This is a genomic window from Enterobacter sp. PP-008-ECC_S150 (assembly GCF_045257065.1).
Taxonomy (GTDB): domain Bacteria; phylum Pseudomonadota; class Gammaproteobacteria; order Enterobacterales; family Enterobacteriaceae; genus Enterobacter; species Enterobacter chengduensis.
This window is the reverse complement of record NZ_JBJHHG010000014.1, coordinates 115,343-158,312: the sequence shown is the minus strand read 5'-3', so window position 1 is coordinate 158,312 and position 42,970 is coordinate 115,343. Positions and strand designations below refer to the sequence as shown.

Annotated in this window: 38 protein-coding genes and 1 riboswitch (1 of these 39 only partly in view); of the genes, 22 read left to right on the top strand and 16 right to left on the bottom strand. The window is 55.5% G+C overall.

Features of this window, described 5'->3' with window-relative positions:
* Positions 1-13 precede the first annotated feature (13 nt).
* Positions 14-118 (top strand): tail fiber assembly protein, encoded by a 105-nt coding sequence (locus ACJBF3_RS16355; protein WP_406545230.1) that lies wholly within the window; start codon positions 14-16, stop codon positions 116-118.
* A 76-nt stretch (positions 119-194) separates the two neighbouring features.
* A complete protein-coding gene (locus tag ACJBF3_RS16350; RefSeq protein ID WP_001569399.1) occupies positions 195-776 on the top strand; it encodes a recombinase family protein in 582 nt (193 codons plus the stop codon).
* A 75-nt stretch (positions 777-851) separates the two neighbouring features.
* On the opposite strand, the gene ACJBF3_RS16345 is transcribed toward ACJBF3_RS16350, so the two are convergent.
* The 9 genes from ACJBF3_RS16345 to sgrR form a co-directional block, all read right to left on the bottom strand.
* The gene (locus ACJBF3_RS16345) at positions 852-2,198 is read right to left on the bottom strand and encodes a hypothetical protein (protein ID WP_406545229.1); all 1,347 of its coding nucleotides are present in this window, start codon (positions 2,196-2,198) and stop codon (positions 852-854) included.
* Complete coding sequence (locus ACJBF3_RS16340; RefSeq protein WP_045327684.1) at positions 2,198-2,455, bottom strand: PAAR domain-containing protein; 258 nt, start codon at positions 2,453-2,455, stop codon at positions 2,198-2,200. Before ACJBF3_RS16340 ends, ACJBF3_RS16345 begins: the two co-directional genes overlap by 1 nt.
* A gap of 17 nt (positions 2,456-2,472) precedes the next feature.
* Positions 2,473-3,168, bottom strand: a complete 696-nt coding sequence (locus ACJBF3_RS16335) for a hypothetical protein (RefSeq protein WP_045327685.1) — start codon at positions 3,166-3,168, stop codon at positions 2,473-2,475.
* A gap of 17 nt (positions 3,169-3,185) precedes the next feature.
* Positions 3,186-5,366: a DUF3274 domain-containing protein gene (locus tag ACJBF3_RS16330; protein WP_045327689.1), complete on the bottom strand. Its 2,181-nt coding sequence runs from the start codon at positions 5,364-5,366 to the stop codon at positions 3,186-3,188.
* Entirely contained in the window at positions 5,366-7,876 is a 2,511-nt protein-coding gene (locus ACJBF3_RS16325; protein WP_045327690.1) for a type VI secretion system Vgr family protein, read from the bottom strand. The genes ACJBF3_RS16330 and ACJBF3_RS16325 overlap by 1 nt, the downstream gene beginning before the upstream one ends.
* Before the next feature lie 281 nt (positions 7,877-8,157).
* Positions 8,158-8,880 carry a thiamine ABC transporter ATP-binding protein ThiQ gene (gene thiQ, locus ACJBF3_RS16320; protein WP_045327692.1) on the bottom strand — a complete coding sequence of 241 codons (723 nt, stop codon included), beginning with the start codon at positions 8,878-8,880 and terminating at the stop codon, positions 8,158-8,160.
* Positions 8,864-10,474, bottom strand: a complete 1,611-nt coding sequence (thiP, locus tag ACJBF3_RS16315; RefSeq protein ID WP_045327694.1) for a thiamine/thiamine pyrophosphate ABC transporter permease ThiP — start codon at positions 10,472-10,474, stop codon at positions 8,864-8,866. Before thiP ends, thiQ begins: the two co-directional genes overlap by 17 nt.
* Positions 10,450-11,433 carry a thiamine ABC transporter substrate binding subunit gene (gene thiB / locus ACJBF3_RS16310; RefSeq protein ID WP_045327696.1) on the bottom strand — a complete coding sequence of 328 codons (984 nt, stop codon included), beginning with the start codon at positions 11,431-11,433 and terminating at the stop codon, positions 10,450-10,452. Before thiB ends, thiP begins: the two co-directional genes overlap by 25 nt.
* A 31-nt stretch (positions 11,434-11,464) precedes the next feature.
* A riboswitch (TPP riboswitch) is annotated at positions 11,465-11,565 on the bottom strand.
* A 36-nt stretch (positions 11,566-11,601) separates the two neighbouring features.
* Positions 11,602-13,257, bottom strand: coding sequence for an HTH-type transcriptional regulator SgrR (gene sgrR / locus ACJBF3_RS16305; protein ID WP_045327703.1), 1,656 nt, complete (start codon positions 13,255-13,257; stop codon positions 11,602-11,604).
* Between the two features lie 88 nt (positions 13,258-13,345).
* Here sgrR and sgrT point away from each other — a divergent pair, with 88 nt between their 5' ends.
* On the top strand, positions 13,346-13,498 hold the full coding sequence (gene sgrT / locus ACJBF3_RS16300) for a glucose uptake inhibitor SgrT (RefSeq protein ID WP_032644049.1): 153 nt from the start codon (positions 13,346-13,348) through the stop codon (positions 13,496-13,498).
* A gap of 120 nt (positions 13,499-13,618) precedes the next feature.
* Positions 13,619-14,797 (top strand): sugar efflux transporter, encoded by a 1,179-nt coding sequence (locus ACJBF3_RS16295; RefSeq protein ID WP_045327705.1) that lies wholly within the window; start codon positions 13,619-13,621, stop codon positions 14,795-14,797.
* A gap of 47 nt (positions 14,798-14,844) precedes the next feature.
* On the opposite strand, the gene ACJBF3_RS16290 is transcribed toward ACJBF3_RS16295, so the two are convergent.
* The 7 genes from ACJBF3_RS16290 to leuL form a co-directional block, all read right to left on the bottom strand.
* A complete protein-coding gene (locus ACJBF3_RS16290) occupies positions 14,845-15,426 on the bottom strand; it encodes a cytochrome b/b6 domain-containing protein (RefSeq protein ID WP_045327707.1) in 582 nt (193 codons plus the stop codon).
* Positions 15,427-15,532: 106 nt separating this feature from the next.
* On the bottom strand, positions 15,533-16,423 hold the full coding sequence (locus ACJBF3_RS16285; RefSeq protein ID WP_045327708.1) for a cation diffusion facilitator family transporter: 891 nt from the start codon (positions 16,421-16,423) through the stop codon (positions 15,533-15,535).
* 161 nt (positions 16,424-16,584) lie between these two features.
* On the bottom strand, positions 16,585-17,190 hold the full coding sequence (gene leuD, locus ACJBF3_RS16280; RefSeq protein WP_045327709.1) for a 3-isopropylmalate dehydratase small subunit: 606 nt from the start codon (positions 17,188-17,190) through the stop codon (positions 16,585-16,587).
* A gap of 10 nt (positions 17,191-17,200) precedes the next feature.
* A complete protein-coding gene (gene leuC / locus ACJBF3_RS16275; protein WP_045327710.1) occupies positions 17,201-18,601 on the bottom strand; it encodes a 3-isopropylmalate dehydratase large subunit in 1,401 nt (466 codons plus the stop codon).
* Positions 18,602-18,603: 2 nt separating this feature from the next.
* Complete coding sequence (gene leuB / locus ACJBF3_RS16270; RefSeq protein ID WP_023310385.1) at positions 18,604-19,695, bottom strand: 3-isopropylmalate dehydrogenase; 1,092 nt, start codon at positions 19,693-19,695, stop codon at positions 18,604-18,606.
* Entirely contained in the window at positions 19,695-21,266 is a 1,572-nt protein-coding gene (leuA, locus tag ACJBF3_RS16265; protein ID WP_045327712.1) for a 2-isopropylmalate synthase, read from the bottom strand. Before leuA ends, leuB begins: the two co-directional genes overlap by 1 nt.
* A gap of 91 nt (positions 21,267-21,357) precedes the next feature.
* A complete protein-coding gene (gene leuL / locus ACJBF3_RS16260) occupies positions 21,358-21,444 on the bottom strand; it encodes a leu operon leader peptide (RefSeq protein ID WP_102053920.1) in 87 nt (28 codons plus the stop codon).
* Between the two features lie 589 nt (positions 21,445-22,033).
* Between leuL and leuO the strand changes: the two genes are divergently transcribed.
* The 18 genes from leuO to ftsA form a co-directional block, all read left to right on the top strand.
* Complete coding sequence (leuO, locus tag ACJBF3_RS16255; protein ID WP_274533062.1) at positions 22,034-22,996, top strand: transcriptional regulator LeuO; 963 nt, start codon at positions 22,034-22,036, stop codon at positions 22,994-22,996.
* 380 nt (positions 22,997-23,376) lie between these two features.
* Entirely contained in the window at positions 23,377-25,101 is a 1,725-nt protein-coding gene (gene ilvI / locus ACJBF3_RS16250) for an acetolactate synthase 3 large subunit (protein ID WP_045327713.1), read from the top strand.
* 1 nt (position 25,102) lies between these two features.
* Positions 25,103-25,594 carry an acetolactate synthase small subunit gene (ilvN, locus tag ACJBF3_RS16245; protein ID WP_045327714.1) on the top strand — a complete coding sequence of 164 codons (492 nt, stop codon included), beginning with the start codon at positions 25,103-25,105 and terminating at the stop codon, positions 25,592-25,594.
* A 179-nt stretch (positions 25,595-25,773) separates the two neighbouring features.
* Positions 25,774-26,781, top strand: a complete 1,008-nt coding sequence (gene cra, locus ACJBF3_RS16240; RefSeq protein WP_032644059.1) for a catabolite repressor/activator — start codon at positions 25,774-25,776, stop codon at positions 26,779-26,781.
* A 598-nt stretch (positions 26,782-27,379) separates the two neighbouring features.
* Entirely contained in the window at positions 27,380-27,838 is a 459-nt protein-coding gene (mraZ, locus tag ACJBF3_RS16235) for a division/cell wall cluster transcriptional repressor MraZ (protein ID WP_032642561.1), read from the top strand.
* A 2-nt stretch (positions 27,839-27,840) separates the two neighbouring features.
* Entirely contained in the window at positions 27,841-28,782 is a 942-nt protein-coding gene (gene rsmH, locus ACJBF3_RS16230; protein ID WP_021240527.1) for a 16S rRNA (cytosine(1402)-N(4))-methyltransferase RsmH, read from the top strand.
* Positions 28,779-29,144, top strand: coding sequence for a cell division protein FtsL (ftsL, locus tag ACJBF3_RS16225; RefSeq protein WP_008501989.1), 366 nt, complete (start codon positions 28,779-28,781; stop codon positions 29,142-29,144). Before rsmH ends, ftsL begins: the two co-directional genes overlap by 4 nt.
* A gap of 15 nt (positions 29,145-29,159) precedes the next feature.
* A complete protein-coding gene (locus ACJBF3_RS16220; protein ID WP_406545228.1) occupies positions 29,160-30,926 on the top strand; it encodes a peptidoglycan glycosyltransferase FtsI in 1,767 nt (588 codons plus the stop codon).
* Complete coding sequence (gene murE / locus ACJBF3_RS16215) at positions 30,913-32,400, top strand: UDP-N-acetylmuramoyl-L-alanyl-D-glutamate--2,6-diaminopimelate ligase (RefSeq protein WP_032644061.1); 1,488 nt, start codon at positions 30,913-30,915, stop codon at positions 32,398-32,400. Before ACJBF3_RS16220 ends, murE begins: the two co-directional genes overlap by 14 nt.
* The gene (murF, locus tag ACJBF3_RS16210; RefSeq protein ID WP_045327716.1) at positions 32,397-33,755 is read left to right on the top strand and encodes a UDP-N-acetylmuramoyl-tripeptide--D-alanyl-D-alanine ligase; all 1,359 of its coding nucleotides are present in this window, start codon (positions 32,397-32,399) and stop codon (positions 33,753-33,755) included. The genes murE and murF overlap by 4 nt, the downstream gene beginning before the upstream one ends.
* Positions 33,749-34,831, top strand: coding sequence for a phospho-N-acetylmuramoyl-pentapeptide-transferase (gene mraY / locus ACJBF3_RS16205; RefSeq protein ID WP_008501985.1), 1,083 nt, complete (start codon positions 33,749-33,751; stop codon positions 34,829-34,831). The genes murF and mraY overlap by 7 nt, the downstream gene beginning before the upstream one ends.
* A gap of 2 nt (positions 34,832-34,833) precedes the next feature.
* The gene (gene murD, locus ACJBF3_RS16200) at positions 34,834-36,150 is read left to right on the top strand and encodes a UDP-N-acetylmuramoyl-L-alanine--D-glutamate ligase (RefSeq protein WP_045327718.1); all 1,317 of its coding nucleotides are present in this window, start codon (positions 34,834-34,836) and stop codon (positions 36,148-36,150) included.
* Complete coding sequence (gene ftsW, locus ACJBF3_RS16195; protein ID WP_045327720.1) at positions 36,150-37,394, top strand: cell division protein FtsW; 1,245 nt, start codon at positions 36,150-36,152, stop codon at positions 37,392-37,394. The genes murD and ftsW overlap by 1 nt, the downstream gene beginning before the upstream one ends.
* Positions 37,391-38,455, top strand: coding sequence for an undecaprenyldiphospho-muramoylpentapeptide beta-N-acetylglucosaminyltransferase (gene murG / locus ACJBF3_RS16190; protein WP_045327723.1), 1,065 nt, complete (start codon positions 37,391-37,393; stop codon positions 38,453-38,455). Before ftsW ends, murG begins: the two co-directional genes overlap by 4 nt.
* A 57-nt stretch (positions 38,456-38,512) precedes the next feature.
* Entirely contained in the window at positions 38,513-39,988 is a 1,476-nt protein-coding gene (gene murC, locus ACJBF3_RS16185; RefSeq protein WP_045327725.1) for a UDP-N-acetylmuramate--L-alanine ligase, read from the top strand.
* A complete protein-coding gene (locus ACJBF3_RS16180) occupies positions 39,981-40,901 on the top strand; it encodes a D-alanine--D-alanine ligase (RefSeq protein WP_045327727.1) in 921 nt (306 codons plus the stop codon). Before murC ends, ACJBF3_RS16180 begins: the two co-directional genes overlap by 8 nt.
* A gap of 1 nt (position 40,902) precedes the next feature.
* A complete protein-coding gene (gene ftsQ, locus ACJBF3_RS16175; RefSeq protein WP_025756756.1) occupies positions 40,903-41,745 on the top strand; it encodes a cell division protein FtsQ in 843 nt (280 codons plus the stop codon).
* Positions 41,742-42,970, top strand: partial view of a cell division protein FtsA gene (gene ftsA, locus ACJBF3_RS16170; RefSeq protein WP_023334508.1) — the 5' portion only. 28 nt of this gene lie beyond the right edge of the window; 1,229 of the gene's 1,257 nt are visible here — the first part of the coding sequence; the start codon lies at positions 41,742-41,744; its stop codon lies off the right edge, out of view. The genes ftsQ and ftsA overlap by 4 nt, the downstream gene beginning before the upstream one ends.

The following is a 42,970-nucleotide window of genomic DNA, read 5'->3' as shown; positions in this document are numbered from 1 at the left end:
TGACGGTGGTTATATTGATGATGCAGATAAACCAAAACTCGCTGCGTGGCAGAAATATCGCTATGCGCTGACAAAGGTTGACCCCGCAAAGCCTGTCTGGCCTGAGATGCCAATATAGGAAGGTTTTTGGAAAAGCAGTTACACATATAGAAATCTGCAAAAATCCTCCCACTATGATGTGAAGGAGGAAATTGATGGCCGTTATTGGTTATATCCGCGTATCAACAATCGACCAGAACAGCGATTTGCAGCGTAATGCACTCACAAGCGCAAACTGTGACCGCATTTTTGAAGACCGTATGAGTGGAAAAGTTGCCAGTCGCCCTGGTCTTAAAGGCGCTTTAAAGTGCATTAATAGCGGAGACACCCTGGTAGTGTGGAAACTGGACAGGCTGGGACGTAGCGTTAAGAACCTGATTGCACTCATATCAGAGTTACATGAACGTGGTGCCCACTTCCGCTCTTTAACAGACAGTATTGATACCAGCACTGCCATGGGGCGCTTCTTTTTCCATGTAATGTCGGCATTGGCGGAGATGGAGCGCGAGCTAATTGTCGAACGGACACTGGCCGGGCTGGCAGCAGCCAGAGCACAGGGACGCGTAGGTGGAAGGCCCAACGCATTAAAAACCCATGAGCGAGAGCAGATTGGGCGGCTATTGACGAAGGGGCACACCCGCCAGCAGCTGGCAATTATCTACGGTGTAGGGTTATCGACGCTTTACCGATACTTTCCGGTGGATGGTCATAGGAAGGATAACGCAGCAGGAATGTAATTCTTTTGCAAATGTTGAAACGCCGCAGCGATGCCATTTATCTCACGGAAATGGGCGCATTTATCGCGCGGCGCATCAGGTGATAGAGAGGAAAGCGCCTGTTGCCGCCGGAACCAACACAGAGAGCATGCTGCTTGCCCATATTACCGTTATGGAAGGCATCTCTCCGGGCTTATTTGTTATTATCATAATGAGAAATAACGAAAATAATAAAAAGAGCCCCATCATAACCCCGTTAACAAAGGGAAGGATCCAAACGTCCCATCGACAGGTTTCGGGTACGTGGGTTTCGTGTGAGGAAAGTGCGGTGATGGAAAATTTATTCATTTCTGAATTTGCCACCAGCTGAGTTCCCTGGGCATATTTTACCGCATCTGCCGCAAGTGCCAGCGCCAGCCATCTGTATCCCTCGCTCTTTTCCCCTAGCGAGGATTCCATTTCCAGGCGTTGCATCGCAACGCTTTTAGCATCCAGCGCCTGCATCAAAGGGTACTTTTCCGTACGGGATAATCCGGTGTACCAGAGCGTTTTAGGGGCCGTCACTGGCCCAACATCGAGATATACCGGCATCGTTTCTTCTACGTCCGTGACCTGACTCATCGGTTGGTACAAATAAACCGGCTTCTCTCCCTCTACGTGCTTGTATTGGTTAGTGAATAAAAAAGAGCAGGCGTTTTCCATTCGCTTACAATCACTGTCTTCCCCATGCAGATCGACCGCGATCAGCAGCCTGTTAACGATGTACGTGTCGCTTGCCGCTATCCACTTGCCGATAATCGTGTAGTCTGGGCACTCGCTGTAAAACTCAATTTTGCCGCCGCGCGCAGGGTGTATTTTCAGACGCTCCATGGCTCGCCTCAGATCCTCCACACAGTTCGCATCGCCCCCGCGAACCCAGACGCATGTTTCTCTTAGCTGATACGCACTCATTTTGAGCTTATCGGCCATTGGCGCGAGCAGGCGCGAAAAGACAGCTTCGTATGGCGTCTGGTCAAACGCTTCGGTTGCCTTAATTTTTAGCGGCGTTTTGGGCGCCAGCGGAAACTCGCCTTCAAGCTTTAGCATATTCAGCGCCAGCTGATTGACCGGAGAGAGGGTCGACCAGGCTGCAATGGCGATGTTCCGACGCGCAAAAATTTTGAGCCCGATCGTCCTGTCGTTCGCAATATATTTACGCATTTCTGCATAGTTTACGAACGTACTGACTATCATTTTCAGCGCAAATACCAGACACGTTACCAGGCTCAGCGGCAGTATTACGGACGGTAAGAAAAAAAATAGCGTCACATGTTTATCCTGAGGCCAGTTAAAGATCTCAAGAATGATCCCCACGACAATAGCGACGAGATACACAGCAGCGATCGCTAACGTCGGCATTTTCACGTCAGCATCTTTCTGCTTCGAATATAGCCACCATTCCATCACATAGCCCCCGCCGTTGGCAGCGTTGTCCTTATTTCACACCCGCACGCTGCTTTACATCGGTCGACAATTACACCTCGTCCGAGCATCGTCCAGCGTGGATGGCACTCTGTAATCGGAAACCTCCCTTTGTGCAGGAGGCACTCAACGATGTCATCTTTTAGCGCCACGGGTTTACCCGTGAAATTGGCCCCGGAAGCTGAAATCACTTTTCCACCGTTCGCGAGCGGATCATCTAAGCGAATTACGCCTTTCATTGTTTATCCTTAGTCATTTATCGAGCGTCCATGTCACAGCGCATATGGTCCCAGCCGGTGTAGTTCTTAACTTCAGGTACCTTATCGGGCTGTCCCTGCCAGTTGCTTTTATATTGCTCAATACTTTCCTTAAGTCCCTGTGGGGTCATATACACCATGCCCCAGGGCCATCCGGGGAAGCGAGGTTCGATTTGCTGCACTGTTCCGTCCTCCAGTTGATACGTTACGCCAGGACCGCCGGAAGCCAGGCGCGGATCATCAAATGGCTTGGATGACATATAAAGCCGGTGCTTCGTCTGCAGAAAGCCCTGGTCATTCACGACAGTGAAGGAAAGCACGTCATCGCGAGGTGGCGAGTTCATGCCGTCCGGTTCATTCTCTCCAGGAGAATAGCTGACAGACCGCCAGGTTTGACCGTAATCTTTAGATACTATGAAACCGTCAACCTCCCAGTTAGTGATGGCAATGTAACGTTCTGAGGGATGAATAAATTTTTTGGTGAAGATGCGATAGAACTGGCTAGCCGGTTCTGTATGAATCCCCCGTTGCGTATCGGTGTACCAGAGCTCGCCTTCACAATCCCAGCCTTTCAGCTCCAGATAACGATGGTCATCAAAGCGGTAAACCACCTGCGTCGGCGGCTCGGTGGCCTGACAGGCTGAAGTCATCAGCAATACAGACAGTGCTGTTCCTGCTATATATTTAGTTTTCATAGACTTCCCTGTTCTGCTTAGTAAGGGCGAAGATCGAGTGCCGACCTCTGATTTTGTAATCCCAGCTCTCTATCACTTTTAGCTTTGGGCATATCCCATTGCAGATTTTTTATTACCTGGTTACCGGCAGACAAATCCCTCGATGGTTTCACCGTCGTGGCATTCTGATATTCATTTGACACGCCAAAATTCCCTGTAGGTAAGACATCATCAGGCTTGTTCATGAAAAATTTTGTTGAAATTACCGGCAATTTTCCAGAACGGTAATACTCCGTTGCCTGCTGGTTTTTATTCAACGGGTCCCGCCAGTCCGCACGGTGCAACAGGTCTTCCCAGAATTTACCTGCCTTAAAGTCAAATGACCGGCACTGGCCGATTGCCAGGTCAAAGGCCATCGCATGGGACGGTGCGTATTCACTCATCACGATTGACGAGTGCTGGCTGTAGCTCACCGGATCGGACTTCGCCCACTCCTGTTCCAGCTCTTCGCGCGGGCGAAGCCAGGTTAAGGTGACGGTTTGAAAATCCTTTGAGCCACCGACTACTCCGTTGATAACCTTTACGCCCCGCTCATGGCTTTCCATTTTCAGCTCATCAGGCGTCAGGACATGGCCGGGACGCCAGCTGAGGCTCTGGTACCTGCTGACACCGTACGTGGCGCTTTGCGTACGTTTGATGGCACAGGCTTTTGCTGAATAGGAGATATAGGCGTCCGGACTGTCCGGATCGATATAGGCGGTATAGGGCTTATCACTCGTTTTGGGATCGTCGTCCTTATGATTACCGGCCCCCTGCAGCGTAAAGATAAACGTCTGCGGTAGCTCTTCACCGTTCACAACCACGTCATGCGCCGTGTAAGAGGCGTTCATGATTGAACTGTAATCTGCATCACCCGTTCTTGCTGACGGCAGGCTAAACGTTTTCCCGTCCGGCTTCGTTCCCACTTCTCCATGTTGATAGAACACCCGCTGATACAAATTTGGAATAGTCTTAGCAATATCTTCAGGTACGCCCCGCCAGCCGAAGCCCTGAATGTTTTTGAGCGACACGGTGCCATCATTTGGGCAAAAATAGTTATAGACCCTGCCGTTATTATCACGGTTATATCTTGTATCCGTCCTTAACGGGTTGTCGGATGGTTTACGCAGCGTGCAGGCACCTTCCATTGCCAGGATATCGGCTTCTGTTATCTCACCGCCTTTGTAGTGCGTCGCCATCAGCGCGCAAAAGTTCTTAAACGTCTGCACCCGCGCATCAGATGTCTGGTGATGGCCGGGCTGAATATCTTCAGCCAGACGGCTTTCAAGGGAATACGGGGAGTGGTTGAGGATGACGCAGTTGACCGGCTCATATCCTGCCTGCTTCACCAGCATGTTTGCCAGCATGGTGATGATGGTCCCCTGGCTGTAGGCCACGATATTAATTGCGTCTTTTGTCGTCTCAGGTTCAGTTCTGATTTGAAGAATCAAATCAGCCAGGCGCTGTGCGGCGAAGAACTGGTAGATGCGGTGCGGATTGGGAAAGATGGGATGGGTAAAATCTCCACCATTCGCATGCAGCGTTATAATTCCTGCTGCGGACGTTGCTAATCCTCCCGCGCCAGGCCCCAGCATATCCGGAATGTTTGTTGTCGCGTTCGCAAACGTGCCGCCGCCCTTGGCATAGTTAACGTCGAGAGCGTTACCAAAATTGTCGTTCTGAAATTTAAACGCCCCCTGGCCGTCATTTCCCAGGCTCTCTTTTTTCTTCTTCTCATCTTCCTTGTAAGCGTCGAACGGCAGGTGCGCCGCCTCCTTCAGCCTGCTGACTTCATCGCGATAGCGTTGCTGATCTGCGCGATATTCATCATGCGTGACGGGCTTATAGCCCCAGTAAAACGGAATAATAGGCGAGCGTCCCGGCGCCGTAATTTTCTTCTGAGCTTCTTCATTGTGCGACATGATGAAGTCATTCCATTCATGCGCGTACAGGTCGCTCCGGTTAAGCCGCTTTTTTAAGCCAGCGATAATGCCCTTCTCCTGGTTCTGATAGGCTTCACCGACATCGTTCACCCCATGAACCAGAATAACGATCCCTGGCATGGGACGAGGAATACCTACCCTGCAGGTCTGAGCCGTCAGGCTTAAGGATTTATGTACGGGTATGTCATTCTCAGACACCACTCGCGGGCAATACGGGCTTTTTTTCTCGTCAGCCATCAGAGTACCTCCAGTTTGTACGAATCAAGGTCGGCCGCATCCAGCAGCGGGGAACAGCCATTGCTGTCGGTCACGCCTTCAACAATCTGGCCTGCCGAGCTTTTAAGGCGGAACGCGCGATTCGCGAGGATCTGCGCCGGGTCGTCAGACGCATGAAGCTGATAGCGCTGTGCAAACGCGCCCTTGTTAAACGCAGGCGGTTGCGTTTGCACGCTTTCCGCCCCTTTATAGGCAAAATTCGGCGCTTTAATGTCCACGCCGGTTGGCGAGAAAATTTCAACCAGCCCGCTGGGGCTAATGCGGATCCCACCTCCACCGCACACCAGCTGTATTCCCTGCTTCGCGCTGCCGTTAATTTTGCCTGCCGTGCTCGTGACGGTGAAATCATCCTGAGAAAGCATGTGCAGGGCTCCGCGCTGCGCCTCCGTTTTGATATCACCCGCACCGGCAATCAGCTGAATGCCGAGTTTGCGGGCGAACAGAGAGAGCCTTTCCCCGACGGCCAGCGAGAATTTTTTCACCACGTTAACGCTGCCGTTGCGGCCAGCGGTGGCAATAAGATCCTGACCGGCTGAAAGCTGCAGGCTTTGCGGCGTGACGTGGGCCTGTCCTTCTCCGGCATAGGCCAGCAGGCCCGCGCCGGTAAGCTTATTCAGCGTCTTAAACAGGGCATTTTGCCGTTCCGTATCCACATTATCGGCTCCGGCCGTCATTGCGCTTTGCTGCAGCGTCCTGGCCAGCGAGAGGGCTTTTTCGAGCTGCGCGATCGCGGCCGTCATATCCAGCTGTTGCCCCTTGGCGCGCGGCTGTGCTTCAGTGCTGATCATGATCCCTTTAGCGGCTCGCAGCGCCATCCAGTCATCTGTGCGTGCTTCAAGACCTTCCCCGCGCGGTTTTCCTTCCGCATCGACAAGATGACCAACGCTGAGCTGCCCTTTACCGCGCTCTGTTGAAATCTTGATATGCTCCTGGCCCCGCCTGTCTTCCAGACGAATTTTATTCAGGCCTGCAGTACGGATAATATTGCGGGTATCATTGCGGTTTGTGACTACATCAGTATGCGCGCCGTCATGCATGGCATGGGCGATGAACGGCCGATCCGGATCGCCGCCTTCAAACGCAATCGCAACTTCCGTGCCTTCCAGCAGTGGAAAATGAAAACCGTACACCTCTCCGGCATACGGTCGGGCAAGGCGCACCAGCGCACTTTCAAAGCCTGATCGTTTCTCATCAAGATCAAAATCGAACTTCACCCGATAGCGGCCAGCAGCATCAACCCCCGCATAAATTTTATTGCTGCTTATCGCTATGACCTGCGCGGGGACGGTACCTGCGATTTGGGGGCGAGGAAGACATTCTGGCCGGAAACTATACTCAGGCTGGCAGGGGATGCCCGACAGCTGGGCTCGGTAATGCTCTGCGCGACTGCCCGTTATCGTCATTGACGTCACGAGCAAACCTTTCTTAAAGCCATCGGGGATTTGACCGGTTATATCGAACTTTATACCCGGCTGCAGTTCCGCTGCGCTGGTTGTGGCGCCGAGTACACGCTGGGTGTTTAACAGACGCTCATAGCGCAAACGTGCAAAGAACGTAGCGGTTTCGCCTTCTTTTCCATAAAAATCCCCGGCGACCAGAAAATGATCGGAATGGTGGTACTCTCTTCCCGTTGTAATGCCAGCGGGAATGTCGTGACTTACAATAGTTTTATCTGCCTGTGGTGAAAGGGGATCGCGGTAGTTATAGGACCTCACCATAATATTTTCGGGTATTAAGGCGTGCCGTTCTTCCAGTTCTGTCACGTACTCATCATGACTGGTCATCCCGGAGCGCCGGACAAAGGGAAATGTCTTCTCGCTGATAATATAGCGGCTGGCAGAGTCACCAAAAATAACCACCGTTTCCGTCGGCGTGGTATTGTGATTTTCAAGACGGAACCATATTCCCACTTCGGCCAACAGGCGGCGAATAAACTGCAGGTCGGTCTCTTTCCACTGAATAATCATTTCCCTGCGGGGATAGGTATAACTGAGGTTGTCGAAATCAATGTTGAAGCCTTCAAAATAACGGCTCTCTTTCATTAACTGCGTAACGATCTCCGGCACGGTGACATCGGTGTACACTGCCGAACGAAAGTTTCTGTCCAGTAACGCAAGCTCATGTTCAAGCACACATTCATAGAGCGCTTCATCTGAAGACGACTTAAGTCGGGAAAACGCAGTAATTGTCCCATTAATCTGGCGCACTGGCAGCCAGGATGGCTGGCCATGCCATGAGGCCTCAGGATTAGGAGCGCGAAGAAGAAACTCCGCTTTCTGATTCAAAACGGCGTCAGGCGATATATTTGCATTGGGGCTGGTAAAACGAATGGCATAGCGGTAGGGCTGGCTGAGTGCTTCTTCGCCTGTAAAGGAATGAACATCATTTAACGCGTTAGCGTTACGTGGGAAAAGAAGTAAATAGCGGTTTAGCGTGTCATTTTGCTGAAAGTTACCTGGGTGCACTGCCATGACTTTATCCCTTTCAGGAGCAGTAGAATCATAAAATAATACGCTTATAAAAAACAAACGTAAGTATTAAATCCATTTTTCTGTATTAACTTTGGGTTTATTTATTCATTCTTTTTATATTTAAAAGGCATCAATTCATAAAAATAATGTGATTTAAAATAATATTGTGAGGAGCTCAATTTATTATTAGTCAGGACCATCGGTTGCCAGGTAGATTAATATGCGCTCTGACTTTCCATTCAGAGCGACTTTCCGGCTATAACCTTTCAGAAAATGGGTATTTATGAGTCCAGCGAGTAAAGGGGAGGTGCGCTGATGCCCAGCAGCGACGACGCGGCAGCGTTACCCTTCAGCAGTTCTTCCGTCACCCCATCCCACACGATTCTTCCTTCGGCAATGACCACCGATCGCGGGGCAATCCGTGCGGCATCTTCGATGCTGTGCGACACCATCAGCATCGTCAGCTGCTGGCGCTGACAGACATCCTGCACCAGCGTCAGCATCTCCTGACGCAGCGCCGGATCGAGCGCCGAGAACGGCTCATCCAGCAGCAGCATCGGCTGTTCGCGCACAAGACAACGGGCCAGCGCCACGCGCTGACGCTGGCCGCCGGAAAGCTCGCCCGGCAGCCTGTCGATAAACCCGGCGATCCCCATCTGCGCGGCAATCTCCTCCAGCTTATGGCGCTGGGCATCGTTCAGCCTCAGTCCCGGATGCATCCCCAGGGCAATGTTTTGCCGCACCGTCAGGTGGGTAAACAGGTTGTTTTCCTGGAACAGCATGGAGACCGGACGTTTGGCGGGCGGCGTGTGGGTATGATCCTGGTTATCGATGACGATCGAGCCGCTTACCGGCTGCAGAAAACCCGCAACCAGATTAAGCAGGGTGCTTTTTCCCGCGCCGCTTGGGCCCAGCACGGCAATCCTCTCTCCCTGGAGCACGGAGAGCGTGAAGCGCATCGGCAGATGCTGATAAAGCCACGTTACATCAGTCAGTTTTAACATCACGCCCCGGAAGTTTTTCGATAACGGTAAATAAGGCAAAGCACAGCAGCAGGAGCAACAGCGCGGTGACCGCACCGTCCCGACTGCGATAAGAGCCGATTTGCTGATAGAGCCAGTAGGGCAGCGTGCGGAAATCGTCGTTGCCGAACAGCGCCACGACCCCGAAGTCTCCAATGGAGAGCACGCAGGCAAACGCCAGCGCCTGTGCCAGCGGACGTTTTAGCGCGCGCAGCTCGACCACCTTCAGGCGCTGCCAGCCCTGCATGCCCAGCGACTGGCACAGCAAACTGTAGCGGCTGTTGACGTCGCGCATCGGGTTTTCCAGCACCTTGAGCGCGTAAGGGATGGCCATTAAGGCGTTGGTAAAGATGACGATGCCGTCGGCGCGTTCCGGCAGGCCGACGGTGCTGTTGAACAGCAGGAAGAAGCCTGTCGCCAGCACGATCCCCGGCATCGCCAGTATCAGCATGCCCGTCAGTTCCAGCATCTGTCCGGCCTTTTGCGCCTGGCGAGCGTAGAGCTCACGGCTGCTCCACAGCAGCATCATGGTCAGGATCACGCACAGCAATCCGGCTGCCAGCGCGATGCGCAGCGAGGTCCAGGTGGCTTGCCAGAGGACGGGCTGTTGCAGGACGGACATCAGATTGAGGTTCAGCCCGTCAGCGATAACGGCCATCAGCGGCGGCAGAAGAAGCAGAAGCGCCAGCGCGATCAGGACAAAATCGGTAACGCGGCTGGGCAGGCTGTCCTGCGGGTCGCGCCAGCCCGTTATTTGATTGCTGCCGGGGGGAATGGCTTTGCTCAGCCGCTGGCTCAACAGCACCAGCACAAGGCAGCACCCCATCTGCACCATCGCCAGCAGCGCGGCGCGGCCTGGATCGTAGTCGTAACTCAGCGCCTGATAAATCGCCAGCTCAATGGTGGTGGCCTGCGGCCCGCCCCCGAGTGACAGCACGGTGGCAAAGCTGGCAAAGCAGAGCATAAAGATTAACGCCGCCACGGGCGGGATCTGTCGGCGCAGCCACGGCCATTCGACAAAGCGGAAGAATGTCACGCCGCGCATGCCGAGCTGGGCGGCAATCTGGCGCTGCTCGCCGGGAATGTTTTCCAGCGCCTGCAAAAAAAGGCGCGTCGCCATCGGCATATTGAAAAAGACGTGCGCCAGCAGAATGCCCTGCAGTCCGTAAGGAGAGAAGGTCCACTCCAGACCAAGCTGGCCGAACAGCGACGCCAGCCAGCCCTGGCGACCGTAAACGCTCAGAATACCAAATACGGCTACCAGCACGGGCAGGATCAGCGTCATGGCGCACAGGCGCAGCAGCGCCTGCCTGCCGGGGAAGCGCCGCCGATACAGCGCGCGTGCAAGAAAAATGGCGGGGATGACTGACAGCAGGGCAGAAAGTGACGCCTGCCAGAAGGAGAACCGGACCACGTGCCAGAGGTAGCTGTCGTGCCAGAGGGCGAGCATGTCGCTCTCTGGCGCGTTAAACCACAGGGCAAGAAAAGCCCCCAGGCTGACCGCCACCATCACAACGGCGGCGAGCAGCCCGGGAAGTAGCCAGCCGGGAATCAGCGGCTGACGGCGCGTTGCCATTCACTTACCCATGCTGCGCGCTGCGCGGCGACCTGCTGCGGCGTAAACTCCAGCGAGGTTTGTGGTTTGGTTAACTGCTCGAAACCGGCCGGCAGGGAAATGTTCGTGACGGGATACATCCAGTTGCCCGCTGGAATGGCGTTCTGGAACGCCGGTGAAACCATAAACTTCAGGAACTTCTCGGCCAGCTCCGGCTGTTTGCTGGCGGCGGTCCGTGCGGCGACCTCTACCTGCATGTAGTGCCCTTCAGCAAAATTCGCGGCGGCGTAGTTGTCTTTCTTCTCGGCGATAATGTGGTAGGCCGGAGAGGTGGTGTAGCTCAGCACCAGGTCGCTTTCGCCTTTCAGGAACAGGCCGTAGGCTTCGCTCCAGCCTTTGGTTACGGTCACGGTTTTGGCGGCCAGCTTCTGCCACGCCTGCGGCGCTTGATCCCCGTAGACCTTTTGCATCCACAGCAGCAGGCCCAGCCCTGGCGTGCTGGTACGCGGATCTTCATAGATCACGCGCCATTTCTGGTCGCTCTCAACCAGCTCTTTCAGGCTCTTCGGCGGATTTTTCAGCTTGTTTTTATCGTAGACAAACGCAAAGTAGCCGTAGTCGAACGGCACAAAGGTGTCATTTTTCCAGCCGCCCGGCACGTTAACGGCATCGGCCGCGACGCCGCTTTTGGCAAACAGTTTGGTTTGCGAGGCGGCCTCCAGCAGGTTGTTATCCAGCCCGAGCACCACGTCGGCCTTGCTGTTTTTCCCTTCCATGCGCAGACGGTTGAGCAGCGACACGCCATCTTCCAGCGCCACGAACTTCAGCTCGCAGCTGCAGTCGGCTTCAAAGGCTTTTTTGACCACCGGGCCAGGGCCCCAGTCGGCAGAGAAGGAGTCGTAGGTGTAGACCGTCAGAACGGGCTTAGCAAAAGCAGGCAGCGCAAACAGCGCCAGCAGGGGAAGAACTTTTTTTAACACTTTGCACCTCAAAGTTGAGTGGCAAAGGATTTTGAGCAACAGCCTCAAATCCCTTCGCCGGCGTTATCCGGATCAGGTTCGACGGGTATTATCTCAGCGCACATCTGTGATGCAGCACCCCGTTGAGAACGGCGCTATTGTAATGATTTGGTGAATATTACGAAAGCGTTATGGCTCCGGCGGCGCAAACCAGGCGGATTTAAAATCAAACCAGCCCAGGGTGTTCATCCGCAGGCCGCGCATACTGCGCTGGCCCTGGATCATCAGCCAGTGGTGGATCAGCGGGACGATCGCCTGTTCCTCCAGCAGGTCCTTGCACCATACGGCAAGATTCATGTCGCCAGCGCGCCATTGTTCGGCGTCCTGCTGCCAGTCGCGCGTGATGCAGTGCTGGATCAGCGGGACCTCATACAGGTGAGAAAAGAGCGAGAAATCGAGCGGCAGGGTGAAGTTGGCGCTGTTTAACCAGATATCGCTGACGATGTCTCCGCGGTGCCATTCGTCATAGTCCACTTCTTTCACCTCCAGCGTAACGCCTTCTGCGGCCAGCAGCCGGGCCATGATCCCGGCGATAAAACGATGCTCCACGTGCTCGCGGTAGTAGGTCAGGGTGATGGACTCCAGCCCGGCAGGCCTGTCGCAGCGCGTCGGGCGGGCGTGGTGCCAGCGCGGAAGCAGGCCATAGGCCGGGAACCAATATGTCTGGTACTGCTCTTCCGCGTGGTAGATCAGATTGGAGGGGGACAACACGTGGCTGACCCACTGACGAACGGCCTGGTTTGCCCCCCGGTGGGTGCGGCTATCAAACAGCAGATAGTAGCATCCCTCCTCCAGACGACTCTCCACCGCCTTTTCTCCCGCAGTGGGCCCTTCCAGCGTCAGCCCGCAGCTCAGGTCTTCATTGAGATCCGGCAATACCCAGACGTTCACCTCGTCAATCAGCGCCCGATAGCCAAAGTAGTCATCGAAAGCGCGGATTTTTAGCTGGTTGCTGTTATTGCGGGACACGGAGTAGGGCCCGGTGCCAATCGGCAGGCTGGCAAAGTTGTTCAGCGATTCCCACTCGGCGGGCAAAATCATCGACGGCACATAGCCCAGCAGCCAGGGAAGCCACTTATCCTGCTGCGACAGCTCAATATCCAGCGTCCATGCCGTGGGGGAATGAACGCGGGAAATATGCGAGTAGAGCGGTAGCCTGCGGGCGCGCTCCAGAGAGGCGATGACGTCGTGTATCTCCAGCTCGCGCCCGTGGTGAAAGTGGATGCCGGGGCGCAGGAAGAACCGCCAGTGAAGCGGGGAAAGCTGCTGCCAGTGGTGCGCGATATCCGCCTCCAGTTCCCCGTTTTCCTCATTTATGCGCGTCAGGCCGTTGAAAATTTGCCGTGCGATATGGGTTTCCGAGCGGCGTAGCGCCGTGCCGGGCAGCAGATTTTTCATGGGACGATAATAAAGCACCCGCAGGATGTGCCGGCCCTGGCGAAAGCTGCGTCCAAGATGTGAAACCAGCATCTGGCGCACGGCGGCCTTGTCGCCCACCAGCTGGACCAGCTGATCGATGCGGTCCTGCTCGAGCAGGTCTTCCGCGCGCTGCTGCTGCAACGCCAGCCCGGTGTAGAGAAAGGTCAGCCGCGAGCGTTTGCCGCGTCCCGCCTCCGCTTCCCAGCTTAACCAGCCCTGCTGCTGCATGGTGTTGAGCAGCGTGCGCATATGGCGGCGGGAACAGCTGAGCAGGTCGGCCAGCTCGTTGAGCGTGGTCTCCTGCGATTGCCCCTCGCAGCACTGCCAGAGGCGGATAAACTGTTGTTGCAGACGACCGGAAGGCATAAAAGGGGAACTCCTGACAAAAAACCAGCAATTTATTAATCCCTATATTAGGCCAATAATTCTTCTCGATGAAGCGAGGAGGTAAATTATGAAGAGGTCTACCGCACGTCAGTTTTATCAGCAGTACTTTTCAGCGACAAAGGGATCGTCCTGGCTGGCCCGTCAGTGTGCAGAACAGCGGCTGAAAACGTTAGAAGAATTGATGCAGTGGGACGTTACAACGCCGACCTCTTCCCGCTAACTCGCCTCGATCATGTGTGACTGAGTATTGGTGCTTATCACCCGCCAGCAAAATGTTTTTGCTGGCTTTTTTCGTTTATTCTTTCACCCGGTTTCGATTTGCTTTCACAAGGACTTGCGCATGCTCTGGTTGATGACGATGGGGCGACGCCTGAACGGCGTGTACGCCGCTTTTATGCTGGTGGCCTTTATGATGGGCGTGGCGGGGGCGCTGCAGGCGCCGACGCTGAGCCTGTTTCTCAGCCGCGAGGTGGGGGCACAGCCGTTCTGGGTCGGTCTGTTCTACACCGTCAACGCCATTGCCGGGATCCTGGTCAGCCTCGCGCTGGCGAAACGATCGGACAGCCAGGGCGATCGCCGTAAGCTGATCCTCTTTTGCTGCGCGATGGCCGTCGGCAACGCGCTGCTCTTTGCGTTCAACCGTCATTATCTGACGCTGATTACCTGTGGCGTGCTGCTGGCGTCGCTGGCGAATACCGCTATGCCGCAGCTGTTCGCCCTGGCCCGGGAATATGCGGATAGCTCGGCGCGGGAAGTGGTGATGTTCAGCTCGGTGATGCGTGCCCAGCTCTCGCTGGCGTGGGTCATCGGCCCGCCGCTGGCCTTTATGCTGGCGTTAAACTATGGCTTTACCGCGATGTTCTCTATCGCCGCGGCCATTTTTGCCATTAGCCTGGTGCTAATTGCCTTCGCGCTGCCGTCGGTGGGGCGGGTGGAACAGACGACGGATAAACCGATAACGCAAGCGAGCGGCTGGCAGGACAAAAACGTCCGCATGCTGTTTATTGCCTCGACGCTGATGTGGACCTGCAACACCATGTACATCATTGATATGCCGCTGTGGATCAGCAGCGATCTCGGTCTGCCGGACAAGCTCGCGGGGATTTTAATGGGGACCGCTGCCGGGCTGGAAATCCCGGCGATGATTCTGGCGGGTTACTGCGTTAAACGCTTCGGAAAGCGTCGGATGATGATCGTCGCCGTAGCGGCCGGGGTGCTGTTCTACGCGGGGCTGATCCTTTTTCATTCGCGTGAAGCGCTGCTGGCGCTGCAGCTGTTTAACGCCGTGTTCATCGGGATTGTCGCCGGGATCGGCATGCTCTGGTTTCAGGACCTTATGCCGGGGCGTGCAGGCTCGGCAACCACGCTTTTTACCAACAGCATTTCAACCGGGGTGATTCTGGCGGGGGTGATTCAGGGGGCGCTGGCGCAAAGCTACGGGCACGGCGCGGTGTACTGGATGATTGCGGCGCTCTCCGTCGTGACGCTCCTGCTGACCTGCCGCGTTAAAGACGTGTGACCGGGTAAATGAAGCGGAGCCCGGGCTCGCCGGGCTCTGCGAACCTTTTATTCTGAATACTGATATTTGCGCTGCGCGCGTAGCGTCAGATACATGTGGACGAGGCCCATGAAGCCGTGTGCCCAGAAGTAGGTCTCAATAAAGACCGTCAGGAATTTATGCAAACCCAGGACGGATTCCGTGACGGGCGACACCGGCCCGAGCGTGGCGTTCAGCACGAACCAGGCTGCGCCGCAGAGCGCCACGCCCAGCAGCGCCAGCACGCCAAGACCCTGCACCGTGGCCGCCATCCCGCCAGCATGCGCGTCGGGAAGCTGACGCTGCGTGAGGGTACGAATATCGTCAACGATTCCGCGAAAATCCAGCGCCAGCCAGGCGAAGTAATACTTAAATCCGCGCTGGGTTAACATCCATGCCATCATGGCAATGCCGCAAAAAATTAAACCAAATCCGGAGATAACGTGGATCCAGGTAACAATTCCGTTCAGCCCGGATTCGTGGAGGGCTTCGCTTTCGGTAAAATTGGAATTAATTATTTGCGCTAATACCAGCACGGCCACAACAATGTGCAGCACGCGAAGAAAAGGCGTTTCTTTATGGGGAAGCGTATCGCGTATTGTTGGGTTCATCGCTTTTTACCTCAATAATGAGAGAGCTGATGCGATGCAGTGTGACGCAGATTAATTAACGAAACCTTAACTAGCGGGTGCGTCACGCTGTATTTATGCGTGCCGGTTACTGGGCAGGATCAATATGCGTCATGACGTTCAGCACCTTAAACTTTTGCATCACCTTGTTTCTGGCATTGACGGCAATCTGATGCCCTTCTTTTACGCTTAATTCACCGTTCACTTCGAGATGAACATCGACGAGAGCTAAATCGCCCATCTTGCGGGTTTTTAAGTCATGGAGTCCGGTGACGCCTTCGGTTGAGAGCAGGCACGTTTTGATATCGTTTTCCAGTTCGGGTTCAAGCGAACGGTCCATCAGATCGTGCAGGGCATCGGCAGAGAATTTATAGCCCATATGGGCGATGAAGATGCCGACAATCAGAGCCGCAACCAGGTCCATTGCGTGAAAACCGAGTAAATTTCCGGCAATGCCGATAGCGACAACCACGGACGACGCGGCGTCAGAGCGGGCATGCCAGGCGTTGGCAATCAGCAGCGAGGACTGAATGCGTTTTCCCGTGGCGAACATGTATCTGAATAAACTTTCCTTCACCACCAGCGCCAGTATTGCCACCCACAAGGCGGCCCCTTTCACCAGCTGATGGGTCTCGGGGTGAAGCAGTTTATTGCCTGCGGACCACAGCATCCCAACGCCCACCAGCAGCAGAATAGCGCCAATAATGAGCTTCGCACCGTTTTCGAAACGCAGATGACCGTAATGGTGATCGATATCAGAGGCTTTATGACTTTTTTTATTCGCAATCAGAACGACAAAATCAGAGGATAAATCGGAAAGAGAATGAATCCCATCAGCAATTAACCCTTGCGAGCCGGAAAATAATCCTGCAAGTATCTGAAAGCCGGTGAGTAAAATATTAATTATCACGCTCACTAATGTGCATTTATGTATTTCTCGCGAACGGAGATGAGACTCATTGCCATTTTTCTTTTCCATGATGATTTCCGCTACAAACTGATTGAGCGAGTATTCTGCGCAGGGAATATTAAATTGACATTAAATATAACGTCTTTATCCGCTAAATGTTGGAAGCAGTGACAGAATGAGAGGGGACGAGCGTAAAGTGCGGCCTGCAGTGTGCACTGCAGGCCGGAGCATTATCTCATAAACGCAGGTTGTTTTTGTTCGTAGGAGGCAATTGCCGCGTCGTGCTGGAGCGTTAAGCCAATGCTGTCCAGTCCGTTCAGCATGCAGTGACGGCGGAACGCATCAATGCTGAAGCTGTAGGTCTTGTCCCCGGCTTTCACCACTTCCGCTTCCAGATCCACTTCAAACGCCATGCCCGGATTCGCCTTAACCAGCGCAAATAGCTCATCGACCTGCTCATCGCTCAGCGTCACCGGCAGCAGCTGGTTGTTGAAGCTGTTGCCGTAAAAGATATCCGCGAAGCTCGGCGCAATCACCACTTTAAAACCGTAGTCGGTCAGTGCCCACGGCGCGTGCTCGCGGGATGAGCCGCAGCCAAAGTTTTCCCGCGCCAGCAGGATGGAGGCGCCTTTATATTCCGGGAAGTTCAGAACGAATTCGGGATTAGGCACTTCGCCTTTGTCGTCCAGGAAACGCCAGTCGTTAAACAGATGTGCGCCAAAACCGGTACGCGTCACTTTTTGCAGGAACTGTTTAGGAATGATCGCGTCCGTGTCGACGTTCGCGGCGTCCAGCGGGACAACCCGGCCCGTATGTTGGGTAAATTTCTCTGCCATGATTGTCTCCTTATTTCAGGCTGCGAATATCGGCGAAGTGGCCGGTGACGGCCGCGGCGGCGGCCATTGCCGGGCTGACCAGATGGGTGCGCCCACCGCGGCCCTGGCGGCCTTCAAAGTTACGGTTGCTGGTAGAGGCGCAGCGCTCGCCCGGGTTCAGGCGATCGTTGTTCATGGCCAGACACATGGAGCAGCCAGGCAGGCGCCACTCGAAGCCCGCGTCGATAAAGATCTTATCCAGACCTTCGGCTTCCGCCTGGGCCTTCACCGGACCGGAGCCAGGAACCACCAGCGCCTGCACGCCGGGCGCCACTTTGCGGCCTTTGGCAATCTCTGCCGCAGCGCGTAAATCTTCGATACGGGAGTTGGTGCAGGAACCGATAAAGACTTTATCAATGGCAACATCGGTCAACGGCACGCCGGGCTTCAGCCCCATATAGGCCAGCGCTTTTTCCGCACTGGCGCGCTCGACCGGATCGGCGAAGGAGGCCGGATCGGGAATGGCGTCGTTGACGGAAATCACCTGGCCCGGGTTGGTGCCCCAGGTCACCTGAGGTGCAATCTCTTCTGCCTGCAGGGTGACGACGGTATCAAATGTTGCGCCATCGTCGGTTTTCAGGGTTTTCCAGTACGCGACCGCGTCGTCAAAATCCTGACCTTTTGGCGCGTGCAGACGGCCCTTCACATAATTGAAGGTCGTTTCATCCGGTGCGACCAGACCGGCTTTGGCACCCATCTCAATCGCCATGTTGCACAGGGTCATACGACCCTCCATGCTCAGCGCCTGAATGGCGTCGCCGCAGAATTCAACGACGTGCCCGGTACCGCCAGCGCTGCCGGTTTTGCCGATGATGGCCAGCACGATGTCTTTCGCCGTGATCCCCGGCGCGGCTTTACCCTTAACCTCAATCTTCATGGTTTTGGCGCGGCCCTGCTTCAGGGTCTGCGTCGCCAGAACGTGTTCCACTTCGGACGTACCGATCCCGAACGCCAGCGCGCCAAACGCGCCGTGCGTTGCGGTATGGGAGTCGCCGCAGACGATGGTCATGCCCGGCAGGGTAATCCCTTGTTCCGGCCCCATCACGTGAACGATGCCCTGATAAGGGTGGTTCAGGTCGTACAGCTCTACGCCAAACTCGTTGCAGTTCTTAATCAGCTCCTGCATCTGGATACGCGCCATCTCACCCGAGGCGTTAATGTCTTTGGTCTGGGTTGAAACGTTGTGATCCATCGTCGCGAAGGTTTTACCCGGCTGACGTACCGGACGCTTGTGCGCGCGCAGGCCGTCAAACGCCTGAGGAGAGGTCACCTCGTGCACCAGATGACGGTCAATGTACAGCAGCGGGGTTTCGTTTGGCGCCTCGTGGACAACGTGCGCATCAAACAACTTTTCATATAAGGTTTTGGCCATGGTTACACCCCTTCTGCGACATAGCGGGCAATGATGTCGCCCATTTCATCAGTACTGACTGCCGCCGTGCCGCGTGCTAAATCACCGGTACGGACGCCTTCTTCTAACGCCCGGTTAATGGCGTTTTCAATTGCGGTTGCTGCATCACCTGCATCCAGGCTGTAGCGCAGCAGCAGGGCCAGGGAGAGGATCTGCGCAATCGGGTTGGCGATGTTTTTACCTGCGATATCCGGCGCAGAGCCGCCCGCGGGTTCGTACAGGCCAAAGCCTTCTTCGTTCAGGCTCGCGGAGGGCAGCATGCCCATGGAGCCGGTGATCATCGCGCACTCATCTGACAAAATGTCGCCGAACAGGTTGGAGCACAGCAGGACGTCAAACTGGGACGGATCCTTAATCAGCTGCATGGTTGCGTTGTCGATGTACATGTGCGACAGCGCGACGTCCGGGTACTGCTTAGCCACTTCACTGACGATCTCGCGCCACAAAATGGAAGACTGCAGCACGTTCGCTTTATCAATGGAGGTGACTTTGTGGCGGCGCTTGCGTGCCGACTCGAACGCGATGTGGGCAATACGTTCAATTTCGAAACGGTGATACACCTCGGTATCAAACGCTTTTTCATGCTGACCGCTGCCTTCGCGCCCCTTTGGCTGACCGAAATAGATCCCGCCGGTCAGCTCACGCACGCACAGAATGTCGAAACCGTTGGCGGCGATATCGGCGCGCAGCGGGCAGAACTCTTCCAGACCCTGATACAGCTTCGCCGGACGCAGGTTGCTGAACAGCTTGAAATGTTTACGCAGCGGCAGCAGCGCGCCGCGTTCAGGCTGCTCCGCTGGCGGCAGGTGCTCCCATTTCGGGCCACCCACGGAACCAAACAGCACGGCATCGGCATTTTCGCAGCCTTCAACGGTGGCTTTCGGCAATGGCGTACCGTGGTTATCAATGGCAATACCGCCCACATCGTAATGGCTGGTGGTGATTTTCATCGCAAAACGTGCGCGAACGGCTTCCAGTACTTTCAGCGCCTGTGCCATCACTTCCGGACCAATACCGTCACCCGGCAACACGGCAATATGGTAATTCTTCGACATTACACGGTTTCCTTGTTGTTCTCTTTATTCTGAGCTTTGCGTTGCAACTCTTTTTCGACTTCGGCGGCGCGCCAGATGTTGTTCAGAACATGCACCATCGCTTTCGCGGAGGATTCGACGATATCTGTCGCCAGGCCCACGCCGTGGAAGCGACGGCCGTTGTAATTGACCACGATATCCACCTGACCCAGCGCATCTTTGCCGTGGCCCTTGGCCGTCAGGTCATATTTCACCAGTTCAACGTCGTACTCGGTGACGCGGTTAATCGCCTGATAGATGGCATCGACAGGGCCGTTGCCGTTCGCTGCTTCCGCTTTAATCTCCTCGCCGCAGGCCAGTTTGACCGAGGCGGTAGCGATGTCGCTGGATCCGGACTGCACGTTGAAATAATCCAGACGGAAGTGCTCTGGCTCTTCCTGCTGCTTGTTAATAAAGGCCAGCGCTTCCAGGTCGTAGTCGAAGACCTGACCTTTTTTATCGGCCAGCTTCAGGAACGCGTCGTACAGCTGATCCATGTTGTAATCGCTGTCCTTGTAACCCATCTCTTCCATGCGGTGCTTCACCGCCGCGCGCCCGGAGCGGGAGGTCAGGTTCAGCTGCACCTGGTTCAGGCCGATGGATTCCGGGGTCATGATTTCGTAGTTTTCACGGTTTTTCAGCACGCCATCCTGATGAATACCGGAGGAGTGCGCGAAGGCGCCGGTACCGACAATCGCTTTGTTCGCCGGAATAGGCATGTTGCAAATCTGGCTGACGGTCTGGCTGGTGCGCCAGATTTCGTTGTGATTGATGCGGGTGTGCACGTTCATAATGTCTTTGCGCACTTTGATTGCCATGATCACTTCTTCCAGCGAGCAGTTGCCCGCGCGCTCGCCGATTCCGTTCATCGCGCCTTCTACCTGACGCGCGCCGGCGTGGACTGCGGCGATGGCATTGCCGACGGCCAGGCCCAAATCATCGTGGGTGTGGACCGAGATAATTGCCTTATCAATGTTGGGTACGCGGTCATACAGGCCGGTGATGATGTTGGAAAACTCAAACGGCATGGTGTAGCCGACGGTGTCCGGGATGTTAATGGTTTTTGCGCCCGCGTTGATGGCGGCTTCTACCACACGCGCCAGGTCTTCGATTGGCGTACGGCCCGCATCTTCACAGGAGAATTCAACGTCATCGGTATAGTTGCGCGCACGCTTAACCATGTAGACCGCGCGCTCAATCACCTCATCCAGCGTGCTGCGCAGCTTGGTGGCGATGTGCATAGGCGAGGTCGCAATAAAGGTGTGGATACGGAACGCTTCGGCGACTTTCAGCGACTCGGCGGCAACGTCGATATCTTTCTCTACGCAGCGTGCCAGGGCACACACGCGGCTGTTTTTAATGGTGCGCGCGATGGTCTGGACGGATTCGAAATCACCCGGGGACGAGACCGGGAAACCGACCTCCATCACGTCGACACCCATACGTTCGAGAGCCAGCGCAATCTGCAGTTTCTCTTTTACACTCAGGCTTGCCTGTAATGCCTGTTCACCGTCACGTAAAGTAGTATCGAAAATAATGACTTGCTGGCTCATGGGTTAGGTCCTTGTCAGTCTTAGGGCGCCTTGCTACGAGCATAAAAAAACCCGCGCAGTGGCGCGGGTTTTTAGTCTTACTGGTGACGATTCAACGCTGAATTTCGCCCGCCAGTCTACCGCGCACAGTTAATGCGTTTAGTAGTAGTAGACCGGTGAAACGAATGGTGCGAATCATGAATCGTGCTCCGTTAAATTCAATATGCTTTTAGTGGTACTGGATACGGACATTCATGTCAACCCCTGAGGATGAAAACGGGCCCGACAGAAGGAATCGACAGGGTATTTACTTTAGCTAATTGTGCTGGTTTTTGCTTTCATGGGCCGACGAATTGTCTAATTTTGGACTTAAGAAAAGAGTTGCAGAAAAAGATAAATATAATTCTTTAAAAATGCGTAAACTGTCCCGGCGTGGAGGTCTTTGGCGTAAAGGGTTTTGATATCATTAAGTTATAATTATAGTGAATCTATTCCAGAATGCTGAAAAGCGAAGGGAGATAACAGGTTGTTAACGCACGGCGGGTCGATAGCGATAACAGTTTAATAATACTTAAGTCATCATTAACCTGACGGCAATTGTGTATTTGTTTGGTTTATGGTTTCATTTAAATCCTAAAGTCAAACATATCATTTGCGCTCTTTAGATTTCGTTAATATAGCGTCTTTATATATTCCGAATTTTAAATAATTCTCTTTCGCTGATCGTATTTGCATGATAAATCATATTTTCCGAGATTTTTACCGTACGGCGGCAAAGGAAGTGTAGCGTGACAGTGGAGTCAGAAGTGCCAGAAAATAATATTAAACAACCTCAAGCTACTGATGGGATTAAACCGCAGTTACGCACGGTGGATCTTAATCTTCTGACGGTATTTGATGCGGTCATGCAGGAGCAAAACATCACCCGCGCAGCCCAAACGTTAGGGATGTCACAACCTGCCGTGAGTAATGCCGTTGCCCGACTTAAAGTCATGTTTAACGACGAATTATTTGTCCGCTACGGAAGAGGGATCCAGCCTACGGCGCGTGCATTCCAGCTGTTCGGCTCTATTCGCCAAGCGCTGCAATTGGTGCAAAATGAGCTGCCGGGATCGGGCTTTGAACCCTTAAGCAGCGAGCGCGTATTCCATCTTTGCGTCTGTAGCCCATTAGATAATTATTTAACGTCGGTTATTTATAATAAAGTTGAAGAGATCGCACCCAATATCAATCTGGTTTTTAAATCATCCCTGAATCAAAACACGGAGCACCAGTTACGCTATCAGGAGATCGAATTCGTTCTCGGATATGAAGAGTTCCGTCGACCTGAATTTTCCTGCGTACCGTTGTTTAAAGATGAAATGGTTCTGGTCGCCAGTAAAAAGCATCCGCGCCTGAATTCTCCGCTGCGCGAAAGCGACGTTTATAACGAGCAGCACGCCGTGGTTGCCCTCGACAGATATGCTTCCTTTAGCCTGCCGTGGTATGAGACGGCGGACAAACAGGCGAGCGTGGCGTATCAGGGCATGGCTATGGTGAGCGTATTAAACGTGGTCTCCCAGACACAGCTGGTAGCGATTGCGCCGCGCTGGCTGGCAGAAGAGTTTTCTGACCCTTTGAATCTGCAAATTTTGCCTCTGCCGCTCAAGCTCAATAGCCGTACCTGTTATCTTTCCTGGCACGAAGCGGCGGGCCGGGATAAAGGGCATCAGTGGATGGAAGAGTTGCTGGTTAGCATCTGTCGCCGGTAAACGTATCAGGATAAATTGCATTGTCTCATGCGATTTATCCTGAGTTCTTTTAGATAACTGCTATTTTATTCTGCGATGTTTTTTTTCGGGCGGCTCTCCGGCGCGTAAAAATAGATGATTTCCTGCATTGTCGCGCTTTTCAGCGATGATTTATCACCCCATCCTCTCTTCCCAGACGAAATAACCATATCTTCTCTTAACGGCTGCTTTTTCTGCTTTACGCACCGTTTATCTCTCCGGGTTTGCTAATTGCCTGCCTCATAACGAGCGGTTAAGGTAAAGAACACTCTGCAAAATATAAGATTGGTTTAGTCCAATCGTAAGACGGTGCGGAAATGAATTCGGCAGTCCGTCTATAACAAAATGCCTGGAGGCAAAGCATGGAGATGTTGTCTGGCGCGGAAATGGTCGTTCGCTCGCTGATCGATCAGGGCGTAAAGCAAGTGTTCGGCTACCCTGGCGGTGCGGTCCTCGATATTTATGATGCGCTGCACACGGTAGGGGGCATTGACCATGTTCTGGTGCGTCACGAGCAGGCGGCGGTACACATGGCTGACGGCCTGGCGCGTGCGACGGGTGAAGTGGGCGTGGTGTTAGTCACCTCCGGCCCCGGCGCGACAAACGCTATTACCGGCATTGCGACAGCGTATATGGACTCCATCCCGCTGGTGATCCTCTCCGGGCAGGTGGCAACCTCACTGATTGGCTACGATGCGTTTCAGGAGTGCGACATGGTCGGGATTTCGCGTCCCGTTGTGAAGCACAGCTTCCTGGTCAAGCAAACCGAAGACATCCCCGGCGTACTGAAAAAAGCCTTCTGGCTGGCGGCAAGTGGACGCCCGGGACCGGTGGTGGTCGATCTGCCGAAAGATATCCTGAACCCGGCAAACAGGCTGCCTTACGTCTGGCCGGACTCGGTCAGCATGCGTTCCTACAACCCCACAACGCAGGGGCACAAAGGTCAGATCAAGCGGGCGCTGCAGACGCTGCTGGCCGCCAAAAAACCGGTGGTCTATGTCGGCGGCGGCGCAATAAGCTCGGCCTGTGAAGTCCAGCTTCGTGAACTGATTGAAAAGCTTAATCTGCCCGTGGCGTCGTCACTGATGGGGCTGGGGGCATTCCCTGCGACCCACCGTCAGGCGCTGGGTATGCTGGGTATGCACGGGACCTATGAAGCCAACATGACGATGCATCACTCCGATGTCATCTTTGCCGTCGGCGTGCGCTTTGACGATCGCACTACCAACAACCTGGCGAAGTATTGCCCGAACGCCACCGTACTGCACATTGATATCGATCCTACGTCAATTTCAAAGACGGTATCGGCTGATGTGCCGATTGTCGGAGATGCCCGTCAGGTTCTGGAGCAAATGCTGGATCTGCTGACCCACGAAAGCACGACTCAGCCGTTGGATGAGATCCGCGACTGGTGGCAGCAGATTGAACAGTGGCGCGCGCGTCAGTGCCTAAAATATGACGCGCAAAGTGAAAACATTAAGCCACAGGCGGTCATTGAGGCGGTGTGGCGCCTGACGAAAGGTGAGGCGTATGTGACCTCAGACGTCGGGCAGCATCAGATGTTTGCCGCTCTGTATTACCCATTTGATAAACCGCGACGCTGGATCAACTCCGGTGGTTTAGGCACCATGGGCTTTGGCCTGCCCGCCGCGCTGGGCGTGAAGCTGGCGTTGCCGAATGAAACCGTCGTCTGCGTGACCGGTGATGGCAGCATTCAGATGAACATTCAGGAGTTGTCTACCGCGCTGCAATATGAGCTGCCGGTGCTGGTGCTGAACCTGAATAACGGGTATCTCGGCATGGTTAAGCAGTGGCAGGATATGATCTACTCTGGCCGTCATTCCCAGTCCTACATGAAATCGCTGCCGGACTTTGTTCGTCTTGCTGAAGCTTACGGCCACGTAGGCATGCGGGTGGCCGATCCGGCTGAGCTGGAAACGAAGCTCGCCCAGGCGCTTGAGCACGTTAAAAACAACCGCCTCGTCTTTATGGATGTGATTGTTGATGGGACCGAGCACGTTTATCCGATGCATATTCGTGGTGGTGGTATGGATGAAATGTGGTTAAGCAAAACGGAGAGAACCTGATATGCGCCGGATATTATCTGTTTTACTGGAAAACGAGTCTGGCGCACTGTCGCGCGTCATTGGCCTTTTTGCGCAGCGCGGCTATAACATTGAAAGCCTGACCGTTGCCCCGACGGAAGACCCGACGCTGTCGCGCATGACGATCCAAACCGTCGGCGATGCCAAAGTGCTTGAGCAGATTGAGAAACAGCTGCATAAGCTGGTCGACGTGCTGCGCGTGAGCGAGCTGGGGCAGGGGGCTTACGTTGAGCGTGAGGTTATGCTGGTAAAAATTCAGGCCAGCGGCTTCGGACGTGAAGAAGTCAAACGCAATGCGGATATTTTCCGCGGACAGATTATCGACGTCACGCCCTCTCTTTATACGGTTCAGCTGGTCGGGACAAGCGACAAGTTGGATGCTTTCCTGGCGTCCGTGCGGGATGTCGCAAAAATTGTTGAAGTCGCGAGATCGGGCGTCGTCGGCCTGTCGCGCGGCGAGAAAATCATGCGTTAGTTGTCAAAAAGGTTCGCCTCTTTCTGCCCGGTCACCAAAGCCGGGCTTTTTTTTGCGTAATCAGCCGACAACGTAAACAAAAGCGGTTGCCGCGAAGGCTTTTCTGCGTTTAGATGTTAAAAGATTTAACCATAACCTTGACAGGGCCATGGACTCTTTTCTTTTTTTAAGGGGCAATTGTGAAACTGGATGAAATCGCCCGGCTAGCCGGCGTGTCACGAACAACGGCCAGCTATGTGATTAACGGTAAAGCAAAGCAGTACCGTGTCAGCGACAAGACCGTTGAAAAAGTGATGGCGGTGGTTCGTGAGCATAACTACCATCCGAATGCTGTCGCTGCCGGCCTGCGTGCCGGGCGCACCCGCTCTATTGGTCTGGTGATCCCTGACCTCGAAAACACCAGCTATACCCGTATCGCCAACTATCTTGAACGTCAGGCGCGCCAGCGCGGCTATCAATTGCTGATTGCCTGCTCGGAAGACCAGCCCGACAACGAGATGCGCTGCATTGAGCATCTGCTCCAGCGCCAGGTGGATGCCATCATCGTGTCGACCTCTTTGCCGCCAGAGCATCCTTTTTACCAGCGCTGGGCGAACGACGCGTTCCCAATCGTTGCGCTGGATCGCGCGCTCGATCGCGAGCACTTCACCAGCGTCGTGGGGGCGGATCAGGATGATGCCGAAATGCTGGCCGCGGAGCTGAGAACCTTCCCTGCTGAAACGGTGCTGTATCTTGGCGCGCTGCCCGAGCTTTCCGTGAGCTTCCTGCGTGAGCAGGGGTTCAGAACCGCCTGGAAAGACGATCCGCGCGAGGTGCACTACCTCTACGCCAACAGCTACGAGCGTGAAGCAGCCGCGCAGCTGTTCGAGAAATGGCTTGAAACGCACCCGATGCCTCAGGCGCTGTTTACCACCTCATTTGCGCTCCTGCAGGGCGTCATGGATGTGACCTTACGCCGTGAAGGTAAACTGCCCTCCGACCTGGCGATTGCCACGTTCGGGGATAACGAGCTGCTCGACTTCCTTCAGTGCCCGGTGCTGGCGGTTGCACAGCGCCACCGCGACGTGGCTGAACGCGTGCTTGAGATTGTGCTGGCAAGCCTGGATGAGCCGCGCAAACCGAAGCCGGGCCTGACGCGTATCAAACGTAATCTCTACCATCGCGGAATTTTAAGCCGCCAAAAATGAAACGACGGGGCAGCGAAAACTGCCCCGTTTTGTTGCGATGATTCGTACAGATAATTCCCGGAGAGAAATTAGGATAATTCTTGCGGGATCGTTATTACCTATTTTCTTAATTCATTCTGGCCTTTAAATTGCCCATTTAAAGAACGTGCGGGCAATTTTAAACGGCACTATTTGTATTAATTTGTTACAAACCCTCTTCGGGCGATGAATATTCAGACGTTTTTCCTTCGCCTTTGCCAACTTACGTGGCAACCGCCGCGCTTACCGCGCGCCTGGGTGAATCTGGCGCTGTTATCCCCCGGGAATCTGTCATAAAATGCTGCCCGCGTCGCAAACTGACACTTTATATTTATCTGCGATGATATTGAGTGAGCCTTAACGCTAGTGTGCATATTCGGTTTTTTTCTTACAAATATTCATAACGTTAATTTTGCCTCGCCAGTTGTGCAGTTATTAACCAGGGTTGTTTATCTCTGTAAATAGAGGGCTTTCGAGTCCTTATAGGGAGAGTCCTGGCTTGACAAGCTTTTCCCTCGCTCCGTAAACTCCTTTAGGTGGGAATTTGTGGGTTAAAGTGGTGAGGAGGGGTGTGACTGGCATGTTCCGTGGAGCTACGTTAGTCAATCTCGACAGCAAAGGGCGTTTATCGGTACCAACCCGATACCGCGACCGGCTGATTGAGAACGCTGCGGGTCAAATGGTTTGCACCATTGACATTAACTCCCCCTGCCTGCTGCTTTACCCCTTGCCCGAATGGGAAATTATTGAGCAAAAGCTGTCGCGACTGTCGAGCATGAACCCGCAGGAACGCCGCGTGCAGCGGCTGTTATTGGGACATGCCAGTGAATGTCAGATGGATAACGCAGGGCGATTACTGATTGCCCCTGTGTTGCGGCAACATGCCGGTCTGACCAAAGAAGTGATGCTGGTCGGGCAGTTCAACAAGTTTGAACTGTGGGATGAAACGACCTGGTATCAACAGGTCAAGGAAGATATCGACGCTGAGCAGTCTGATTCCGCGACATTATCGGAACGGCTGCAGGACTTGTCTCTATAAATATGATGGAAAATTATAAACATAAAACGGTGTTACTGGACGAGGCCGTGAACGGTCTGAATATTCGTCCGGATGGCATCTACATTGATGGCACGTTTGGTCGCGGTGGTCACTCGCGTTTGATTCTCTCTCAGCTTGGAGAGGAAGGGCGTCTGCTGGCAATCGATCGCGATCCGCAGGCTATTGCCGTTGCGCAGACCATCAATGACCCACGCTTTTCCATCGTGCATGGACCTTTCTCTGCGCTCGCGGATTACGTTGCCGAGCGCGGCCTGACGGGCAAGATCGACGGGATTCTTCTCGATCTTGGCGTCTCTTCACCCCAACTTGATGATGCTGAACGCGGTTTCTCCTTTATGCGTGATGGCCCGCTGGACATGCGAATGGACCCGACGCGCGGTCAGTCTGCCGCGGAGTGGTTACAGACCGCTGATGAAGCCGATATTGCCTGGGTCATCAAAACGTTTGGCGAAGAGCGCTTTGGCAAACGCATTGCGCGCGCCATCGTTGAGCGCAATCGCATTGAGCCCATGACCCGTACCAAAGAGTTGGCCGAGGTGATCGCGGCGGCGACACCGGTGAAGGATAAGCACAAACATCCCGCGACCCGTACCTTCCAGGCGGTTCGCATCTGGGTAAACAGTGAACTGGAGGAAATAGAGCTGGCGCTAAAAAGCTCGCTCGACGTGCTGGCCCCGGGTGGGCGGTTATCCATCATCAGCTTCCATTCGCTGGAAGACCGTATTGTGAAACGCTTTATGCGTGAACAAAGCCGCGGTCCACAGGTACCAGCGGGGCTGCCGATGACGGAAGAACAACTCAGGAAGCTGGGTGGCCGTCAGTTGCGAGCACTAGGCAAGTTGATGCCGGGCGAAGAAGAAGTGGCAGAGAATCCACGCGCCCGTAGTTCAGTGCTGCGTGTTGCAGAGAGGACGAACGCATGATCGGCAGAGTGACAGAGACCCTAAGCAAAGTTAAGGATTCGTTAGGAAGCAACGAGCGCCATGCCTTGCCTGGCGTGATCGGCGACGATCTTTTGCGGTTTGGGAAACTGCCACTCTGTCTGTTCATTTGCATCATTGTTACGGCAGTGACGGTGGTGACCACCGCCCACCATACACGTTTATTGACTGCGCAACGCGAGCAGATGGTACTGGAACGCGATGCGCTGGATATTGAATGGCGAAATCTGATCCTTGAAGAAAACGCGCTCGGCGATCACAGCCGGGTTGAACGGATCGCAACGGAAAAGCTGCAGCTGCAGCATGTTGATCCTTCACAGGAAAATATCGTAGTACAAAAATAAGGGAAAACGCGACGCATGAAAGCAGCGGCAAAAACGCTAAAACCAAAACGTCAGGAAGAACAGGCCAACTTTATCAGTTGGCGTTTTGCGTTGCTTTGCGGCTGCATTTTACTCGCTCTGGGTTTTCTGCTGGGACGCGTGGCGTGGCTGCAAATCGTCGCCCCTGACATGCTGGTGCGCCAGGGCGACATGCGCTCTCTGCGCGTCCAGGAAGTATCGACATCCCGCGGGATGATCACCGACCGCTCTGGCCGTCCGCTGGCGGTGAGCGTGCCGGTGAAGGCGATCTGGGCCGATCCGAAAGAATTGCATGACGCGGGCGGGATCACGCTGGATAACCGCTGGAAGGCGCTTGCCGATGCGCTGAAGATGCCGCTGGACCAGCTGGCGTCACGCGTGAATACAATCCCGAGAGGGCGTTTTATCTATCTGGCGCGTCAGGTGAACCCTGACATGGCGGACTACATCAAAAAACTGAAGCTGCCGGGCATTCATCTGCGTGAAGAATCCCGTCGTTACTATCCTTCCGGCGAAGTGACTGCTCACCTCATTGGCTTCACCAACGTTGATAGTCAGGGGATTGAGGGCGTTGAAAAAAGCTTTGATAAATGGCTTACCGGCCAGCCCGGCGAACGTATCGTGCGTAAGGATCGCTATGGCCGCGTTATTGAAGATATCTCTTCAACGGACAGCCAGGCGGCGCACAACCTTGCGCTAAGCATTGATGAACGTCTGCAGGCGCTGGTTTACCGCGAGCTGAACAATGCCGTGGCCTTTAACAAGGCGGAATCGGGCAGTGCCGTGTTGGTCGATGTCAACACGGGGGAAGTGCTGGCGATGGCCAATAGCCCGTCCTACAACCCTAACAATCTTACCGGTACGCAGAAGGATGTGATGCGTAACCGAACCATCACCGACGTCTTCGAGCCGGGCTCGACCGTTAAGCCGATGGTGGTCATGACTGCACTTCAGCGCGGTATCGTGAATGAAAACACCGTACTGAATACCATTCCTTACCGAATTAACGGTCACGAAATCAAAGACGTGGCACGTTATAGCGAATTGACCCTGACCGGGGTGTTGCAGAAGTCGAGTAACGTCGGCGTTTCTAAGCTGGCGTTAGCGATGCCGTCCTCAGCGTTAGTAGAGACTTACTCACGTTTTGGGCTTGGAAAGGCGACCAATTTGGGGTTGGTCGGAGAACGCAGTGGCTTATATCCTCAAAAACAACGGTGGTCTGACATAGAGAGGGCCACCTTCTCTTTCGGCTACGGGCTAATGGTAACCCCGTTACAGTTAGCGCGAGTCTACGCAACGATCGGCAGCTATGGCGTTTATCGTCCGCTGTCGATTACCAAAGTTGATCCACCGGTTCCCGGTGAGCGTATTTTCCCGGAATCGACCGTCCGTACCGTTGTTCACATGATGGAAAGCGTGGCGCTGCCCGGCGGCGGCGGCGTGAAGGCGGCCATTAAAGGCTACCGCATCGCCATTAAAACCGGTACGGCGAAAAAAGTGGGGCCAGACGGCCGCTACATCAACAAATACATTGCCTATACCGCAGGCGTAGCGCCTGCAAGCAATCCGCGTTTTGCGCTGGTGGTCGTAATTAACGATCCACAGGCGGGTAAATACTACGGCGGCGCCGTCTCCGCGCCCGTGTTCGGGGCCATCATGGGCGGCGTGTTACGCACCATGAACATTGAACCGGATGCGCTGGCGACGGGCGAAAAAAGTGAATTTGTAATTAATCAAGGCGAGGGTACAGGTGGCAGATCGTAATTTGCGCGACCTTCTCGCTCCGTGGGTGCCAAACGCACCGGAGCGAGCACTGCGAGAGATGGTTCTGGACAGCCGCGTAGCGGCTTCTGGCGATCTTTTTGTGGCGGTGGTCGGTCATCAGGCGGACGGGCGTCGTTATATCCCGCAGGCGATTGCGCAAGGTGTGGCTGCCATTATTGCTGAGGCTAAAGATGAGGCAACCGACGGTGAGATCCGTGAAATGCACGGCGTGCCGGTTATCTATCTCAGCCAGTTGAACGAGCGTCTTTCCGCGCTGGCGGGACGTTTTTATCACGAACCTTCCGACCAGCTGCGTCTGGTTGGCGTAACGGGCACCAACGGAAAAACCACCACCACGCAGCTGATGGCGCAGTGGGCCCAGCTGCTGGGTGAAACCGGTGCGGTGATGGGAACCGTGGGCAACGGCCTGCTGGGCAAAGTGAGCCCGACGGAAAACACCACCGGCTCGGCGGTTGACGTCCAGCACGTGCTTGCCGGTCTGGCAGGGCAGGGCGCAACCTTTGCCGCAATGGAAGTCTCTTCACACGGTCTGGTACAGCACCGCGTCGCGGCGCTGAAATTTGCGGCATCCGTGTTTACCAACCTGAGCCGCGATCATCTTGATTATCATGGTGATATGGAGCATTACGAAGCCGCGAAATGGCTGCTCTATTCCACTCACCACTGCGGTCAGGCGATCATCAACGCCGACGATGAAGTCGGACGCCGCTGGCTGGCGAAGCTGCCGGATGCGGTTGCCGTGTCGATGGAAGACCATATCAATCCTAACTGCCACGGCCGCTGGCTGAAGGCGGTTGAGGTGAACTATCACGACAGCGGGGCGACCATTCGCTTTGCCTCTTCCTGGGGTGAAGGCGAAATTGAAAGCCGCCTGATGGGGGCGTTTAACGTCAGCAACCTGCTGCTGGCGCTGGCGACGCTGTTGGCGCTGGGTTATCCGATGGCGGAACTGCTGAAAACCTCAGCGCGTCTGCAGCCGGTTTGTGGCCGCATGGAAGTGTTCAGCGCGCCGGGCAAGCCGACCGTTGTGGTTGATTATGCCCACACGCCGGACGCGCTGGAGAAAGCGCTGGAAGCGGCGCGCCTGCACTGTACCGGTAAGCTCTGGTGCGTGTTTGGCTGCGGCGGCGATCGCGACAAAGGCAAGCGCCCGCTGATGGGCGCGATTGCGGAGCAGTTCGCGGATATTCCGGTTGTTACCGATGACAACCCGCGTACGGAAGAGCCGCGCGCCATCATTAATGACATCCTGGCGGGCATGCTGGACGCGGGCCGCGCGCGCGTCGTGGAAGGCCGTGCGGAAGCCGTGACCAACGCCATCATGCAGGCCAAAGAAAACGATGTGGTTCTGCTGGCGGGCAAAGGCCATGAAGATTATCAGATCGTTGGCAATCGCCGTCTGGACTACTCGGATCGCGTAACGGCAGCTCGCCTGCTGGGAGTTGTCGCATGATTAGCCTCTCATTAAGCCAGGCCGCTGCGCTGCTGAACGGCGACCTGCATGGGCAAGACCTGACCATTGATGCCGTGACGACGGACACCCGTAAAGTCACCGCAGGCTGTCTGTTCGTGGCGCTGAAGGGCGAACGTTTTGACGCGCATGATTTTGCCGAGCAGGCCAAAGAAAACGGCGCGGGTGCGCTGCTGGTCAGCCGCAAGCTTGATGTCGATCTGCCGCAGGTTGTGGTGAAAGATACGCGTCTCGCGTTTGGCGAGCTGGCTGCCTGGGTTCGTCAGCAGGTGCCTGCGCGCGTCGTCGCGCTGACCGGCTCATCGGGCAAAACGTCGGTGAAAGAGATGACGGCGGCGATCCTCAGCCAGTGCGGCAACACGCTTTATACCGCGGGCAACCTCAATAATGACATCGGCGTGCCGATGACGTTACTGCGCCTGACCAAAGAGCACGACTATGCGGTGATCGAGTTAGGGGCAAACCACCAGGGCGAAATCGCCTGGACCGTGAGCCTGACGCGCCCGGAGGCGGCGCTGGTGAATAACCTCGCGGCGGCGCATCTGGAAGGCTTTGGTTCGCTGGAAGGCGTGGCGAAAGCGAAAGGCGAGATTTATACCGGCCTGCCGGAAAACGGTATCGCCATTCTGAACGCCGATAACAACGACTGGCTGAACTGGCAGAGCATCATTGGGTCGCGTAAAACCTGGCGCTTCTCGCCGAATGCGGCCAACAGTGATTTTACCGCGACCAATATCCATGTGACGTCACACGGCACGGAGTTCACCCTCACGACCCCAACGGGCGGCGTGGATGTGCTGCTGCCGCTGCCGGGTCGTCATAACATCGCCAATGCCCTTGCGGCGGCGGCGCTGTCGACGGCGGTGGGCGCGCCGCATGAGGCGATCAAAGCCGGGCTGGCGAACCTGAAGGCCGTGCCGGGGCGTCTGTTCCCGATTCCGCTTTCGGAAAACAAGCTGCTGCTGGATGACTCCTACAACGCGAACGTTGGCTCAATGACGGCGGCGGTGCAGGTGCTATCGGAAATGCCGGGCTACCGCATCATGGTGGTTGGCGACATGGCAGAGCTGGGCGACGAAAGCGAAGCCTGCCATACCCAGGTCGGTGAAGCTGCGAAAGCGGCGGGGCTGGACTGCGTGCTGAGCGCAGGAAAACTGAGCCAGGCGATTAGCCAGGCCAGCGGCGTTGGCGAGCATTTTGCCGATAAAGCGGCGTTGATTGAACGCCTTAAAGCATTGATAACAGAAAAACAAATTGTGACTGTGTTAGTGAAAGGTTCACGTAGTGCCGCCATGGAAGAGGTTGTGCACGCATTACAGGAGAACGGGACATGTTAGTTTGGCTGGCCGAACATTTGGTCAAATATTACTCAGGCTTTAACGTCTTTTCGTATCTGACGTTTCGCGCCATCGTCAGCCTGCTGACTGCGCTGTTCATCTCGCTGTGGATGGGCCCGCGCATGATTGCCCGTCTGCAAAAACTCTCTTTCGGCCAGGTTGTGCGTAACGACGGTCCGGAATCGCACTTCAGCAAGCGCGGTACCCCGACCATGGGCGGGATCATGATCCTGACGGCGATCGTCGTTTCCGTACTGCTGTGGGCGTACCCGTCCAACCCGTACGTCTGGTGCGTCCTGACGGTTCTGGTGGGTTACGGGATCATTGGTTTCGTCGATGATTACCGCAAAGTGGTTCGTAAAGATACGAAGGGCCTGATCGCGCGCTGGAAGTATTTCTGGATGTCGGTGATCGCGCTGGGCGTGGCTTTTGCGCTGTATCTGGCCGGAAAAGACACGCCGGCGACCGAGCTGGTTGTGCCGTTCTTTAAAGACGTGATGCCGCAGCTGGGTCTGTTCTACATCCTGCTGGCCTACTTTGTGATTGTCGGCACCGGCAACGCCGTTAACCTGACCGACGGTCTGGATGGCCTCGCCATTATGCCTACCGTCTTCGTGGCGGCCGGTTTTGCGCTGGTGGCCTGGGCGACCGGTAACATGAATTTTGCGAACTACCTGCACATCCCTTATCTGCGCCACGCGGGTGAGCTGGTGATCGTCTGTACGGCGATTGTCGGCGCGGGGCTGGGCTTCCTGTGGTTCAATACCTATCCGGCTCAGGTCTTTATGGGTGACGTCGGTTCTCTGGCTTTGGGCGGTGCGCTCGGCATTATCGCCGTACTGCTGCGTCAGGAGTTCCTGCTGGTGATCATGGGCGGCGTGTTTGTGGTTGAAACCCTGTCGGTGATTTTGCAGGTCGGTTCCTTCAAGCTGCGCGGTCAGCGCATCTTCCGTATGGCGCCGATTCACCACCACTATGAACTGAAAGGCTGGCCGGAGCCGCGCGTGATTGTGCGCTTCTGGATTATTTCGCTGATGCTGGTGCTGATTGGCCTGGCAACGCTGAAGGTACGTTAATCATGGCAGATTACCAGGGCAAAAAAGTCGTTATCATCGGGTTGGGCCTCACGGGGCTCTCCTGCGTGGACTTTTTCCTCGCGCGCGGCGTGACGCCGCGGGTGATGGATACGCGTGTCTCTCCGCCGGGTCTGGACAAGCTGCCGGAACAGGTTGAACGCCACCTTGGTGGTCTGAATGATGACTGGCTGCTGGCAGCCGATCTGATTGTCGCCAGCCCGGGTATGGCGCTGGCGCACCCTTCGCTGAGCGCCGCCGCGGATGCGGGCGTTGAGATTGTCGGCGATATCGAGCTGTTCTGCCGTGAAGCGCAGGCCCCCGTTATCGCCATTACCGGTTCTAACGGTAAAAGCACCGTCACCACCCTGGTGGGTGAAATGGCGAAAGCGGCGGGCGTGAACGTCGGCGTCGGCGGTAACATCGGCTTGCCTGCTCTGATGCTGCTGGACAAAGGCTGTGAACTGTATGTTCTGGAACTTTCCAGCTTCCAGCTGGAAACCACCTGCAGCCTGCACGCCGCCGCTGCGACGATCCTTAACGTGACGGAAGATCATATGGACCGGTATCCATTTGGTCTGCAGCAGTACCGCGCCGCCAAGCTGCGCGTGTATGAAAATGCCAAAGTCTGCGTGGTGAACGCCGACGACGCGCTGACCATGCCGGTGCGTGGCGCAGACGATCGATGTATCAGCTTCGGCATCACCATGGGGGATTATCATCTGAACCGCCAGCTGGGCGAAACCTGGCTGCGGGTGAAAGGTGAGAAAGTGCTGAACGTGAAAGAGATGAAGCTTTCCGGCCAGCATAACTATACCAATGCCCTGGCGGCGCTGGCGCTGGCGGATGCCGTAGGGCTGCCGCGCTCCTCAAGCCTGAAAGCGTTAACCACGTTTTCTGGCCTGGCGCACCGCTTCCAGCTGGCGCTGGAGCACAACGGCGTGCGCTGGATCAACGATTCCAAGGCGACCAACGTGGGCAGCACGGAGGCCGCGCTGAACGGCCTGCACGTTGACGGCACTCTGCATCTGCTGCTGGGCGGCGACGGTAAATCCGCTGATTTCTCGTCCCTTAAGCAGTATCTCTCCGGCGATAACATCCGTCTGTACTGCTTCGGCCGCGACGGCAGCGCGCTGGCTGAACTGCGCCCTGAGGTTGCCGAGCAAACCGAGACCATGGAACAGGCGATGCGGCTGATTGCGCCTCGCGTGAAGCCGGGTGATATGGTGCTGCTCTCTCCGGCCTGTGCCAGCCTCGATCAATTCAAGAATTTCGAACAGCGTGGTGATGTCTTTACCCGCCTGGCGAAGGAGTTAGGCTGATGCGTTTATCTCTCCCTCGCCTGAAAATGCCGCGTCTGCCAGGATTTGGGATCCTGGCATGGCTGTTTGCGGCGCTCAAAGGCTGGGTGATGGGCTCTCGTCAAAAGGATAACGACAGCCTGGTCATGTACGATCGCACGCTGTTCTGGCTCACGATGGGGCTGGCGGCGGTCGGCTTTATTATGGTGACGTCAGCCTCAATGCCCGTTGGGCAGCGTCTGGCGAATGACCCCTTCCTGTTCGCCAAGCGTGATGGGCTTTACATCATCCTGGCGTTTTGCCTGGCGCTGGTGACCCTGCGTCTGCCGATGGAGTTCTGGCAGCGGCACAGCACGGCGATGCTGATCGCATCGATCATTATGCTGCTGATCGTGCTGGTGGTGGGGAGTTCCGTAAACGGGGCATCGCGCTGGATCGCCTTTGGCCCGCTGCGTATTCAGCCTGCGGAATTCACCAAGCTCTCTCTGTTCTGCTACCTGGCGAACTACCTGGTGCGTAAGGTAGATGAGGTGCGTAACAATCTGCGCGGCTTCCTGAAACCGATGGGCGTGATTCTGGTGCTGGCGGTATTACTGCTGGCGCAGCCTGACCTCGGTACCGTTGTCGTGCTGTTTGTGACCACGCTGGCCATGCTGTTCCTGGCGGGCGCGAAGCTGTGGCAGTTCATCGCCATCATCGGGATGGGGATTTCAGCGGTTGTGCTGCTGATCCTCGCCGAGCCTTACCGTATTCGCCGCGTGACCTCATTCTGGAACCCGTGGGAAGATCCGTTCGGCAGCGGTTATCAGCTGACGCAGTCGCTGATGGCCTTTGGTCGCGGTGAACTTTGGGGGCAGGGGCTGGGTAACTCGGTACAGAAACTGGAGTATTTACCGGAAGCGCACACCGACTTCATCTTCTCCATTATTGCGGAAGAACTGGGTTATATCGGTGTGGTATTAGCGCTATTAATGGTATTCTTCGTCGCTTTCCGCGCCATGTCCATCGGCCGGAAAGCGCTGGAGATCGATCACCGCTTCTCAGGCTTCCTGGCCTGTTCAATTGGTATCTGGTTTAGCTTCCAGGCATTGGTTAACGTCGGGGCCGCAGCGGGTATGCTGCCGACCAAAGGTCTGACGTTGCCGTTGATCAGTTATGGTGGTTCCAGTCTGTTGATAATGTCGACGGCCATCATGCTGTTGTTGCGCATAGATTATGAGACGCGTCTGGAAAAAGCCCAGGCGTTTACACGAGGTTCACGATGAATCAACCGAAGCGGTTAATGGTGATGGCAGGCGGTACCGGCGGACACGTGTTCCCGGGGCTGGCGGTTGCGCACCATTTAATGGATCAGGGCTGGCAGGTACGCTGGCTGGGAACCGCAGACCGCATGGAAGCCGACCTGGTACCGAAGCACGGTATTGAGATCGACTTTATTCGTATTTCCGGCCTTCGCGGCAAAGGCCTCAAGGCAATGCTGCTGGCGCCGGTGCGTATTTTTAACGCCTGGCGTCAGGCGCGCACCATCATGAAGCGCTTTAAGCCTGATGTGGTGCTGGGCATGGGCGGCTATGTCTCTGGTCCCGGCGGGCTGGCGGCGTGGTCGTTAGGTATTCCCGTCGTGCTGCATGAGCAGAACGGTATTGCCGGCCTGACCAACAAATGGCTGGCGAAAATCGCCACCAAAGTTATGCAGGCGTTTCCCGGCGCGTTCCCTAAAGCAGACGTAGTGGGTAACCCGGTACGCGTGGACGTGCTGGCGCTGCCGCTGCCGGAGGTTCGCCTGGCGGGCCGTGAAGGGCCGGTACGTGTGCTGGTCGTCGGCGGCTCTCAGGGCGCACGCATTTTAAACCAGACGATGCCGCAGGTTGCCGCAAAGCTCGGAGATGCCGTAACCCTCTGGCACCAGAGCGGAAAAGGCGCTCAGCAGACCGTCGAGCAGGCTTACGCCGAGGCGGGGCAGCCGCAGCATAAAGTCACAGAATTTATCGACGACATGGCGGCAGCGTATGCCTGGGCCGATGTCGTCGTCTGTCGCTCAGGCGCGCTGACGGTGAGTGAGATCGCCGCCGCCGGTCTGCCGGCTCTGTTTGTGCCGTTCCAGCACAAAGACAGACAGCAGTACTGGAATGCCCTGCCGCTTGAGAAAGCGGGGGCGGCGAAGATATTTGAGCAGCCACAGTTTACCGCTGACGCGGTCGCCACCACCCTGGCGGGCTGGAACAGAGACGTATTGCTTGAGATGGCTGAACGCGCGCGCGCGACGGCCATCCCTGATGCGACGGAACGGGTGGCAAAAGAAGTGAGCCTGGCAGCCCAGGCTTAACCCTCGCAGCGCGTGAAGCGCGGCACGAATTTTTAAGTAGTCGATGGCGTTTAGAGAATGAATACACAACAACTGGCAAAACTGCGTTCAATCGTGCCCGAGATGCGTCGCGTCCGGCACATTCACTTTGTTGGCATCGGTGGTGCCGGCATGGGCGGTATTGCCGAAGTGTTAGCTAACGAAGGCTATCAGATCAGCGGGTCTGACCTGGCGCCAAACCCTGTTACGCAGCAGCTGGCGTCGCTTGGGGCGACTATCTATTTCAACCATCGCCCGGAAAACGTGCGCGATGCGAGCGTGGTGGTGGTTTCAAGCGCCATCTCCTCTGACAACCCGGAAATCGTTGCCGCGCACGACGCGCGCATCCCGGTGATCCGCCGTGCAGAAATGCTGGCGGAACTGATGCGTTTCCGCCACGGCATCGCCATTGCCGGGACTCACGGTAAAACCACGACCACGGCGATGGTCTCCAGTATTTATGCGGAAGCGGGTCTCGACCCGACCTTCGTCAACGGCGGTCTGGTCAAGGCCGCAGGCGTACATGCGCGTCTGGGCCACAGCCGTTATCTGATTGCGGAAGCGGATGAGAGCGACGCGTCGTTCCTGCACCTGCAGCCGATGGTGGCGATTGTCACCAACATCGAAGCTGACCATATGGATACCTACCAGGGTGACTTCGAGAATTTAAAGCAGACCTTTATCAATTTCCTGCACAACCTGCCGTTCTACGGTCGCGCGGTGATGTGCGTAGACGATCCGGTGATCCGCGAGCTGCTGCCGCGCGTGGGTCGTCAAATCACCACCTACGGCTTCAGCGAAGACGCTGACGTCCGCGTAGAAGAGTACAAACAGATTGGCGCGCAGGGGCACTTTACGCTGGCGCGTCAGGACAAAGAGCTCCTGCACGTGACGCTGAATGCGCCAGGGCGCCACAATGCCCTCAATGCCGCAGCGGCAGTGGCCGTCGCGACGGAAGAAGGCATTGATGATGACGCGATCCTGCGCGCGCTGGAAAGCTTCCAGGGCACCGGCCGTCGTTTCGACTTCCTCGGTGAATTCCCGCTGGATGCCGTGAACGGTAAAGCCGGCACCGCGATGCTGGTGGACGACTACGGCCACCATCCGACCGAAGTGGATGCGACCATTAAAGCCGCACGCGCGGGCTGGCCAGAAAAAAATCTGGTCATGATCTTCCAGCCGCACCGCTACACGCGTACCCGCGATCTGTATGACGACTTTGCCAGCGTGCTGTCGCAGGTGGATACGCTGCTGATGCTGGACGTTTATGCCGCGGGCGAGCCTCCGATTCCCGGTGCAGACAGCCGTTCTCTGTGCCGCACCATCCGCGGACGCGGTAAAGTTGACCCTATTCTGGTCTCTGACCCGGCACAGGTGGCGGAAATTCTGGCACCGGTTCTGACGGGTAACGACTTAATTCTGATTCAGGGTGCGGGAAATATCGGCAAAATCGCCCGTACCTTAGCTGAAATCAAACTGAAGCCGCAAAACCAGGAGGATGAGCATCATGGCTGATAAGATTGCTGTCCTGTCTGGCGGCACCTCCGCCGAGCGCGACGTTTCTCTGAATTCCGGCGCGGCCGTGCTGGCGGGCCTGCGTGAAGGTGGCGTCAATGCGCACCTGGTCGATCCAAAAGAGGTCGACGTGACGCAGTTAAAATCCATGGGCTTCGATAAAGTCTTTATCGCTTTACATGGTCGCGGCGGTGAAGACGGCACCCTGCAAGGGCTCCTGGATCTGATCGGCCTGCCGTACACCGGCAGCGGCGTGATGGCTTCCGCTATCTCAATGGATAAACTGCGCAGCAAGCTGCTGTGGCAGGGCGCAGGGCTACCGGTTGCTCCGTGGGTGGCACTGACGCGTCGCGAATTTGAATTGGGCCTCCCGGATAGCGTTAATGCACGCATTGCTGATCTGGGCTTACCGGTTATTGTAAAGCCCAGCCGGGAAGGCTCCAGCGTGGGCATGTCCAAAGTCGATAAAGCTGAAGAATTAGCGTCCGCTTTAGCGCTGGCATTTCAACACGATGATGAAGTTCTGGTAGAAAAATGGCTTAGCGGGCCGGAATTTACCGTCGCGATGCTTGGTGAAGAAATTTTACCGTCAATCCGTATCCAACCCGCTGGAGTCTTCTATGATTATGAGGCGAAGTATCTCTCTGATGAGACGCAATATTTCTGTCCAAGTGGTCTTGAAGCAGAGCGCGAAGCCGATTTACAGTCCCTGGTGCTTAAAGCCTGGCATGTCCTGGGTTGCCAGGGCTGGGGACGCATCGACGTGATGCAGGACAGCGATGGACAATTTTATCTGCTGGAAGCGAATACCTCTCCGGGAATGACCAGCCACAGCCTTGTGCCAATGGCGGCGCGTCAGGCGGGGATGAGCTTCTCGCAGTTAGTCGTACGCATTCTGGACCAGGCGGGCTGATATGTCTCAGGCTGCATTGAACACGCGCAACCGCGATGACGAGGAAGAATACGCCTCTTCACGCCGCAGCAATGGAACGCGTCTTGCAGGCATCATTTTCCTGCTCGGGGTGCTGTGCACCGTGTTTATCAGCGGCTGGATGGTCCTGGGCTGGATGGAAGATGCGCAGCGGTTGCCGCTTTCTAAGCTGGTGGTCACCGGTGAGCGTCACTACACGCGTAACGACGATATTCGCCAGTCAATTCTGGCGCTGGGCTCGCCCGGCACCTTTATGACGCAGGACGTCAATATTATCCAGAGCCAGATTGAACGTCTGCCCTGGATAAAACAGGCGAGCGTAAGAAAGCAATGGCCTGATGAATTGAAGATTCATCTGGTTGAATATGTGCCCATTGCGCGTTGGAATGATCAGCACATGGTTGACGTAGACGGAAATTCCTTCAGCGTCCCGGCCGATCGTGTCAACAAGCAAAATTTACCGATGTTGTATGGCCCTGAAGGCAGCGAAAACGAAGTGTTACAGGGTTTTCGTGAAATGGGTCAGGTGCTGGCGAAGGACAGGTTTACGTTAAAAGATGCAGCCATGACGGCTCGCCGTTCCTGGCAGTTGACCTTAACGAACGGCATAAAGCTCAACCTGGGACGCGGCGACACCATGAAGCGTCTGGCGCGTTTTGTCGAACTTTACCCGGTTTTACAGCAGCAGGCACAGACTGACGGCAAACGGATAAGCTACGTTGATTTGCGCTATGACTCAGGCGCAGCAGTCGGTTGGGTACCGGCTCCGGTCGAGGAACCTAATCAGCAACAAAATCAGGCACAGGTACAGGCAGAACAACAATGATCAAGGCGACGGACAGAAAACTGGTAGTTGGACTGGAGATTGGCACCGCGAAGGTTGCCGCTTTAGTAGGGGAAGTTCTGCCCGACGGTATGGTCAATATCATTGGCGTGGGCAGTTGCCCGTCCCGTGGTATGGATAAAGGTGGGGTAAACGATCTTGAATCGGTGGTGAAATGCGTTCAGCGCGCCATCGATCAGGCTGAATTGATGGCAGATTGCCAGATTTCTTCTGTCTATCTTGCCCTTTCTGGTAAGCATATTAGCTGCCAGAACGAAATCGGTATGGTGCCGATTTCTGAAGAAGAAGTGACGCAGGAAGACGTTGAAAACGTCGTGCACACGGCGAAATCAGTCCGTGTCCGCGATGAGCACCGCGTGCTGCACGTCATCCCGCAGGAATATGCGATTGACTACCAGGAAGGGATCAAGAATCCGGTCGGCCTTTCTGGCGTCCGTATGCAGGCAAAAGTGCACCTGATCACATGTCACAACGATATGGCGAAGAACATTGTTAAAGCCGTTGAACGTTGTGGCCTGAAAGTTGACCAACTTATTTTCGCCGGTCTGGCGGCCAGTTATTCTGTGCTGACCGAAGATGAACGTGAACTGGGTGTCTGTGTGGTCGATATTGGTGGTGGTACAATGGATATCGCCGTGTATACCGGCGGTGCGCTGCGCCACACCAAAGTGATCCCGTATGCCGGGAACGTTGTGACCAGCGATATTGCTTACGCTTTTGGTACGCCACCGAGCGATGCAGAAGCGATTAAAGTACGCCACGGCTGTGCGCTGGGGTCTATCGTTGGCAAAGATGAGAGCGTTGAAGTGCCGAGCGTTGGTGGTCGTCCACCGCGCAGCCTGCAGCGCCAGACGTTGGCAGAGGTGATTGAGCCGCGCTATACCGAGCTGCTCAACCTGGTCAACGAAGAGATTTTACAGCTACAGGAACAGCTTCGTCAGCAGGGCGTTAAGCATCATCTTGCGGCGGGGATTGTATTAACCGGCGGTGCAGCGCAAATTGAAGGTCTTGCGGCCTGTGCTCAGCGCGTGTTCCATACGCAGGTGCGTATTGGTGCGCCGCTGAATATCACCGGTTTAACGGATTATGCTCAGGAGCCGTATTATTCAACGGCCGTGGGCCTGCTCCATTACGGGAAGGAATCTCATCTCAGTGGTGAAGCAGAAGTGGAAAAACGCGTCTCAGTGGGGTCGTGGGTCAAACGACT

What these genes read in the sequence shown, in the direction of transcription:
- ACJBF3_RS16350 (WP_001569399.1), top strand. Translation starts at nt 195, where the DNA reads ATGGCCGTTATTGGTTATATCCGCGTATCAACAATCGACCAGAACAGC.
- ACJBF3_RS16345 (WP_406545229.1), bottom strand. Translation starts at nt 2,198, where the DNA reads ATGGAATGGTGGCTATATTCGAAGCAGAAAGATGCTGACGTGAAAATG.
- ACJBF3_RS16340 (WP_045327684.1), bottom strand. Translation starts at nt 2,455, where the DNA reads ATGAAAGGCGTAATTCGCTTAGATGATCCGCTCGCGAACGGTGGAAAA.
- ACJBF3_RS16335 (WP_045327685.1), bottom strand. Translation starts at nt 3,168, where the DNA reads ATGAAAACTAAATATATAGCAGGAACAGCACTGTCTGTATTGCTGATG.
- ACJBF3_RS16330 (WP_045327689.1), bottom strand. Translation starts at nt 5,366, where the DNA reads ATGGCTGACGAGAAAAAAAGCCCGTATTGCCCGCGAGTGGTGTCTGAG.
- ACJBF3_RS16325 (WP_045327690.1), bottom strand. Translation starts at nt 7,876, where the DNA reads ATGGCAGTGCACCCAGGTAACTTTCAGCAAAATGACACGCTAAACCGC.
- thiQ (WP_045327692.1), bottom strand. Translation starts at nt 8,880, where the DNA reads ATGTTAAAACTGACTGATGTAACGTGGCTTTATCAGCATCTGCCGATG.
- thiP (WP_045327694.1), bottom strand. Translation starts at nt 10,474, where the DNA reads ATGGCAACGCGCCGTCAGCCGCTGATTCCCGGCTGGCTACTTCCCGGG.
- sgrR (WP_045327703.1), bottom strand. Translation starts at nt 13,257, where the DNA reads ATGCCTTCCGGTCGTCTGCAACAACAGTTTATCCGCCTCTGGCAGTGC.
- sgrT (WP_032644049.1), top strand. Translation starts at nt 13,346, where the DNA reads ATGAAGAGGTCTACCGCACGTCAGTTTTATCAGCAGTACTTTTCAGCG.
- ACJBF3_RS16295 (WP_045327705.1), top strand. Translation starts at nt 13,619, where the DNA reads ATGCTCTGGTTGATGACGATGGGGCGACGCCTGAACGGCGTGTACGCC.
- ACJBF3_RS16290 (WP_045327707.1), bottom strand. Translation starts at nt 15,426, where the DNA reads ATGAACCCAACAATACGCGATACGCTTCCCCATAAAGAAACGCCTTTT.
- ACJBF3_RS16285 (WP_045327708.1), bottom strand. Translation starts at nt 16,423, where the DNA reads ATGGAAAAGAAAAATGGCAATGAGTCTCATCTCCGTTCGCGAGAAATA.
- leuD (WP_045327709.1), bottom strand. Translation starts at nt 17,190, where the DNA reads ATGGCAGAGAAATTTACCCAACATACGGGCCGGGTTGTCCCGCTGGAC.
- leuC (WP_045327710.1), bottom strand. Translation starts at nt 18,601, where the DNA reads ATGGCCAAAACCTTATATGAAAAGTTGTTTGATGCGCACGTTGTCCAC.
- leuB (WP_023310385.1), bottom strand. Translation starts at nt 19,695, where the DNA reads ATGTCGAAGAATTACCATATTGCCGTGTTGCCGGGTGACGGTATTGGT.
- leuA (WP_045327712.1), bottom strand. Translation starts at nt 21,266, where the DNA reads ATGAGCCAGCAAGTCATTATTTTCGATACTACTTTACGTGACGGTGAA.
- leuL (WP_102053920.1), bottom strand. Translation starts at nt 21,444, where the DNA reads ATGATTCGCACCATTCGTTTCACCGGTCTACTACTACTAAACGCATTA.
- ilvI (WP_045327713.1), top strand. Translation starts at nt 23,377, where the DNA reads ATGGAGATGTTGTCTGGCGCGGAAATGGTCGTTCGCTCGCTGATCGAT.
- ilvN (WP_045327714.1), top strand. Translation starts at nt 25,103, where the DNA reads ATGCGCCGGATATTATCTGTTTTACTGGAAAACGAGTCTGGCGCACTG.
- mraZ (WP_032642561.1), top strand. Translation starts at nt 27,380, where the DNA reads ATGTTCCGTGGAGCTACGTTAGTCAATCTCGACAGCAAAGGGCGTTTA.
- rsmH (WP_021240527.1), top strand. Translation starts at nt 27,841, where the DNA reads ATGATGGAAAATTATAAACATAAAACGGTGTTACTGGACGAGGCCGTG.
- ftsL (WP_008501989.1), top strand. Translation starts at nt 28,779, where the DNA reads ATGATCGGCAGAGTGACAGAGACCCTAAGCAAAGTTAAGGATTCGTTA.
- ACJBF3_RS16220 (WP_406545228.1), top strand. Translation starts at nt 29,160, where the DNA reads ATGAAAGCAGCGGCAAAAACGCTAAAACCAAAACGTCAGGAAGAACAG.
- murF (WP_045327716.1), top strand. Translation starts at nt 32,397, where the DNA reads ATGATTAGCCTCTCATTAAGCCAGGCCGCTGCGCTGCTGAACGGCGAC.
- mraY (WP_008501985.1), top strand. Translation starts at nt 33,749, where the DNA reads ATGTTAGTTTGGCTGGCCGAACATTTGGTCAAATATTACTCAGGCTTT.
- murD (WP_045327718.1), top strand. Translation starts at nt 34,834, where the DNA reads ATGGCAGATTACCAGGGCAAAAAAGTCGTTATCATCGGGTTGGGCCTC.
- ftsW (WP_045327720.1), top strand. Translation starts at nt 36,150, where the DNA reads ATGCGTTTATCTCTCCCTCGCCTGAAAATGCCGCGTCTGCCAGGATTT.
- murG (WP_045327723.1), top strand. Translation starts at nt 37,391, where the DNA reads ATGAATCAACCGAAGCGGTTAATGGTGATGGCAGGCGGTACCGGCGGA.
- murC (WP_045327725.1), top strand. Translation starts at nt 38,513, where the DNA reads ATGAATACACAACAACTGGCAAAACTGCGTTCAATCGTGCCCGAGATG.
- ACJBF3_RS16180 (WP_045327727.1), top strand. Translation starts at nt 39,981, where the DNA reads ATGGCTGATAAGATTGCTGTCCTGTCTGGCGGCACCTCCGCCGAGCGC.
- ftsQ (WP_025756756.1), top strand. Translation starts at nt 40,903, where the DNA reads ATGTCTCAGGCTGCATTGAACACGCGCAACCGCGATGACGAGGAAGAA.